A 54,381-nucleotide genomic window follows, 5' to 3' on the forward strand; every position below is an offset into this window, starting at 1 on the left:
GACACCCCCGAGACCCGACATCTGCAGAGGTGTCCGCGAAGCAAGGTTTGTGTCAGAGCGCGTCTCCGCACCAGGGGAAACCTCATGCCAACAGTAGTCCTCCACCTAGCGGTGGCAATGCCCACTTCAATGCCCACTTCGATCGAGACCAGGCAACTGTCCCTCTTCATCCTGACGATCATGATCGTCCTGACGGTGGCGGCGATTCGCGGACTGCTCCGGCGGGCGCACATCGTCATGGTGATCGGCGGCACGAGCGTCATGCTCGTGATCCTCGCCATCCTGGCCGCCGCCTACCTGATCACCTTCGCCGGAGCCTGAGAGACGCAGGCCCGGCGCCGCCCGAACCCAGGTCAAAGGGTACGAAGCGGCCGCCGGGCCGGTGGTTACGTTGAGTGACTCTAAGCATTTGGACACAGAGCAGTGACCTCCTGTTAGAAGCTCGGCGGAACCGGCAACAACACTCTTGGCTGTCTTGGGATATGCAGAAGGACTTTGCCCATGTCGTCTGAGGCCACCGGAAAGTCCACGCTCACCGTCACTTCCGGCCTCTCTCGAAACGCCATCATCATCAGGCTCGAAGGCGAGCTCGACGTCAATGCGCTGCCGGTGCTCAGGGAGCACCTACAGCGCATCTGGGACCTTCCCCCCAAACCATTCCTGATCCTGGACCTCGGCGAGGTCGCTTTCTGTGACTCCATGGGCATGAACGAGCTCGTCGACATCATGCACCGGTGCGAGTCCAGAGGCACCAGGTTGCTGCTCGGCGGGGTTCAGGGGGTCATGGCCCGGGTGTTGTCGATCACCGGTCTGCGGCACGCGTTCGAGGTGTTCGCGAGATTCGACGACGCGCTTCGGGCGGCCATCGCGCACGTCTAGCCGCGCACACCTGGGTATACGGCATGTGGCTGCATCGTGTACTCACGCAGCCGGTCGGGGGATAGGGCGCCCGCTCCGGCCATCCGTCGGGATGTATCCCGTTTTCTCGTCTAATGGGACCTTGAGGGTGGCTGTGCCGTCTTGGACATGGACGGGGAGCGTGAACACGGCCCGGTGACGCATGGTGAGCATGGCCCGGTGCTCCTCGGCCTGCGGGGTCTCGTACAGCCAGACCAGCAGTTTCCGCCCTTCGACGCGGACGATGACCTCGGCCGTGGGGCACTCGCGCGGCACGGCCGGCCACGTCAGCACGAGCTCCTGGCCGGCGCTCGCGGACCGCGGCACCGGGGCGCGCTCCTGGCAGGGGAGGGGCGGGGCCGGCACCGAGTGGGCCGCGGCGGCCGGATGGACGGGGGCGGCGGGGTGGGGGATGGCGTTCATCGCGATCGTCCCGCCCTCCAGCAGGCATAACGTCACTATCGCGCCCGCGCGCTCGACCCTGGTGCCCTTGACGAGCAGCCAGAGGCTGAGCGGGGCGAGAAGGAGCCAGGCCATGCCGAGGGAGAGGGCAAGCATGGAGAACCTCCCACTAGTAGGGAGAGTTGTCACTCTCCGTATTGCTCCGGCTTCGGAGTGGGTTCGCCCTCTTCGATATCACATGACCTGAGCGTTGCACAGTGCGTACGCTTCGTGATCGGGGAACTGGTCACCCGACGGCGGGCGCGCCTCGCAGGACGGCGCCCGCCCGGCTCATCTCCGCCACGGCCGCCTCCGTGGTCGTCGGGGCCACGCCGGCCGTCAGGTCCAGCAGCACCCGCACCGCCAGCCCCTGCTTGACCGCGTCCAGGGCCGTGGCGCGTACGCAGTGGTCCGTGGCGATGCCCACCACGTCCACCTCCTGCACCCCGCTCTCCCTGAGCCAGTCCGCCAGCGTCACCCCGTCACCGGAAGTGCCCTCGAAGCCGCTGTACGCCGCCGCGTACGCACCCTTGCTGAAGACCTCCTCCACCCCCGCCACGTCGAACGACGGGTGGAAGTCCGCACCGGGCGTGCCGGCCACGCAGTGGGCGGGCCAGGTGGAGACGTAGTCGGGGGTCTCGGAGAAGTGGGTGCCGGGGGAGATGTGGTAGTCGCGGGTCGCCACGACGTGGTCGTAGCCGTGGTCGGCCACGTGGCGGGTGATCGCCGCGGCCACCTCCGAGCCCCCGGCCACGGCCAGGCTGCCGCCCTCGCAGAAGTCGTTCTGCACATCGACGATGATCAACGCGCTGCCCATAGGTAGCACGATACGTCAGGCGAATTCGGTGGGAATCGCCGCGTACCCCCGCCCCAGGTGGAGGGCCTCCTGCGGGAGGGTGGCGACGGCGGCGGCGTGGCGGTCGCGGGCGGCGGACAGGGACTCCCGGCCGACGACCACCCCCTCGCGCACGAGCTGGTGCAGCAGGGGGACGCCGCCCTCGGGGGCGAGCCCGCCGGTGGTGATCAGCTCGGTCTCGACGTGGCCGGACTCGTCCATCAGCCGGTACGCCTCCTTACGGCCCCCGCGCGACGGCTTGCCCACCGAGCGCTTGGCCACGGCCTCCAGCTTGCCGGTGGCCGTCTCCCGCGCCACGAGCTTGTACACCAGGGCGGCCGTCGGAACGCCGGAACCGGTCACCAGGGAGGTGCCCACGCCGTAGCCGTCCACGGGGGCGGCCGCGAGCGCGGCGATGGCGTACTCGTCGAGGTCGGAGGTGACCAGGATGCGGGTGTTGAAGGCGCCGAGGGCGTCGAGCTGCTCGCGCACCTCCTGGGCCGCCGCCGCCAGGTCTCCGGAGTCGATGCGGACCGCGCCCAGCTTCGGGCCGGCCAGCTCGACGGCCGTGCGCACCGCCTCGGCCACGTCGTACGTGTCCACCAGCAGCGTCGTCTCGGCCCCGAGCGAGGCGATCTGGGCCTCGAACGCCGCCCGCTCCGAGTCGTGCAGCAGCGTGAACGCGTGCGCCGCCGTGCCGGCCGTGGGCACGCCGTACACGCGCCCGGCCATCAGGTTGGAGGTCGAGGCGAACCCGGCGATGTACGCGGCCCTGGCGGCGGCCACCGCGGCGGCCTCGTGCGTGCGGCGCGAGCCCATCTCGATGAGCGGCCGCGGGCCGGCGGCGTTGGTCATGCGGGAGGCGGCCGAGGCGATGGCGCAGTCGTGGTTCAGGATCGACAGCGCCACCGTCTCCAGCAGCACGGCCTCGGCGAACGTGCCCTCCACGATCATGATGGGGGAAGCGGGGAAGTAGAGGTCGCCCTCGCGGTAGCCGTAGATGTTCCCGGAAAACCGGTAATCGGCGAGAAACGCCAGAGTGGTGTCGTCGACGACCTGGTGCTCCCGCAGATAAGTGAGTTCCTCGTCACCAAAACGGAAGCGTTCGAGCTCGTCCAGGACACGTCCCGTCCCGGCGACGACTCCATAGCGCCGCCCGCCTGGCAGATGGCGGGCGAACACCTCGAAAACGGCGCGCCGGTGCGCCGCGCCGCTCCGCAGGGCGGCCTGCAGCATCGTCAGCTCATAGTGATCTGTGAGCAACGCAGTGCTCATGGTCATTCTCACGAGTCGAAGACTACGGCCCAGATAGGGCAGACTCGGGGATGTGGGTAGCACCGCTCCAATCGCCGTTGAGCGTCCGTCATCGGACGTCCGGCCCGATCTGCCGTGGGTGACCATCGTCTGGAACGACCCGGTCAACCTCATGTCCTACGTGACCTATGTCTTCCAAACGGTCTTCGGTTATCCCAAGGAGAAGGCCGAGAAACTGATGCTGGACGTGCACCACAAGGGCAAAGCGGTCGTGTCCAGTGGCACGCGCGAGGAGATGGAACGGGATGTGCAGATTCTCCACTCCTACGGCCTGTGGGCGACGGTCCAGCCGGACTCGGTCAAGTGAGTCATATGAGTCGTACAAGTCGTACAACACAGAGGTCGAGGCCAGTGAGGCGGCGCGGGTGAGTTCGGGGTTCTCGCGGGGCAAGGAAGGCACCGTCATCGCCAAGTTCGAGGCGGCGGAGATCTCGCTGCTGCGCTCGCTGGTCTCGATGATGCTGGGCATCGTCTCCCCGGGGCAGACGAGCGACGACCCGCTGGAGCGGGCCCTGGGCATCGGCGACAGCGCGGTGCCGTCCGATCCGGTGCTGGCCAGGCTGTTCCCCTCGGCGTACGAGGACGAGAAGGAGGCGGCCGAGTTCCGCCGCTACACCGAGGCCACGCTGCGCGACGGCAAGCGGGCCGACGCGCAGACCGTCCACGAGACCGCCCGGGCGGGGCGTGCCGAGCTGTCGCCCGAGCAGGCCCAGGCGTGGCTGCGCTCGCTCAACGACCTGCGCCTGACGCTCGGCACCAAGCTCGACGTGACGGAGGAGGTCCACGACGAGATCGCGATGATGTCCGAGGACGACCCCCGTTATCCGGCCTACGTCACCTACGACTGGCTGACCTACCTCCAGGACAGCCTGGTCCGTGCCCTCTGGTAATTTCCGGGCATGCTGTCGATCTCGCAGGAACTGGTAGACAAGATCGTCGCCCATGCCCGGGCGGATCACCCCGACGAGGCGTGCGGCGTTATCGCGGGCAAGGACGGGGTGCCCGAGCGGTTCATCCCGATGGAGAACGCCGAGCGTTCGCCCACTTTCTACCGCTTCGACTCGATGGAGCAGTTCCGGGTTTGGCGTGACATGGACGACCGCGACGAGGAGCCCGTCGTGATCTACCACTCCCACACCGCCACCGAGGCGTACCCGTCGCGCACCGACGTGTCCTACGCCTCCGAGCCCAACGCCCACTACGTCCTGGTCTCGACGAGGGACGAGAACGAGGTGGAGTTCCGCTCGTACCGCATCCTCGAAGGTGTGATTACCGAGGAAGAGGTAAGGTTTCTCCCATGATGGCCAGGCCTGTGCAGAGCTTCCTCTTCGCACACACTCCTGCTGTCGTCGTCTACGACTGTCGCTGATTCGGAATCCGCATCAAGCCGTCGGCGTTGCTGCCGATGGGACGACGACCTGACCTGAGGAGACTGACCGCGATGGCCATCGAGGTTCGCATTCCGACCATCCTGCGCAATTACACTGACGGCGCGAAGGCCGTGAGTGCCGAGGGGGCCACCCTCGAAGAGCTGATCAGCAACCTGGAGTCGCGCCACCCCGGCATCAAGGACCGCCTGGTCGACCAGGGTGCGCTGCGCCGCTTCGTCAACGTCTACCTGAACGACGAGGACGTGCGCTTCCTCGGCGGTCTCGGCACGCCGGTGTCCGACGGTGACACGGTGACCGTCCTCCCCGCTGTCGCCGGCGGGTGACATGCGTTTCGACTCGCTGATCGACTCGGTCGGCCGCACCCCGCTGGTCGGGCTGCCGAGGTTGTCGCCCTCCGCCGACGTGCGTGTCTGGGCCAAGCTCGAGGACCGCAACCCGACCGGGTCGATCAAGGACAGGCCGGCGCTCTGGATGATCCAGGAGGCGGAGAAGGACGGCCGCCTCACCCCCGGCTGCACGATCCTGGAGCCCACCAGCGGCAACACCGGCATCTCGCTCGCCATGTCGGCCAAGCTCAAGGGCTACAAGCTGATCTGCGTGATGCCGGAGAACACCTCGGAGGAGCGCCGCCAGCTGCTGCGCATGTGGGGTGCGGAGATCATCTCCTCGCCCGCCGCGGGCGGCTCCAACGAGGCGGTGCGCGTGGCCAAGGGCCTGGCGGCCGAGAACCCGTCCTGGGTGATGCTCTACCAGTACGGAAACCCGGCCAACTGGCGCTCCCACTACGAGGGCACCGGCCCCGAGATCCTCGAGGACCTGCCCACGGTCACCCACTTCGTGGCCGGGCTCGGCACGACCGGGACGCTGATGGGCGTCGGGCGGTTCCTGCGCGAGCGGGTGCCCGGCGTGCAGATCGTCGCCGCCGAGCCGCGCTACGGCGAGCTGGTCTACGGGCTGCGCAACGTGGACGAGGGCTTCATCCCCGAGCTCTACGACGAGTCCGTGCTGACCACCCGCTTCTCGGTGGGCTCGGCCGACGCGCTCAGGCGCACCCGCGAGCTGCTGGCCGCCGAGGGCATCTTCGCCGGGGTGTCGACCGGGGCCGCGCTGCACGCGGCGCTGGGCGTGGCCAGGAAGGCGGTCCAGGCGGGGGAGCGGGCCGACGTCGTGTTCGTGGTGGCCGACGGCGGCTGGAAATACCTGTCCACCGGCGCGTACGAGGGCACGCTCGACGAGGCCGAAGAGCGCCTCGAAGGCCAGCTCTGGGCATAGACCCACACCTGAGTGGCAAAGGCGGCCGGTCCGAAGGGACCGGCCGCCTTTCTCGTCCGTGTGTGCCGCCGCCCGCCGGGCGGCCACCACGGGCTAGTTGAACAGCAGCCGCAGCGAGAACGTCGCCTCGCTGTCGGTCTGCGTGCCGCTCAGGCCGACGGCCCGCAGCACCTGGGCGTTGGCCTTGTCGTCACCCTCCATGGACTTGAGGTAGAGGTTCTCCACCTTGTCCAGGTCCACGAAGAGCGCGTAGTTCACGTCTGCCGCGTTGGGAATCGCCGTCTGGAACGTCTCCGAGTCGGCGAGCGTGCCCTCCTCGGCCAGCTTCTTGGCGTACTCGTCCGTCGTCGCCACCGTGAAGACGCCGTCGCCGGAGACCTTGGCGATCTGCGGGGCGGGCTGGCCGCTCTGCGTCATCGCCTGCTGGATCTTGTCCAGGATGGCCTGCGCCTTGGCCGGGTCGGTGGCGATGCGCACGCCGCCCTTGATCTGGTCGCTGTCCAGTCCCTCGCTGTCCACGGCGACCGTGAAGTTCTTGCCGAAGATCGTGGCCAGGTCGGCGGGCAGCTCCAGGCCGAACTGAGTCTTGGCCTGCTGGAGGAGCTGCGAGATCTCGGCGCTGCCGGCCGCCGTGGCCTGCTTCTCGATCTCGGCCCACTGCTTGGTGACGATCTGGTCCATGCCGGAGATCGACAGGGCGCCGGCCGTGGTGGCGGGCAGGGTGCCGAGGTTGGCCTTGGGCAGGTCGCCCTCGGGGGTCATGCCCTTCGCGCCCCGTACGACGCCGGCGAGCTCGACGTAGGCGCTGTCGAAGCGCAGCGCGCCGGCGAACCTGGCGTCCTTGACCTGGTCGAGGGTCGCGGCCTGGTCGGCCGGGATCTCCTTCTTGGCCAGCTCGAGCAGGCCGCCCATGTCGGCCCAGAACGACAGCACGCCCTGCTCGCCGACCGCGCCCATGTCCTCGCTGAACTCGGCGTTGTCGGCCAGGCTGCCCTCGGCCTGCGCGTACTTGTCGGCCAGGGCCTGCGTGGCGGTCAGCAGCGCGTAGTCCTCGCGGAAGGCGATGCCGTACTTGTCGCCGTCCATCAGCTTGGCGATGCCGGCCTTGGCCTGCTCCTGGTCCTTGACCTGGACGGCCACCGCGAAGTCGGGCTCCTCCTTGCCGGAGGGCACGGCGGCGAAGCCGATCCGGCTGCCCAGCCAGGGGTCGACGTCCTTGGCAAAGTCGATCTTGCTGTCCGGGTCCTGCTCGTTGATCGTGTCGAACAGCGCCTTGCGCGGGTCCTCGCCGGAGAACGTGTCCTTGGTGACCGTGAACTTCCTGGCCAGCTGGAACAGCGCCAGCTTCTGGTTCGCGGCCGGGTCCAGGTCGAGGCGGGCGTAGGCGATGGAGTTGGCGGGCAGGACGTCGTTCGGCTGCGTGCCGCCGCCGCCGAAGGCGCCCACGGCCCACACCGCGCCGCCACCGAGCACGACCACCGCGAGCGCCGCGGCGATGGCGATGATCCAGCTCTTGCGGCCCTTCTTCGCCGGCTCCGCCGGGCCGAAGCCGTCGGGGCCCTGCTGCTGCCAGCCGCCCTGGGCGTACTGGTCCTGCTGCCAGCCCTGCTCCTGCTGCCAGCCCTGCTGTGGCTGCTGCTGTTGCCAGCCGCCCTGGGCCTGCTGCTGGCCGTACTGCTGCTGCCCGTGCTGCTGCTGGCCGTACTGCTGGTCCCCGTGCTGCTGCTGGCCGTACTGGGGAGCGCCGTAGGAAGGCTGTTGCTGGCCGTACTGAGGGCCGTAGGCGGGCGGCTGCTGGCCATGAGATGCCTGCTGCTGGCCATAGGGCTGCTGCTGGTACGGCTGTTGCGGTGGGTAGGGCTGCCCCGGATACTGCGCCGTCGGCGGAGTCTCCGGCTGCTGCCCCTGATTCCAGTTGTACGCCGTGGTCCGGTCAGGATCCTGGCCATAGGGGGGATTGTTAGCAGACATCACTCAACTCACAATGTGGACTTTTGACCACAGAGAACGTAGCTGATGTTGCTGTACGGGCGCTTGCAATGTACTGAAGTCGGTATTTAGACCCGGTTCAGCTCTTTGCGCAGTATGTCGATGTGAACCTCGCCGTCCCCGTAATCGTGGACGTTCTCCCAGGGCACGAACGTGCACCCGGCGTAGACCAGGCGGGCCAGCGTCCGCGAGAGCCAGGCCGATCGGCCCTGGCGATCACGAGTGAGGCCGAGCAGGAGCGGGGCGCGCCGGCTCGAGACGACCAGGCCGTAGACGGTGTGGCTCTGCTGGAGCTCGCCCCTGTGCTTGACGACCCGGATGTCCACCACGAAACCGACCCACACCCCGTTGGAGTCCCAAACGGACTGACCGATGAGTTCGGTGACACTTGCCATGATCAAACGGTGTCACCCGAATCACGTTTTCGCAGGTAGGCGCGCTGATGGGCGAATGCTCTACTCTTATCTAGAACATAATTCCAGCTGAGGGGCAGGTACGGATGACCAAGTTCGACGAGGCCACGCAGGCGATCAGGGTGGACGAGAACACCTATGACGTGTGCCTCGATCCCGGCTACTCGATCGGCGGCCCGCTCAACGGCGGCTACCTGATGGCCGTGATCCTGCGTGCGGCGGTGGACGCCTCGCCGTTCGAGCATCCGGTGAGCACGACGGCACAGTTCCTGAAGGCGCCGGTGGCCGGGCCCGCGCAGGTCAGGGTGGAGCCGCTCAAGGCGGGCCGGACGGCCGCGTTCGCCAGGGCGACGCTGGTGCAGGACGGCGCGGCGCAGATCGAGGGGCTGATCACGACGGCCACGCTGAACGACGTCGAGCCGATTTATGCCGACAAAGCGGCTTACTCCATGCCGCCGATCGAGGACTGCACCAAGCTGCCCGACCCCAAGCCCGAGTCGGGCATGACGCTGAACGCCCAGATGGACCTGGTCTTCGACCCGCCCACGATCGGCTGGCTGAAGGGCGAGCCCACCGGCCGGCCGGAGGCGCGGGCGTACTTCAGGATGGCCGAGCCCCAGGACCCCGACCCGTACGTGCTGGCGCTGGCCGTGGACGCCCTGCCGCCCGTCGTGTTCTCCGCCGGCGGGCGCGGCTGGGCGCCCACCGTGGACCTCACCTGGCACCTGCGCGCCCTGCCCGCGCCCGGCTGGCTGACGCTGCTCGGCAGCGGCCGGCTGGTCTCCGACGGCTGGTTCGACGAGGAGGTCGAGGTGCGCGACTCCGCGGGCCGCCTCATCGCCCAGTCACGCCAGCTCGCCCGCGTCGGGAGAGGCTGAAAACCCCCGGGCCGGCAGTGCGCCGACAGGCCTTGATGTGACGAAGACAACATCGCCTCAAGGCCGCGTGTCGCAGGTGTGAGCATTCTTACGCAGTGTTGATCGTGCAGGTCGCCTACCCTCTAGAGCGTGCCGGACGCGAGTATTGGGATCTTCGACAGCGGGGTCGGCGGCTTGACGGTCGCGAGAGCGATCATCGATCAGCTGCCCCACGAATCCATCACCTACGTGGCCGACACGGCCCGTCAGCCGTACGGGCCGAAACGCATAGCGGAGCTGCGCGCCTACGCTCTGGAGGTCATGGACCACCTCGTCGAGCAGAACGTCAAGATGCTCGTGATCGCGTGCAACAGCGCCAGTGCCGCCGTGCTGCGCGACGCCCGCGAGCGCTATGACATGCCCGTCGTCGAGGTGATCATGCCGGCCACCAGGCGGGCGGTGCAGGCCACCCGCAGCGGAAGGGTCGGCGTGATCGCCACCAGGGCCACCATCGAGTCCATGGCCTATCACGACGCCTTCACCGCGGCTCCCGACGTGCAGCTCACCGGCGTGGCCGCCCCACGCCTGGTGGAGTACGTCGAGCGAGGAGAGACGATGAGCGACGAGCTCATCGAGGTCGTGCGCGAATACCTGGAGCCCATCAGGGCCGCCGGGTGCGACACGCTCATCCTCGGCTGCACGCACTACCCGCTGCTGACGGGCGCCATCTCCTACGTCGCCGGTGACGGAGTCACGCTGATCTCCAGCGCTGAAGAGACGGCCAAGGACGTCTACCGGATCCTGCACGACCGCGATCTGGCGGTGGGAAGCGAGGCCACCCCCCGGCATCGCTTCCGCGCCACCGGCGACTCCCTGCTCTTCGCCCGGCTCGGGCGGCGCTTCCTGGGCCCGGAGATCGATGTGGTCGAAGTCGCACCAGTGGGGGGTACTACCTTTAACGGGAGGCCCACATGAAGGTGACCATCGTCGGATGCTCCGGGAGCTACCCCGGCCCCGACAGTCCCGCGTCCTGCTACCTCCTCGAAGCAGACGGCTTCAGGATGTTGCTCGACCTCGGCAGCGGGTCGCTGGGCGCGCTGCAGCGCCACATCGGTCTGTACGACGTGGACGCGATCTGCCTGTCACACCTGCACGCCGATCATTGTCTCGACATCTGTGGCTATCACGTGGCCCGCACGTACGGGCCCGCGGCCCCGTACCCTCTCGTGCCCGTCTACGCGCCCGCCGCCGCGCCCGCCCGCCTGGCGGCCGCCTACGGCATGCCGGAGGAGCCGGGCCTGGAGACCGCGTTCGAGTTCGTGCCGCTCTCGCCGGGCTCGTTCGAGATCGGGCCGTTCACCCTCACCGCCGGCCTGGTGAACCACCCGGTCGAGGCGTACGGCTTCCGCGTCGCCAACGGCGGCAGGAGTGTGGCCTACTCCGGTGACACCGGCGAGTCGGACGAGCTGGTCAAGCTGGCCACGGGCGCCGACCTGCTGCTGTGCGAGGCGTCGTTCGTGGAGGGCCCCGATCTGCCCCCCGGCCTGCACCTGACCGGCCGCCAGGCGGCCGAGCACGCCGCCAAGGCCGACGTGGGCAGGCTCGTGCTGACCCACCTCGTCCCCTGGAACGCCCAGGCCACCGTGCTGGAGGAGGCGTCGGGAGGCGGCTATGACGGGCCCATGGAGCTGGCCCGCAGCGGCTCCGTCTACGACCTGGCCTGAACCTCGGTGAAGTCACGCATGCGGGGCAGCGGTGAGAACAGCAACGGCAGGAACGCCAGCACCCTGCCGACCATGAGCACCCACAGCGTCTGACGTACCCCGATCTGCTGGGCGACGAGCCCGCCGAGCAGCGCCCCCAGCGGCATCACACCCCACGTCATGAAGCGCACCGACGCGTTGACCCGGCCGAGCAGATGGTCGGGGGTGACGATCTGGCGGTAGGTGATCTGGCCCACGTTCGAAAGTGTCGCGCTCCACGAGATCATGATCGAAGTGATCGCGAAGCACACGACCCGCCAGTCGGCCTCCGTCAACGGCAGGAGCAGGGCGAACGGGGCACCCGTCAGGGCGGCCAGCCAGGTCATCCTGGCGGTGCCCTGCCTTCTGGCCAGCCAGCCGCCGGTGAGGCCGCCGAGCAGGCCGCCGATCCCGCCGGTCATCACCAGCGCCCCGACCACGCCCGGCGCGAGCTTGACCGTCTCGGCCAGGAACAGCACCGACAGGCCCATCACGCCGCTCACGCACAAGTTACCGATCGCCGAGGAGGACACGAACGCGCGTAACAGCCGGTCCCGCCACACGTACGCCAGCCCCTCGCGGATGCCCCGCAGCAGCGGCCCGCGCTCGGTGTCGGCGGGCGGCTTGTCGGGCGCCCTGATCGAGGCCAGGAAGGCCACCGAGGCGAGCGCGCCGAACGCGGTGGCGACGATCGTGCGCGGCGCGCCCAGCAGCTGCACCAGCAGGCCCCCCACCCCGGGCCCCGCCAGGAACGCCCCCGAACGCACCACCTCGAGCTTGGCGTTGCCGTCGCCGAGCTGCCCGGTGCTCACCAGGTCAGGAAGGTAGGTCTGGTCGGCCACGTCGTTGAAGACCTGCGACACCCCGGCCAGCAGCGCCACCACGAACATCAGCTCGATCGTCAGCAGGCCCAGCCCGGCCGCCACGGGGATGCTGCTGAGCAGCGCGAACTTGGCCACGTCGGAGGCCATCATCACCCGGCGCCGGCGCATCCTGTCGACCCACACCCCCGCGGGCAGGCCGATCAGCAGGAAAGCGGCCGTCTGCAACGACGACAACACTCCGACCTCCGCCGGCCCCGCGTGCAACACCAGCACGGCGACCAGCGGAAGCGCCACGCGTGAGATATTCGCCCCAAGCTCGTTCGCCACGTGCGAACTGAGGAACCGGAGGAAGTCAGGGTTACGCAACACCCCCGTTGTCATTGCGTAAGGATCCATGTGTCGGACACATTTGGTCAAGGGCGTTGTGCCGCGGAGATAGGGTGATCTGCATGTCCAGACAGGATGGCCGCAGCCCTGACCAGCTCCGCCCCATTACCATCACCAGGCAATGGCTGACCCACGCGGAGGGATCGGTGCTGGTCGAATTCGGCGGCACCCGGGTGTTGTGCGCCGCGTCGGTCCAGGACAGCGTGCCCCGATGGCGCAGAGGCAGCGGGCAGGGCTGGGTTACGGCCGAATACGCCATGTTGCCGCGAGCGACCAATACCCGTAACGATCGTGAATCGGTCCGCGGCAAAATCGGCGGCCGGACTCACGAGATTTCCCGGTTGATCGGGCGTTCACTGCGCGCGTGCGTCGATTACAAAGCGTTGGGCGAAAACTCCATTCTGCTCGACTGCGACGTGCTGCAGGCCGACGGCGGCACCCGGACCGCCGCGATCACCGGCGCCTACGTCGCGCTGGCCGACGCGGTCGCCTGGATGCGCGAGCGCCGCATGTGCCCCGGAGACCCGCTCATCGGCTCGGTCGCGGCCGTCTCCGTCGGCGTGGTCGGCTCGGTGCCGATGCTCGACCTCTGCTACACCGAGGACGTCGCCGCCGAGACCGACATGAACGTCGTGATGACCGGCGAGGGCAGCTTCGTCGAGGTCCAGGGCACCGCAGAGGGCGCGCCCTTCGACCGCGCCGTGCTCGACCAGCTCCTCGACCTGGCCGTGGCGGGCTGTGAGGAGCTGACCCTGATCCAGCAGGAGGCCCTGGGCTCATGAAGATCGTGCTGGCCACCCGAAACGCGGGCAAGATCGCGGAGCTGCGCCGCATCCTCAGCGGGTTCGAGATCGTCGGGCTCGAGGAGTTCCCCTCGATCGGCGAGGTGGCCGAGACCGGCGTCACGTTCGAGGACAACGCGCTGCTGAAGGCGCACGCGGTGGCTCAGCAGTCCGGGCTGCCCGCGGTGGCCGACGACTCGGGGCTGTGCGTCGACGTGCTCAACGGCATGCCGGGGGTCTTCTCGGCCCGCTGGGCGGGGCGGCACGGCGACGACCGCGCCAACCTGGAGCTGCTGCTGGCCCAGATCTCCGACGTGCCCGCCGAGAAGCTGACCGCGCACTTCGCCTGCGCCGCGGTCCTGGCGCTGCCGTCGGGGGAGCACCGCGTGGTGGAGGGCACCCTTCCCGGCCGCCTCGTCACGACGCCGCGGGGGTCCAACGGCTTCGGCTACGACCCGATCTTCGTGCCCGACGGTGAGGGGCGCACGACGGCCGAGATGGCGCCCGAAGAGAAGGACGCGATCAGCCACCGCGGGCGCGCCTTCCGCGCGCTGGCGCCGATCGTGCGCGAACTGCTCAGCTCGTAACCACCGCGTAAGAACCCTGTGGCGCGGGGGGACGTACCTTCGGACTGTGCAGAGGAATGAGATGGCTCCCGCCTGGGCGGGCGCCTTGGCGGGACTGGTGTCCGGAGGCGTGGCCCTCGGGATCGCGCAGCTCGTGGCCGGATTCGTCGGGCCCGAGACGTTTCCCGTGGTGGCCGTGGGCGATGCGACCGTCGATCTGACGCCCGCCCCGGTCAAGGACTTCGCGATCAGGACGTTCGGCGAGAACGACAAGGCCGTTCTCGTGGGGGGCGTGCTGGTGGTGCTCGCCGGGGTCGCCGCTCTCATCGGGGTGCTGGCCGGGCGACGGCTCGCCTACGGCTTCGCGGGGCTGGCGGCGTTCGGGGTGATCGGCGCGCTGGCAGTGGTCACCCGGCCGGACGCCGGGCCCCTGGACGCGTTGCCGACCGTGGTGGGGGTGGCCGTCGGCGTCTGGGCACTCGCCTGGCTGGTACGCCGGGCGGGAGGGCGACGACCTGCCGGGCCTGCCCCGGACACGCCCTCCGCCTCTGCCGCCTCGGCCCCGGTTTCCCCGGTCGATGCCGATCGGGCTCCCTCGGCTGGCGGCGAGCAGGCGGGGGACGGTGCCGAGCGGCCGGCGGTGATGCGGGCCGGGGGTGAGCCGGTCGCGTTCGATCGGCGGCGGCTGCTGACCGGGGCGGTCGGCGGTGTGGTGGTCGCCGGGGCGGCGGGGGTGCTCGGGCAGCAGCTCGGCGGGCGGCAGGCGGTGGACGCGGCGCGCACCGGGGTGGCCCTGCCCAGGCCGGCGACTCCCGCCAAGCCCCTCCCGGCGGGCGCCGATCTGCGCATCCGCGGCCTGTCGCCGTTCGTCACGCCGAACCGGGACTTCTACCGCGTCGACACCGCGCTCGTCGTGCCCCAGGTCGACCCGAACGACTGGAAGCTGCGCATCCACGGCCTGGTCGACCGCCCCGTCGAGCTCACGTACGCCGACCTGCTGAAGATGCCGCTCACCGAGGCCGACGTCACGCTGGCCTGCGTCTCCAACGAGGTCGGCGGCCCCTATGTCGGCAACGCCCGGTGGCTGGGCGTGCGCATGTCCGAGGTGCTGCGCCGCGCGGGGCTGCGGTCCGACGCCGACATGCTGCTGTCCACCTCCGCCGACGGCTTCACCTGCGGCACCCCGGTGGACGTGGTGATGGACGGCCGGGAGGCGCTGTTCGCGGTCGCGATGAACGGCGAGGTGCTCCCCGTCGACCACGGCTTCCCGGTGCGGCAGGTGGTGCCGGGACTGTACGGGTACGTGTCGGCCACCAAGTGGGTGGTGGACATCAAGGTGACCAGGTTCGACCGGGACGAGGCGTACTGGACGCCGCGTGGCTGGTCGGCCAAGGGCCCGATCAAGACGCAGTCGCGCATCGACGTGCCCAAGTCGGGCGACTCGCTCAAGGCGGGCGGCACCACGATCGCCGGAGTGGCGTGGGCGCAGCACACCGGCGTGGACGCGGTGGAGGTGCGCGTGGACCGCGGGCAGTGGCGGCAGGCCAAGCTGGCGGAGGTGCCCGGGCCCGACACCTGGCGGCAGTGGTCGATCGACTGGGCCGCGACTCCCGGCGAGCACACGATCGAGGTGCGGGCGACCGACGCCTCGGGGTACACCCAGACCGACCAGCTCGCGCCGCCCGCGCCCGACGGCGCGACCGGATGGCACGCCATCACCGTCAAAGTGAGCTGAGGTTTGGGACGTTTACGCAGGTACGGGGGATAGTTCGGGCGGGGAAATTCGCCGAGTTCGCCTCGTTGTCACGGCGGCCCCTCTACGATCGGTCGTCGAGCATGACAGGAGGCAGGCCGTGTTCCGCGAGCGCAAGCCGAGTGTCCGATGGGCCCTTCCGGAGGGACAGTACAACCCCGAGGTGGCCGATGGGGTGCGGTGGCTGGACTACGAGCAGGCCGCCCACCCCGCCCTGGACGGCTCCGCTCCCGGAGCCGGTGCTGAGACCGGCGCGGCGGCCACCGCCGGGAGCGCCGCCGGGGAGACCGCCTGCGGGCTGCCGGACGGCGGCGACTGGTTCGACCTGCCCGGGCGGCCGCCCAGGCTCGCCGACAGCCGCCCGTACGGTGTGCCGGGAGGGCTCGCGCAGCCGGACCCGCAGGTGGAGCGGGACCTGGCGGAGGCGCTACGGCCCGGCGCCCGCTTTCCCGACCCGCGCGGCACCTGGGTGCGGCTGGTGAACGGCGGCGGCCCCGCCGACGACCCCTTCCGGGCCACCAACGCCGCCGACTGCGCGCTGGCGGTGCTGTCCACCTGGCACGGCGAGCCCGCCACGGCCGCCCCGAGGCTGCCCGAATACGACCCGATCGGCCGCCCGGTGCTGACCGGCGAGCGGGGCAGCGTGGCCAGGATCGAGCGGTGGATGGGGCACCGCCTGCAGTACGCGGGCCAGGGCCGGCACGCCTACCCGATGATCGCGCGGCGGCTGCTCGACGCCGGGCACGGGTCGGCCGCCGTCATCGTGGTGCGCTGGCCGGGAGGAGGTTCGCACGCCTGGAACGCGGTCAACTTCGACGGCGAGGTGATCTGGATCGACGCCCAGCGCGGGCACATGTCGGTCGAGCCGCCGTACCGGACCGTGACCGGGGTGTTCTGCTCGATACTCGACCGCCAGGGGCGGCCGCGATGAACATGGAGCAGGCCAGGGCGCTGGCCGAGGAGTACTACAACGGGGTGCGGCCGCCGGAGGAGGCGGTGCCGGTGGGTGTGTACGCGTTCGACGGCGGTTACGTGGCGTGGGTGCGGGACCTGGATCCCGACGATCCGGCCCGGCTGCCGGAGACGGCCGGGGCCGGGTGCGTCGTGATCGACCGGGCGACGGGCGAGGTGGTGGCCCGGCCGCTGCTCGACCCGGAGACCGTGGCCGAGCTGTGGCCGGGCCGCACGCCTCGCTGACGACCCTCGCTGACGACCCCCGCTGACAATCCGGCTGACAGGCTTGCGGCGCGATCAAGAGGGGCCGGGCGCCGCCCCCGTAATGACGCCCGACCCACACATACCCTCTATCCGGGTTTATCGGTTTTATTCGACTACGGGTCTTTTGCCCGACTCAATCCACGGCTCAAGGACTCAACCCGTGGCGAGCGAGTCCACGATCGAGGCCCGCGCGGCGCGCCGGGCCGGGAGCACCGCCGCCAGCACGCCCGCCAGCCCCGACAGCGCCACGAACAGCACGATCTGCGGCACCGGCGCCGAGAAGAGGGCCCCGTCCAGCATCGCCCGTAGCGCGGCCCACCCGAAGACGAGGCCCAGCACGACGCCCACCAGCGCCCCGATCAGGCCGAGGATCAGCGCCTCGACGGACAACATCCGGCGGAGCTGCGGCCGGGTCAGGCCCAGGGCCCGCAGCAGGGCCGACTCCCTGGTCCGCTCGTGCACCGACAGGGACAGCGTGTTCGCGATGCCCAGCAGCGAGATGAGGATCGCCAGCCCCAGCAGTCCAGTGATGATCATGAGCATCATGTCGAGGGTCTCGTCGAACTGCCCGCGTATCTCCGTCGAGCTGCTCACCTGCACGGTCGGGTAGGGCGCGGCGGCGGCGTCCACCACCGCGCGGGCCCGGTCCGCCGCCACGCCGTCCTTGGCGTTCACCATGACGCGGGAGTCGGGCACGGCGCCGAAGTAGGCGTCGAACGGCTGCTCGGCGATCGTGACGGGAGTCAGCGACGACTGGGAGCCGTTGAGCAGCGCGACCACCTTCAGCGAGACCGTGCCCGCGCGTTTCGTGTCGAGCGTCACCGTGTCGCCGACCCGCGCGCCGAGCGCCTCGGCCGTGAGGTCGTCCAGGGCCACCTGGCCCGCGCCGAAGCCCTTCATGGACCCCGAGGACACGTACGGCTCGATGGGCCCGCTGAACGTGCCCACGTCGAGGCGCTTGCCCGCGACCGCGGCCTTGACCTCGCGGATCTGCGCCACCGAGGTCAGCTCCGGCCTGCCGCGCAGCTCCTCGGCCACGGACCTGGGGATGATGGAGTCGCGCTCCTGGCCGGCCAGCAGGTAGTCGATCGGGAACTGCTCGTCCAACTGGGCCGTCAGCGTCAGCCTGGTGGACGCGGTGACGACCGAGATCAGCGTCATCAGTGTCACCCCGATCGTCAGCGCGACCGTGGTGGTCGCGGCCCGCCTCGGGTTGCGTCCGGAGTTGTCCACCGCCAGGCGCCCCGGCACCCCGAACAGCCTGCGCGGGATCCAGCCCACCAGCGCGCTCAGCGGCCTGACCAGCACGGGGCCCAGGATGAGCACCGCCAGGAAGGTCAGCGCGCCCCCGCCCATGACGACGAAGAGCGAGACCTCCTGGCCGGGCGTGAGGACGAAGGCGCCGACGCCGGTCGTGGCCAGGCCCGCGACCAGGAAGAGGGCGGCGAACCCGGCGCGTACCAGACCGGCGCGGAACGTCTGCTCCTCGGCCTGGCTGCGCAGGGCCGCGATCGGCGGCACGCGGGTGGCCGACCTGGCCGGCAGCAGGGCCGCGCACACCGTGACCACCAGGCCGACGGCCAGGCCGATCGCGATCGTGCCCGGGGTGAGCGTGACCGCCGCGTCCGTGTGCAGCGGGGTGTCCAACGCGCCGAGGATCGTCAGGGTGAGCGTGGCCAGGCCGTACCCGACGAGCAGGCCGAGCCCGGAGGTCACCAGGCCCACCGCGGCCGACTCCAGCATGATCGAGCCGAACACCTGCCCGCGCGTGGCCCCGATGCACCGCAGCAGCGCCATCTCCCGCGTGCGCTGGGCGACGAGGATGTTGAAGGTGTTGTAGATGACCAGCGCGGCCACCATCATCGCCACGATGCCGAACATCAGCAGGCCCATCGTGAACGAGCGGGTCTCCACCCCGGCCGCGCCGGCCAGGTCGTCGGCCAGCTCGTCCCCGGTCTTGACGGTGTACGCGCCGCCGGCGGCCGCCGCGACGGCCTGCTTCAGCCCGGGGGCCGAGCCCGCGACGTCGATCTCGGCGTACCCCTTCCCGCCGGTCATCCGCCACGCGGTGGCCGGGGTGAAGCCGACCGCGCCGGTGTAGGCCAGCATCTGGTCCACGCCGGTGTCGATCAGGCCGACGAGCCGGAAGCGGTGCTCGGCCTGCTCGCCGTCCAGCACGGTGATCGTGTCGCCGAGCCGGAAGCCCTGGGCCTCGGCGGTGTTCTCGTCCAGCACGGCCGCCTGGTCGTCGGTGCCCGGGCCGGTGCCGGAGACGACGTCGGTTCGGTCGAGCGGGCCCGTGATGATCGACAGCGCCGTGGTGGGGGCGTTGCCGGCGGTCTTGCCGTTCCTGCCGAGCACGGGCGTGCTGCCGCGGACCAGGCCCTGCGCCTCGGTCACGCCCGGCAGCGCCCGGATGCGCTCCAGCACCTCCTCGGGCAGCACGTCGTCGGAGTCCTTGGGCAGCACGGCCACGTCGACCTTGCCCGCGTCGGCGGTCACCCGCTGGGCGAAGCCGGCCTCGACGGTGTCGTTCAGCACGAACGTGCCCGCGATGAAGCCCACGCCCAGCATGATCGCCAGTGACGTGAGCATCAGCCTCAGCCGGTGCGCGCGCAGCCCGGCCAGCGCGGTCTTCAGCACCTCAGGCCTCCAGCCGGACGAGGGTGTCCAGCACGGACTGCGGCGTCGGCGCGGTGAGCTCGGTGACCAGCTCGCCGTCCCGCAGGAACACCACGCGGTCGGCGTACGAGGCCGCCACCGGGTCGTGCGTGACCATGACGATGGTCTGGCCCAGCTCGCGCACGGAGGTGCGCAGGAACGACAGGACCTCGGCGCCGCTGCGCGAGTCCAGGTTGCCCGTGGGCTCGTCGGCGAAGATCACCTGGGGCTTGCTGATGAGCGCCCTGGCCACGGCCACGCGCTGCTGCTGGCCGCCGGACAGCTCAGACGGCCGGTGCGCGAGCCGGTCCCGCAGCCCGACCGTGTCGATGACCCGGTCGAACAGCGGCTGGTCGGCCTGGCGGGCGGAGATGTCCAGCGGCAGGCGGATGTTCTGCTCGGCGGTCAGCGTGGGCAGCAGGTTGAACGCCTGGAAGACGAACCCGATCCGCTCCCGGCGCAGCATCGTGAGCTGCCGGTCGTTCAGCCCGGTCAGCTCCACGTCGCCGATGTGCACGGTGCCCGACGTGGCGGCGTCGAGGCCGGCCAGGCAGTGCATCAGGGTCGACTTGCCGGAGCCCGACGGGCCCATGATGGCGGTGAACGCCCCGGTGGCGAAGGACACGGTCACGCCACGCAGGGCGTGGACCTGGGCGTCGCCCTGCCCGTACACCTTGGTCAGATCGGTGGCCACCGCCGCGGGCGGGGCTTGGCGCCGGGTCTCGGTGAGCGTCACGTTCACTCCTACGTCGTGTTTCTTTCAACGCGACCAACGCTAGGAGTGGAAATCTGCTGATCCATGGGCCTTGAGGAGGGACTTCGTGTGCGCCGGCAGATGACCCCGGTCAGACTTTCGGTCGATGGGAGGGCACGATCAGCCCGGCCTCGTACGCGTACACCACCACCTGCGCCCGGTCCCGCAGCCCCAGCTTGGCCAGCACCCGGCCCAGATGTGTCTTCACCGTCGCCTCCGCCACCTCCAGGCGGCCCGCGATCTCCATGTTGGACAGGCCGCGCGCCACCATGAGCAGCACCTCGCGCTCGCGCGGCGTCAGCTCGCCCGCGGCCGCCGCCAGGGGCCCGTCGGTGGGCAGCTGCGCGGCGAACCGGTCCAGCATCCGCCGCAGCGTGCTGGGCGACACCACGGACTCGCCCGCGTGCACGACCCTGATCGCGGTGACCAGGTCGGCCGGGGGCACGTCCTTGAGCAGGAACCCGGCCGCGCCCGCCTTGACCGCCGAGAAGGCGTACTCGTCCAGGTCGAACGTGGTCAGGATGAGCACCTTCGGGCCCTCGATGCGCCTGGTGGCCTCCACGCCGTCCATCGTGGGCATGCGCACGTCCATCAGCACGACGTCGACCTGGGTGGTCTTCAGCATCTCCAGGGCCGCGGCGCCGTCGGCGGCCTCCGCCACCACCTCGATGTCCGGCTGGGCCGCCAGCACCATCCTGAAGCCGGTCCGCAACAACTCCTGGTCGTCGACCAGCATCACGCGAATCACGCCGCCTCCTTGGTGATGGGCAATCTGGCCAGCACCTCGAAGCCGCCGCCCCCCAGGGGGCCCGCCGACACGGCGCCGCCGTACATGCCGGCCCGCTCGCGCATGCCGATCAGGCCGTGGCCGTCGGGGCTCCTGGGGGCGGCCGCGCCCCGGCCGTCGTCGGTCACGCGTACGACCAGGTCGGGGCCGCTGTAGTCGATCTCGACGGTGGCCCGGACATCGGGGCCGCCGTGCTTGAGCGCGTTCGTCAGAGCCTCCTGGACGATGCGGTAGACCGCGAGCTGCTGGCCCTCGGGCAGGTCGGCGGGCACGCCGTCGATCTGCAGCCGGGCGGGCACGGTCGAGCCGCGTACGAGCTCCTCCAGCTGGCCCAGCCCCGGCTGCGGGGTGTAGTCGGTGCCCGCGGCCTCGTTCTCGCGCAGGACGCCCACCAGCCGGCGCATCTCGGCGAGCGCGGCGCGGCCGGTCTTGGAGATGTTCCTGACGGCCAGGCGGGCCTGCTCGATGTCGCTGTCCATGGCGTAGCCGGCGCCGTCGGCCTGCACCACCATCACGCTGACGTTGTGGGCCACCACGTCGTGCAGCTCCCGGGCGATCCTGGCCCGCTCGGCCGCGGCCGCCATCCTGGCCTGCTGGTCGCGCTCGCGCTCGGCCCGCTCGGCGCGCTCCTCCAGGCCCTCCAGGTAGCGCCTGCGCGTGCTGGCGTACAGGCCGGTCAGCCAGATCGTCACCACGAAGATCGAGCCGCTGAAGAACACGCCGAACGTCGGGTCGTACCAGTTGACCAGCGCCATGGACATGCCCAGCTCCGCCACCAGCCCCGCCGCCAGCGCCCAGCGGAACGAGCACCGGTAGGCCACCGCCCAGAGCGCGACCAGCACCGCGAGGTTGGCGGGCAGCGGATTGACCCCCGCCAGCCACTGCCCGAAGCTGATCAGCGCGACGACGGCGAACGAGGCGATCGGCCGGTCGCGCCACACCAGCGGCACCAGCAGCGCCGCCGACAGGGCCAGGTAGAGGCCCACACCGAGGTAGGCGCCGTCGTCCGGCGGGGTACTCGCGCCGTACGGCACCGCCAGGATGGCGCAGAGCGCCGCCAGGGGGGTCACCCGCAGGGCGCCCGCCAGCTTCTCATGGCGCCTGGACCACGCCCGTACACTGCCGAACACATCATCACGATATGTAGGGCCGCCGGGACATTGGTCCGTCTGGAGGCTGAAGTACGAGTACGACCCAGGTCTTACATGGCCTGGTGCTTACGCGGGGCTTACGCTGGCTTTGGCATTCTCGTCACCGGGAGCGCCCCCTGCGGGGCGAGTAAAGGGAGATCGTGATGGCGGATCATGATCGCGACGCCGGGTCGCGCGGCGAAGAGGAAGCGCCGCGCGACCCGAGTCCCACCGAGCCGACCCAGGAGCTGCGCTCGCCGGGCGAGGAGCCGGGCCAGCTGAAGTACGGGGAGCAGGCGGACCGCGCATACGCGTACATCCCGCCCACCGTGCCCGATCCAGCCGGCTGGGAGCGCGAATCCTTCAGTGACTTCGCCCGCCGCAAGCGGCGCCAGATCATCGGCGCCGGCCTGATCGGCCTCGTCTTCGGCGGCCTGCTCGGCGGCCTCGGGGTGGCCGCCTTCAGCGACGATCACGACGACCACGGCCGGTACGGCGTGTGGATGCGGCCCGACCATCCCGCGCACCGCGACTTCATGATGCCGGGGAGGCTGGAATCGGGCTGCTACGAGAGCGAAGAGGACCTCTATTGCGTCGTGCCGCCGCCCGACAGGGTGTTCCCGGCTCCGGCCCCTGATGCCCCTGACGCTCCAGATGGCGAGAACGTGGCCCCGAGGCCGGTCAGGACCGGCTAGGGATTACCGTGATGGGGATCCGCGAATTGGCGGAGTTGTCGGCGGGAAATCGTGCCGAAAGCGGATCCCGCGGCCGTTGACATTTGCCGGGCGAAAACAGTGGCCGAGCCGTGGACAGGTGTGCGGGCGGGGGGACTCGAACCCCCACAGTGTTGCCACCAACAGGACCTAAACCTGCCGCGTATGCCATTTCGCCACGCCCGCGCAATCCCCGCCGCAGCGGGCTTGAGACAGTTTAGCGCTCCGAATGGGAGCAGGGGGCATCCACGATGATGAGGGGGCTCCCGTCCGGAAGGCAATTCGGGCCCTCCGGCAAGGGGAGGGCCCGCGGCCGCCGGGTCAGGACAGGCCGAGCTTCTTCTTGAGCGAGGCCACGTGGCCCGTCGCCTTCACGTTGTAGAGGGCCTGCTCCACTTTCCCGTCGCCGTCGATGACGAAGGTCGAGCGGATGACGCCCACGACCTCCTTGCCGTACAGCTTCTTCGTGCCGTAGGCGCCGTAGGCCTGGTGGACGGCCAGGTCGGGGTCGGACAGCAGCGGGAAGGTCAGCGCGTCGCGCTCGGCGAACTTGGCCAGCTTCTCCGGCTTGTCCTTCGACACGCCGAGGACGACGAATCCCTCGGCGGTGAGCAGGCTCAGGTTGTCGCGGAAATCGCACGCCTGCTTGGTGCACCCGGGAGTCATCGCGGCGGGGTAGAAATAAAGGATCACCCGCTTGCCTCGGTGCGCATCGAGGGAGACGGTGCCGCCGTCGGCGGTGGGTAGCGTGAACTCGGGCGCGGCGTCGCCGGGCGCGAGCTTGGTTTCGGTCAATGGGCCCTCCTGAGTTCTTCCCGCCAACCTACCGGCCTGGCCGCCGTGCCGTACGGCGTGCCGACCTGACAGACTGATCACGACCAGAACGGACGGGGCCCGCCGCGGGGCACGCGTACGGTCGAAAGGAGAGCCATGGCTGACACCGATCCCGACGAGCTGGAGCGGCGGATCGCGCGGACGCGCGCGGAGTTGGCGCAGACGGTCGACGCCATTGCCGATCGGGTGAGCCCCAAGCGGGTCGCCGAGCGTACGGTGGCCGACGTCAAGAGCCGGGCCGGGCACTTCGTGGCATCCGTGGGGGATGCCCTCGGGGTGACGCCGAGGCCGGTCGAATACGCTGACGATCCCGATCGGGTGTGGGAGGAAGAGCGGCCGGATCTGGGGCCGGTGCTGATCGGGGTCGGGGCGGTGCTGGTCGTGGGGGCGGCCATCGTGTTGTGGCGGCGCCGGCGACGCCGCCTCTGAGCCGGCCGCCTCACAGGAACGTGCGGCCCTCACCCCGGTAGGTCGGCACCGACTCCACCAGGGTGTCGCCGTCGACGAGATGCAGCGCGTCGAAGCGCTCGCACATCTCGCCCGCCTTGGCGTGCCTGAACCACACCCGGTCGCCGATCCGCAGATCCTCGGCGGCCTGGCCGAGCAGCGGGGTCTGCACCTCGCCCGCGCCCTCGTCGCGCGCGTAGCGCAGGCCGGCGGGCAGGTACGGCTGGGGCAGGCGGCTCGGCCCGGGGGCGCCGGAGGCCAGATAGCCACCGCCGAGCACGGTCACCGTGTCCGGGGCCGGGCGGCGCACCACCGGGAGCGCGAACAGGGCCGCCGGGTGGCCGGTGAAGCCGCGGTAGAAGTCGAACAGCCTGGGGTGGAAGAAGCCGGAGCCCGCCGCCACCTCCGTGACGGCCTTCTCGCGCGTGGTGCGCTCGACCGAGCCGGTGCCGCCGCCGTTGACGAACTCGAGGTCGGCGATCTGCCGCACCGCGTTCACGATGCGGCCGCGCCGGAGGATGAGATCCCTGGCCGAGCGGGTCTGCATGGCCCTGATGAGGCGGGCGTAGGCGGGGCCCGCGGGCGGGTCGTCGCCGACCCCGGCGATCTGCGACTCGTACGCCATCAGCCCCGCCAGCCGGAACCCCGGCCGCTTGGCGACGACGCCGGCCAGGTCTGCGGCCTGGCCGGGCTCGCGGATGGGGGAGCGGAGCGCGCCCGCCCTGAATCGCCCGCCGAGAGCGACATATCCGGCGTCGATGTCGATGCAGATCCGGATCTCGGCGCGCGGGTGGACCGCGGCCACGGCGGCCTCGATGAAGTCGAGATGGGCGGGGGAGTCGACGATCACGGTGATCTCCCGGGCCGCGCCCGGGTCCCCGGCCAGGGCGGCGAGCGCGTGCCGGTCGGCCGTGGGGTAGGCGACCAGGATGTCGGTGAAGCCGTGCGCGGCCAGCCAGAGGGCCTCGGGCAGGGTGAAGGCCATGACGCCGCGGAAGCCGTCCATGGCCAGGATGCGTTCGAGGAGGGGGCGGCTGCGTACGGACTTGCTGGCGACCCGGATCGGCTTGCCCGCCGCCCGGCGTACGAGGTCGGCCGCGTTGGCCCGCATGGCTGCCAGGTCGAGGATGGCGAACGGCGGTTCGAGGGCCGCTGTGGCGCGGTCGTAGCGCTGGCGGTCATCCATACCGGCAGCGTAACCGCATATGGGGCAAATGAATATGAGACTTGTTCGCGTTAACCGTGGTCCCCGTAATGATCGGGCAAATCGGCGGCGAGGGCGCGGTTCAGGCCATGCGGGACCCATGTACGTCTGTCGTTGTGATGACCACGCTTCAGCAGATACTGCCCGGCGCCGTCGCCGCCCCTAGGCACGCCGGGCTGCGCAGGGCGAGCAGGGTGCTCAGGCCGGCGCGTACCCTCCCGGGAGCTCTGGTCGCGCTCACGCTGGCAGCCGGGCTGGGGGCTACCGCGGCCGAGGTGGTGTCGGGGCTGCTCGGCGCGCCGCTCGGCTGGGTGCCCGTGAACGAGGTGGTGGACCTCGCGGGCCGGAGCACCTGGCCGGAGCTCGCCACCGGGGCCCTGGTCGTGGCGGGGGCGGGCGCGCTGATGGTGCTGCTGGCGATCGTCCCGGGCCGCTCCGGCATGGTGCCGGTCGAGACGTCCGACCCGCTGATCGTCATCGGCATCACCCGCTCGGGCCTGCGCCGCACGTTGTGCGCGGCGGCGCAGCAGGTGGCGGGCGTGGACAAGGCCCGCGTACGGCTGCGCAGGCGCACCATCGAGGTCACCGTGATGACGGGCGCGGAGAGCTCCGGCCAGATGCTCAGGCAGGTCGGGACCGCCGTGGGCGACCGCCTGGCGGGCGTGGGCACGCTGGGCACGGGCGAGGTCGTGGTCCGCCTGCGCAGGAGGGCCGCGTGATGCGCCAGTACGCCGGCAACCGCGTGGGCCTGGCCGTCGTGGGCACGACGCTGCTGGGCCTCGGGACGTACGCGTGGCTGCGCGGCGAGGACCGCTTCCTCGACCTGCCGCCGAACGCCAAGGTCCTGCCCGCCCAGACCCACAGGGCGCTGGCGGAGGAGCCCTGGCCCCTGTGGCTGCTCGCGCTGGGCCTGCTGCTGCTGGCCCTGGTCTCGCTGCGCTGGCTGCTGCTCTGCCTGGGCTGGGGGCGCCGGGGCACGCACAACGGCACGGGCACGGCGATGCTGTTCGTCGGGCTCAAGGGCGTGGACGGGCTGAGCAGGACAGGCGTGCGGGTCGCGGAGGACGGCCTGCGCATCGGCCTGACCTGCCCGGCGGCGGCGGACGTGGGGGCGGTGGTGGGCAAGCTGGATCAGGACATCGTGGGCCGGATCCGGCGCGAGATCAGGGACGACGAATGCCCGGCCGTCGTCCGGCTCCACGTGCGGCGCCCGGTCAGCACTCGATCACGTTGACGGCCAGGCCGCCGCGCGAGGTCTCCTTGTACTTGTCGAGCATGTCGCGGCCGGTGTCCCGCATCGTCTTGATCGCCTTGTCGAGTGCCACGTAGTGGCGGCCGTCGCCGCGCAGCGCGATGCGGGCCGCCGTGATGGCCTTGTTGGAGGCGACCGCGTTGCGCTCGATGCACGGGATCTGGACCAGACCGCCGATCGGGTCGCAGGTCAGGCCCAGGTTGTGCTCGATGCCGATCTCGGCCGCGTTCTCCACCTGCTCGGGCGTGCCCCCGAGGACCTCCGTGAGCCCGGCCGAGGCCATCGAGCAGGCCGAGCCGACCTCGCCCTGGCAGCCCACCTCAGCACCCGAGATCGAGGCGTTCTCCTTGAACAGCACGCCGATCGCGCCGGCCGTCAGGAGGAAGCGGACCACGCCCTCGTCGTCGGCGTGCGGGACGAAGCGGGTGTAGTAGGTCAGGACGGCCGGGATGATGCCGGCGGCGCCGTTGGTGGGGGCGGTGACGATGCGGCCGCCGGCGGCGTTCTCCTCGTTGACCGCCAGCGCGAACAGCGTGATCCAGTCCATCGCCTGCAAGGGGTCCTTCTCGGCCGACTCCGACTGCAGGCGGCGGTGGAGCTGGTTGGCGCGGCGCTTGACCTTGAGCCCGCCGGGCAGGACGCCCTCCTTGGAGATGCCGCGGCGTACGCAGTCGGACATGACCCGCCAGAGGTTCAGCAGGCCCTGCCTGATCTCCTCCTCGGTACGCCCGAACGCCCGCTCGTTCTCCAGCATGACGGCGGAGATCGACAGGCCCGTGTTCGAGCAGTGCTTGAGCAGCTCCTCGCCGGTGGTGAAGGGGTAGGGCAGCACGGTGTCGTCCGCCTTGATGCGGTCGGCGCCGGTGGCCTTCTCGTCCACGACGAAGCCGCCGCCGACCGAGAAGTAGACCTTCTCCCTGAGCCGCTCGCCGGAGGCGGAGTAGGCGGTGAAACGCATGCCGTTCGGGTGTTCGGGCAGCGAGATCTTGCGTTCGAAGACGAGGTGCTCGCCCACGACGAACGGGATCTCGTGCGTGCCGAACAGCTTGACCGTGCCGGACTCGCGCATCTCGGCGATGCGGGCGTCCACGGTGTCGACGTCCACCAGCTCGGGCTTCTCGCCGGACAGGCCGAGCAGGACCGCCTTGTCGCTGCCGTGGCCCTTGCCGGTCAGGCCGAGCGAGCCGTACAGGATGGCCTCCACGCGCGCCACCTGGTCGAGCAGGCCGTCCTGGTGGAGCCCGCGGGCGAACTTGTGGGCCGCCGCCATCGGGCCGCCCGTGTGGGAGCTCGACGGGCCGATGCCTATCTTGAAGAGGTCGAAGACGCTGATCGCCATTGATGTGCGCCCTTCCTGAAGGGCCGGGGCCCGGAACTAGCGGGCCCCGGCGAATGGGTCAGGACTCGGTGCCCGAGGTCAGCGCCGTGTACTCCTGGGCGGAGAGCAGGTCCTCGGGGTCGCCTTCCATGCGCACCCGGAACATCCAGCCCTCGCCGTACGGGTCGCTGTTGGCCAGGCTCGGGTCGTCCACGATGGACTGGTTGACCTCGACGATCTCGCCCCCGACCGGGCTGTAGATCTCGTTCACCGACTTGGTGGACTCCACCTCGCCGACGGAGTCGCCCTGCTCGACGCTCGCACCGACCTCGGGGAGCTGCACGAAGACGACGTCACCAAGGGATTCGGCGGCGAAGGCCGTGATGCCGACGGTCACGGTGAGGCCGTCGTCGAGGCCGGCCACCCACTCGTGCTCCTTGGTGTAGCTCAGGTCGTCAGGGATGTTGCTCACTTGTTCCTCCTGTAAAAGGGCAGCTCAACCAGGTCCATAGGTTCATGGCTGCCCCGGATGTCCACAGCCAGGCCTGATCCGGCGCCGGTGTCCACATAAGCCATCGCGATGGGCTTTCCCAGAGTCTGGGAAGGCGCACCACTGGTGACCTCGCCGACGACGACGCCGTTCTCGGTTACCGGGTAGCCATGGCGCGGCACCCGGCGGCCCCGCGCGACCAGGCCGACGAGCCGGCGCCGGGGCGGGTCGTCCTTGACCGCCTCGAGCGCCGACCTGCCGACGAAGTCGCCCGGCTTGTCGAATTTCACCACCCTGCCCAGCCCCGCGTCGAACGGAGTGAGCTGCTCGCCCAGTTCGTTCCCGTACAGCGGCATGCCGGCCTCGAGCCTGAGCGTGTCGCGGCTGGACAGGCCCGCCGGCCGCAGCCCGTGCGGCTCGCCGGCCGCCATGAGGGCGTGCCACAGCGGGACCGCGTCCTGGTTGGCCACGAACAGCTCGAATCCGTCCTCGCCGGTGTAGCCGGTACGGGCGATGAGCGCCTGCCGGCCGTCCACCAGGCCCGGCAGGCCCGCGTAGTACTTGAGCCCGTCGAGGTCGGCGTCGGTGAGCGTGGCGAGGATCTCCTGGGAGCGGGGCCCCTGGACGGCGATCAGCGCGTACTGGTCCGAGCGATCCTCGACCACCACGTCGTACGTCTTTGTACGATTCTTCAGCTCATTGCCGACTTTTTCATAGTTCGAGGCGTTGGCCACGACCATGAACTCCTCGTCCCCGAGCCGGTAGACGATGAGGTCGTCGAGCACCCCGCCGCGCTCGTTCACGATCATGGTGTACCTGGCCCGGCCGGGAGCCAGCGCCGACAGGTGGCCGACCAGCGCGTAGTCCAGCGCCTGCCCCGCCTGCGGCCCGGTCAGGAAGATCTCGCCCATGTGCGAGAGGTCGAACAGCCCGGCCGCCTCGCGGACGGCCTTGTGCTCCGCGGACTCGCTGCCGTACCGGAGCGGCATGAGCCACCCGGCGAAGTCGGTGAGCGTGGCGCCGAGGCTCTCGTGAACGTCTCGTAGCGGTGTCGGTCGGGACATTTGTCGCACCTCAGGACAGGATTGGATGCCAGCATCCTCCCCCTCTGTCATCGATGCCTGAGAGCTTCGCCCGAGCTTTGCCGGACTTTCACCTTCGGCGAGGCCCGCGGGCCTGCTTTCCAGAGGTCACCTTGCCCGTGCGGTCCTTTGCCTTGAGAGGTTTGCGGGGAGGGCTTGCTCCTTCAGGGACCCTGACCGGCTGTCAGGGTGCTCTCCCGCACGGTTTCACCGGTGATGTCCGCCAGCCTAGTGGGGTTACGGGGCTGTTGTCGCGTTCTGGGTGGGGTCGCTCAGCAGGCCGCCACGAGAGCCTCGAAGAGCGCGTGGTCCTCGGCGGCCTCCGGGTGCCACTGCACGGCCACCGTGAACCGTCCCGTGAACCGTCCCGAGTCCAGCTCCACGGCCTCGATCGTGCCGTCCGCGGCGGTGGCGGTGACCGTGAGCCCGGGGGCGAGGCGGTCGACGGCCTGGTGGTGGTAGTGCGGGACCGTCACGGGGTCCTCGCCCAGCGCCTTGGCCAGGCGGGTGCCGGGGACCGGGGTCACCGGCAGGTGCCCGAACCGGCCGGGGCCCGGGCAGTGGTCCGTGTGGCCGACCACGTCGGGCAGGTGCTGGAGGAGGGTGCCGCCGAGGGCGACGTTGAGGACCTGGAGGCCGCGGCAGACGCCGAGGTAGGGCAGGCCGGCGTCGAGCGCCGTCGCGAGCAGCGAGAACTCGGCCTCGTCACGAAATTTCCGGACGTAGCCGGTGCGCTCTTGCGCGTCCTGGCCGTACCTGGCCGGGTCGATGTCGCCGCCACCGGCCAGGATGAGCCCGTCCAGGCCGGGTACGACCCCGGCGGGATCGCCGGCCGGCGGCAGCAGGACGGGCTGCCCGCCGGCGCGGACGACCTGCTCCACGTACATGTACGGCAGCAGCGCGGCGGTCGTGTCCTGCCACACCGTGAACGAGGCGGGCTCGACGTAGCACGTGATGCCGATGATGGGACGCCGCACGGTGACGGGACCTCCTAGAGCGGTGTGACGTAGGCGCCGGAGATGCCCCCGTCCACCAGGAACTCGCTGCCCGTGATGAACGAGGCGTCGTCGCTGGCCAGGAACGCCACCGCCGCCGCGATCTCCGACGCCTCGGCGAAGCGGCCCACCGGGATGTGCACCAGCCGCCGCTGCGCCCGCTCCGGGTCCTTCGCGAACAGCTCCTGCAGCAGCGGCGTGTTCACCGGCCCCGGGCACAGGGCGTTCACCCGGATGCCCTCCCTGGCGAACTGCACGCCCAGCTCCCGCGACATCGCCAGCACCCCGCCCTTGGAGGCGGTGTAGGAGATCTGCGAGGTCGCCGAGCCCATGACGGCCACGAACGACGCGGTGTTGATGATCGAGCCCTTGCCCTGGCGGCGCATGTACGGGATGGCGTGCTTGCAGCACAGGTAGACGCTGGTCAGGTTCACCTCCTGGACGCGGCGCCAGGCCTCGATGCCGGTCTCCAGGATCGAGTCGTCATCGGGGGGCGAGATGCCGGCGTTGTTGAAGGCGATGTCCACGCTGCCGTAGGTCTCGTACGCCGTGGCGAACATCCGTACGACGTCGTCCTCGCTGGTCACGTCGGCCCTGACGAACAGGCCGCCGACCTCGCTCGCCGCCTTGCTGCCCGCCTCCTCGTCGATGTCCACGCAGACCACCTTGGCGCCCTCGTCGGCGAACCTGCGGGCCGTGGCCAGCCCGATCCCGCTGCCCGCGCCCGTGACGACCGCCACCCGATCCTGCAACCGCTGCATGTCACTCCCTGTCCATGGGTCGTTCACCACTCCTCATTCGCTTCGCGAAGTGCCTCGTTCCTCGGTCCTTCACTCCGCTCACTGCGTCGGGTTCACTCCCTGCCCATCGGTCGTTCACCACTCCTCATTCGCTTCGCGAAGTGCCTCGTTCCTCGGCCCTTCACTCCGCTCACTGCGTCGGGTTCACTCCCTGCCCATCCGTCGTTCACCACTCCGCCCACTGCGTTCACTCCGATGCGATGAAGACGTTCTTTGTCTCGGTGAACGCCGCCAGGGCGTCCGGGCCGAGTTCCCGGCCGAGGCCGGACTGCTTGAAGCCGCCGAACGGGGTCCAGTAGCGGACGGAGGAGTGGGAGTTCACCGACAGGGCACCCGACTCGACGGCCCTGGCCACGCGCAGCGCCCGGCCGACGTCACGGGTCCAGATGGAGCCGCTCAGGCCGTAGGGCGTGTCGTTGGCGATGCGTACGGCCTCCGCCTCGTCCTCGAACCGCGTCACCGACACGACCGGCCCGAAGATCTCCTCGGTGAACGCCCGGTCGGTGATCTCGGGGGTCAGCACGGTCGGCGGGAACCAGTAGCCCCTGCCCTGGGGGCAGGACCCCTGGAGGTAGGGGGCGCCCTCGACGAAGCCGCGCACGCGGTCGAGGTGTTCGGCGCTGATCAGGGGGCCCATCTCGGTGGACTCGTCGAGGGGGTCGCCGACCTTGACGCCCTGTACGGCGGGTGCGAGCAGGGCCATGAACTCGTCGTACACGGAGGACTGGACGAGCAGGCGGGACCTGGCGCAGCAGTCCTGTCCCGCGTTGTCGAAGACGGCGTAGGGGGCGGTCCTGGCCGCCTTCTCCAGGTCCGCGTCGGCGAAGACGATGTTCGCCGACTTGCCGCCCAGCTCCAGCGTGACCCGCTTGACCTGGCGCGCCGCCTTGGCGGCGATCTCCTTGCCCACCTCGGTCGAGCCGGTGAACACGATCTTGGCCACGTCGGGGTGCTCGACCAGGCGGGCCCCCGCGACCTCCCCTGTCCCAGGCAGGACCTGGAGCACCCCCTCGGGGAGGCCCGCCGCCAGGGCCAGCTCGGCCAGCCTCAGCGCGGTCAGCGGGGTCCACTCGGCCGGCTTGACGATCACCGTGTTGCCGGCCGCCAGCGCGGGGGCGACGCCCCACGACATGATCAGCATGGGGAAGTTCCACGGCACGATGACCCCGACGACGCCCAGCGGCTCCTGGAACGTGATGTCCACGCCCCCGGGCACCGGGATCTGCTTGCCGTGGTTGCGTTCGGGGGCCCCGGCGTAGAAGTGCAGGACGTCGCGGACGGCACCGGCCTCCCAGCGGGCGTTGCCGATCGGGTGCCCGGCGTTGGCCAGCTCCAGCCCCGCCAGCTCCTCCCCGTGCTCGCCCACCAGGTCGGCGAAGCGCCTCAACAGCCGCGCCCGGTCGCCCGGCGACACCTCACGCCAGGCGGGGTACGCCTTCCTGGCACGCTCCACCGCCCGGTCGACCTCGCCGGCGTCGGCGAGCTCGACGTCCGCGACGACCTCCTCGGTCGCCGGATTGATGATCTTCATGCGTCACATCCGCTCGAAACCACGGAACAGCTCCCAATCCGTCACCGCCGCGTCGAACGCGGCCAGCTCCACCCGCGCGTTGTTCGCGTAGTGCTCGACCACGTCCTCGCCGAACGTCTCGCGGGCCAGCTTCGACCCCTCGAACAGCGCGAGGGCGTCGCGCAGCGTGTGCGGCACGGTCTCGGCGCCGCTGGCGTAGGCGTTGCCCTCGAAGGCGTCCTCCAGCGGCAGCTCGGCGTCGATCCCGTACAGGCCGGCCGCGATCAGCGCGGCCACCGCCAGGTACGGGTTCACGTCGCCGCCCGGCACCCGGTTCTCCACGCGCAGCGACTGCCCGTGGCCGACGAGCCGGAGCGAGCAGGTGCGGTTGTCGACGCCCCACCTGACGGCCGTGGGGGCGAAGCTGCCGGGGACGTAGCGCTTGTAGGAGTTGATGTTGGGGGCGTACAGGAGGGTCAGCTCCCGCATGCAGGCGAGCTGGCCTGCGATGAACCGGGCGCCGAGCGGCGAGAGCCCGTGGGGCCCCTCGCCCGCCATCACCGGGTCCCCCTCCTGGGAGCGGAGGGAGATGTGGATGTGGCAGGAGTTGCCCTCGCGCTGGTTCGGCTTGGCCATGAACGTGATCGACCGGCCCTCCTGGGCGGCGATCTCCTTGGCGCCGGTCTTGTAGATGACGTGGTTGTCGCAGGTCCTGAGCGCCTCGTCGTAGCGGAAGGCGATCTCGTGCTGGCCGAGGTTGCACTCGCCCTTGGCGGACTCGACGTAGAGCCCGGCGCCCTCCATCTCGCGCCGGATCCGCCGCAGCAGCGGCTCGATGCGGGCCGTGCCCATGAGCGAGTAGTCGACGTTGTAGAGGTTGGCCGGCGCCAGATCCCGGTAGGACCGCTTCCAGGCGTCCTCGTAGCTGTCGTCGTAGACCACGAACTCCAGCTCGGTGCCCACGTACGCGGCCAGGCCCCGGTCGGCGAGGCGGGCGAGTTGCCTGCGCAGGATCTGGCGGGGCGAGGCGGTCACGTCGCCGCCGCCCTCCCAGGCCAGATCGGCCATCACCATCGCGGTCCCCTCGTGCCACGGCACCCGCCGCAGCGTCTCGAGGTCCGGCTTCATCACGAAGTCGCCGTAGCCCCGGTCCCAGGACGACATGGCGTATCCCGGGACGGTGTTCATGTCCACGTCCACCGCGAGCAGGTAGTTGCAGCCCTCGGAGCCGTGATGCAGGACCTCCTCGAGAAAGTAGCGTGCCGACAGCCTCTTGCCCTGCAACCTGCCCTGCATGTCGGCGATCGCGAGGAGCACGGTGTCGATCCGCCCGGCCGCCACCTCGTCACGCAGCTCGCCGACGGAAAGGAACCCGCTGCTCGGTCGCTCGCTCACGCCCACGTCGCTCCGATCTGGCCTGACGCGCTTTCCCGTTGATTGGGCTAGTCTCAGACCATTGATGTGTATGTCGGGATCGCTTGTCAAGACCTGAGGACACGTTGGACGAGTCGGCGCGTTTGATGACGGTGTTGCGCCCGGTCAGGGCCGGCAACGCCTTCGAGGAGACCGTGGAACGGCTGCTCCAGGCGATCAAACTGGGCGTGGTCGCGCCGGGCGACAAGCTTCCCCCGGAGCGCGAGCTCGCCGTGCGGCTCGGCATCAGCCGGGTGACGTTGCGCGAGGCGATCCGGGCGCTGTCGGACGCGGGCTACCTCGACGTGCGGCGGGGCCGCTACGGGGGCGCGTTCGTGACGTACACGCCGCCCGCGCCGGACGCCGGCGACCTGCGCCAGGCGGTCAACGAAATGGGGAAGGCCGACCTGTCGGACGCGCTCACGTTCCGGCTGGCGGTGGAGTGCGGCGCGGCCGAGGTGCTGGCCGCCTCCGACCTCACGCAGGACCAGCGGGCCGTGCTCCGCCGCAGGATCGCGGAGCTGAACGAGGCCGGGCTGGAGGACTACCGCCGCCTCGACACGGCCTTCCACCTGTCCATCGCCGAGCTCACCGGCTCCAGCCTGCTGGCCACGACGTGCGCGGATGCCCGGTCACGGGTCAGCGACCTGCTGAACGCCATCCCGATGCTCCAGGTCAACCTCGACCACGCCGCCGTCCAGCACCAGGCCATCGTGGACGCCATCCTGGCGGGGGACCCGGACGCGGCAAGGCGGGCCGTGGTGGAGCACCTGGAGGGCACGGCGGCACTGTTAAGGGCGTTCCTGTCATGACGGGCCCATGGCTCGAAAGGTACGGGCGGCTCGTACCATCGACTTCAGGGCTATGGGGAACTGGTTCCAGCAAAGCATTGTCGCGACGGGACGGCTGCCGCTGTTCTGCTACTTCGTCATGCTCATCGTGGCGTTCATCGCCACCCGCATCAACGTCCGCCTGATCAGGGCGAAGATCGGCTGGTTCCGCAACGTCAACGTGGGGGAGATGCACATCCACCACGTGGTGTTCGGCGTGGTGCTGATGTTAGTCGGCGGCGTGGCGCTCATCGTCTCGCCCGGCTCGCAGGTCGGCACCGCCGCCGCGGCCTCCGTGTTCGGGATCGGCTCGGCGCTGGTGCTGGACGAGTTCGCGCTGATCCTGCACCTGCACGACGTCTACTGGGAGGAGGAGGGGCGCACCTCGGTGGACGCGGTCTTCATCGCGGTCGCCGTGACCGGCCTGCTGCTCATCGGCCTGCGCCCCCTCACCTGGGACTACGGCACGCTGGTCGATCCGGCCGCGCTGATCGTGGCCAACCTGCTGCTCGCCGTCGTCACCCTGCTGAAGGGCAAGATCTGGACGGGGATGGCGGGGCTGTTCGTGCCGCCCATGCTGCTGGTGGGCGCGCTACGGCTGGCCCGGCCCGGCTCCCCCTGGGCCCACTGGTTCTTCGCCACGCGCTCACCGCGCAAGCTGGCCAGGGCCATTCACCGGGAGGAGCGGTGGCGGCGGCCGGTGATCAGGGTCAAGATCGCGTTCCAGGAGTTCCTCTCCGGGCGGCACGACCTGCCGTCGACCCGGCGCGGCCGCCGGCACGGCTAGGCGGCCCAGCTGGGCGGCCCAGCTGGGCGGCCCAGCTGGGTGGCCCAGCTGGGTGGCCCAGTTGAGTGGAACGGTCGGGTGGCACGGCTAGGGGACGCACGTGAGCTCCGGGCGCTTGGCCGTGCGGCCGTCGCCGGAGGAGCGGCCGAGCAGGCGGCGGCCGATCCACGGGCCCGCGAACGTGGCGAACCACCGCAGCTCGGTGGTCGCCATCCGCCACCTGGTCGCCGGCGGCAGGGGCGGCAGCGGCTGACTCCACGTGTCGTCGCTGCCGGGCAGGGCCAGGGTGTGGGCCACGGCGGCGGCGAAGCGGGTGTGGCCGGCCGGGCTGGCGTGCAGGCGGTCGGTGCTCCACATCCGCGCGTCCGTCAGGAACTCCAGCGGGAACGTGTCCACCAGCGTGACCCCGTGCCGGGCCGCGGCGTCGCGGATGCGGGCGTTGAGGTCGAGTACTCGGGGCCGGAGCGGCCGGGCCATCGGTGCGATCTTCCCGATGTCGGGAAACGTCACGGTGACCACGTGCGCGCCCGCCCCCGTCAGCGCTTCGTACATGTCCTCCAGCGCGGCCGCCACGGCCGCCGCGTCGAAGCCGGGGCGGATGAGGTCGTTCATCCCCGCCATGACGGTGGCCAGGTCGGGCCGCAGCGCCAGCGCCGTGGCCAGTTGCTCGTCGCGGACCTGGCTCGCCAGGCGGCCGCGGACCGCGAGGTTGGCGTAGCGGAGATCGGGGTTGCCGCAGGCCAGGTGCTCGGCCAGGCGGTCGGCCCAGCCGCGGTGGCCGCGGACGTCGTCGCCGTCGCCCAGGCCCTCGGTCTGGCTGTCCCCGAGCGCGACGTAACGCGTGTAGGTGGTCATGGTGTCTTCCCTTCCGTACGCCCGGCGCGGGCGGCAGGGTCGGCGCGGCCGGCCAGCGTCCGGGCGGTGTGCAGGCACCAGTCGCGCATCTCGCGTTCCAGCCGGCAGCCCGCCAGGCAGGACAGGTACGGGCCGACGTGCTCGCCCTGGCGCAGGAACGTCTCCTCGTCCAGGTCGCCGCGCAGGCGTACGAGGGTCTGCTCGAACAGCTCCAGCTTGGCCGCGGCCTCCCGGGCCCGCTCGTGGAGCTGCTCGATCACCGGCGCGGGGTCGAGCAGGTCCACGGCGTGCACCTTGACGATCAGGTCGTCGCGGATGAGCAGGGGCCTGGCGGGGGTCGCCGCGAAGGCCGCGAGCTCGCCGATCCCGGCCTCGGTGACCTGGAACACGCGCTTGTTGGGGCGGCCGCGCTGGGCCACCTCCCGGCCCGTCACCAGGCCGTCCGCCTCCAGCTTGGTCAGCTCGGCGTAGAGCTGCTGGGGCGCGGCGTACCAGAAGTTGGATACGCCGATGTCGAAGATCTTGGTGAGCTGGTAGCCGCTGTACTCGCCGCCGAGCAGCGCCGCCAGCACCGCGTGCCTGAGGGCCACCGGCTAGCGATAGTCATGGGCATGAGTAGTCATGTCCATGACTATAGGACGGCGGGGCCGGGGGACGCTAGAGGGCGGCCACGGAGCGGAGGGCCAGGCCCGTGCCCAGGAGGACGACCATGGCCGCGGTGCCCAGCGGGGCCAGGCCCGAGACCTTGGCGGCCAGGCGGCGGCCGGCCGAGGCGCGGCGCTCCAGGCGGTCGACCAGCTTGACCAGGAGCAGGCCGGTGACGGTGAGGGTGGCGGCCATGCCGACGCCGTACGCGGTGACCAGCGCGACCCCGAACCACGTACGGCCCAGGGCGATCGCGCCGAGCAGGACGATCAGGGCCGAGGGGCTGGGGACCAGGCCGCCCGCCACGCCGAGGCCGATGAGGCCGGCCCGCTTGGGGGGCTGCTCCTGACCGTCCTCGTGGCCATGACCATGCCCATGACCGTGGCCATGCCCATGGCCGTGCCCGTGCCCATGCCCGTGTCCGTGCCCATGTCCGTGCGGGGAGTGGCCGCGGCGGGTGTTGTGGAGGAGGCGGAGGCCGATCACGGCGATCAGGACGCCGCTGGCCACCCCTAGCCAGGCCAGCACCGACTCACCGGCCAGCGCCGTGAACACCGTCAGCAGCAGCCCCACCACCAGCACCCCGGCCGTGTGCGTGGCCGTCACCGTCGCGCCCACCACCACCGCGTCGCGCGGGCGCCCGCGGCGGCCCGCCAGGTACGCCGCCATGATGGTCTTGCCGTGCCCCGGGATCAGCGCGTGCCCGGCGCCGAGCACCACGGCCAGCCCGACCGCCAGCAGCCCCAGCGGCACCGTCAGCGACTCCGAGCCGATCAGCCCGGTGAACATCCGCTCCAGCGCGGCCAGCGCCTCCCCGATCGGGCCGCCGATCCCGATCCCGCCGGACACCGTGCCGCCGTCCGCCGGGGCTCCGGCGGACGTGGCGGGCAGGCTCAGCCCGGCGCCGGAGACGGTGAAGGCCGCCTGGCGCTGGTCGAGCGGGGCCGACAGCAGGTCGTCGGGGTAGGCCCGCAGCTCCTGGCTGATGCTCGTCGTGGGCACGGAGGAGCCGGCCAGCCGGACCCCGTCCCCGACGGCGGTGATCTCGCGCCAGCCGATCCTGTCCTGCTCGAACCCGTCGGTGAACTTCACGGCCCCCGAGGCGCGAACCTCCGCCACGAGCCGGCAGGACAGGCGGCTGGTCCGCAGGCCCCCCTCGCCGGGGGCGTGGTTGAAGGCGGAGCTCGCCACCCGCCACGGCACCGCCCGCCCGGCCACCTCGAGCCGCTGGGCGGCGGCCAGGGCGGCGCAGCGGCGGGCCGCGTACGTGGCGTCCACCTCCGGCTCGGCCTGCAGCGTGGGGAGCTCGGCCAGGTCCACGACGGCGAGGTTGCGCACGTCGGAGGCCGTGACCCGCAGGCCGTTGTAGTGGTTGACGGTGAAGTTGCCCAGCGGGTGGGCCGCGGTCCGCGCGTGCGCCGGGGCGCCCAGCAGGACGCTCGCGCACAGCGACAGCAGCAGGCCCGTCGCGACGGACAGCAGGCCGAGCCGGACCAGTCTCATGAGAACCTCGCCAATGCGGACAGCGTCGGGTCGAATCCGGGGTCCACCCGCACGGAGCGGCCGAGGGCCTGCTCGATCTTGGCGCGGTGGTAGGTGAGCAGCGGGTTCTGCCAGCCGGTGGCGGTGGCCCGCTTGGCGTACGGGAGCGCCTCGGCGGGCTCGCCCGCCTTGAACAGGGCCCAGGCCAGGGCGTCGGCGGCGACGAGGCCGGGGTTGCGGGCGTACTCGGCCCTGGCGTGCCGCACGGCCTGCGCCGGGTCGCCGTGGTCGGCCTCGAACTCGGCCCACGTCAGGTCGTCGCGCACGCCCGCGGCCTCGAAGAGCTTGCGCTGGGCCCTGAGCAGCGTCCAGTCGGCGCTCCGGCCCGCCTTGATCCGGGTCTCGCCCTGCTCGATGAGGTATTGGGGGAGGGGAAGCCGCTGGACCACCTTGTCGTACAGGTCGAGGGCCTCGGTGAGCCGGCCGCCGAGCGCCGCCGCCCTGGCCTGGCCGGCGAGCGCGGGGGTGTAGGCGGGGTAGGCCTGCAGCGACTTGGTGTACCAGCCGGTCGCCGTCTTCAGGTCGCCCGCGTGGAGGGCCAGCTCGCCCAGGTAGTAGCGGGTGAAGGCGAGGTCGGCGGGGCTCCAGGCGTCGTCGTGGGCGTACTCGAGGTACCTGCGCGCTCCGTCCCGGTCGCCGCGCAGCTCGGCCGCGTAGGAGGCGCGGGAGAAGGCCGCGACCCCCGGGCGCAGGTCCATCATCTTGTCCACGGCCCGCTGCGCCGCGCGCAGGTCCCCGAGCTGCGTCTTGGCGTCGGCCAGCACGCCGTAGGCCGCGGCGCCGTACGGGTTGGCGTCGATGGCGCGCTCGGCCAGCCGTACCGCGTCGGCGAACTCGTGGCGGCCGGCGGCCAGCGCCGCCTGGCCGGACAGCACCGCGTCGTCGCGGCCGTCCAGCCGGGCGGCGGTGGCGAGGGCGCCCTCCGCCTTGGTGTAGTACGACGGGTCGCCGGTGATCCGGGCCTCCTCCACGTACTGGGAGGCGAGTTGCGCCCAGCCGCGATGGTCGCCGGGCAGGCGCTTGAGCCGCTCCTGCAGCGTCTCGCGGCGCTGCGCGTCCGCCACCGGCAGTGGCTCGGGCACGGCCGAGAAGGAGAGGACTGTGAAGATCATCGCCCCGATCAGGGCGAGTCCGGCGAATATCGCGAAGGCACGCATTTCCAAGGCTCCAGAGCTGGATGTGGGGCCGGCCGGCCGTGACGGGGAGCACGGCCGACCGGCCCTTTTCTTGGCGGCAGACGATGGGAGACGGGAGGTCTGCCGCCGGGGCGGACCGGCCGATTCTGGAGAGGGAACCGGCCGGCCAGGCGGGTCAACGCTGGTTCACGGCCACGTTGCTCGGCAGCGGGATGTACGGGAACGTCTGGCCGAAGGGCCGGTCGTTCCTGTCCACCTTGTCCGTCAGCCCGGGAACGAGCTTGCCGGTCAGCGCGGCGCCGGCCACGGCCTGCAGCTCGATGTCCACGACGTCGTCGGCGAGACGGCGGCCGTTCGGGAAGCCCTGCAGGTCACCGGCGAGCACGCCGAGCCTGTTCGGGTCCTTCGTGGGCGGGATGGACATGTTCAGCCGCAGCATCTCGGAGGGCCGCAACTTGCCCGCGTCCTTGTTGAGGACCTGCGAGTTCAGATCGGCCTTGATGGGGCCGTTCTGCTTGGCGATGCCGGTCAGGAAGATCTCGACCAGGTCGGCGCGCGGGGTGGCGGGCGCCTTGATGCCGTAGATGGCCTGGAGCAGCCTGGCCACCTCGGGGTCGGTGACCCGGTCGACCAGCGCCTGCACGTCCGCGTCCTTCGACGGGTCCAGCGCGTTGTACGCGTCCTTCAGGCCGGCCGAGGCCACCAGCTCGTTCACCAGCGGGTTGCACAGGCGCGAGACCTGCACGAACGATTCTCCGTTGAACTTGTCGGTGGTCGAGCAGACGCCGATCACGGGGTTGCGCTTGGGGTCGCCCTTGAGCGCCAGGTCCTCGGCGGGAACCTGGATGGCCAGCGTGTTGGTGTTGTAACCCTTGAGGGTGTCCTGGCCGACCTCGGACAGGTCGCCGCCGTAGAGGAAGTCGAACACGCGCAGGTCGAGGAAGAACGCCTCGTCCGACTGACCGGCGAACGTCTTGCCGCCGTTCGGCAGGTTCTTGATGGACTGGTTGCGCAGGGTGCCGTAGTTCGGCATCGATGCGCGGCCGACGTTGCTGGGCGCGACGATGCCGTCGTCGATCAGCGTCTTGGTGTCGTTCGGCGTGATCCGCTTGAGCGTGTAGCGCTGGCGGAAGAGCAGGTTCGGGTCGTCCAGCGAGGTGACGGGGCCGTTGTTGTACAGGAACGTGTCGGTGCCGCGCTTGTCCTCGTTGCGGAACGTCCACTGGTACGTGATGTCGGTCTTGGCGTCGCCGTCGTTGTCGATCTTGATGTTGTGCCGGGACTTGGTGGCGAACGGGTAGAAGTTCGGGCCGCCATTGGGTTCCTCGAACGGGATCCAGTTGGCGATCAGGGTCACGGTGTTGGCTTTGTCGGGGCTCACGAACGCGTACACGTCGGTGTTGTCGTGTTGCGGGTCGTTCGAGATGGCCGGAGCCTCGCGGTGCGAGGAAGCGGTGCCTGAGTCGGTGCGGAGCGCGGCCAACGACGACGCGGCTACCGCTGCGGCGAGGCCTAGTCCGACTAGAGCGCGCCGGTTGATCCGGAGCTCCATGTTCGGTCCTTTCGAAGGGCTGATCGTTACTGCGAGGTTCCGGCCGGGTTCCTCGACGCCCTATTCGTCCGCGGGCCGCCTCCGGATGTCTGTCTCCTCCTCAAGAATGAGGGTCAACCTAAGTTGGCATACTTAGGTCGTCAATTTAGGTTGACGCTGTTGGCTGGTGCGGATCATCCGGTCCCGTTCGTTGAAGCCAATCGAGAAATGTCGTGAAAGGAGACGCGGTGGTCAAGGAGTTGCTCGCCTACATCCGGCCGCACCGGAAGATCCTCCTCCTGGGTGGGTTACTGGGCCTGATCGGCTCGGCGGCGGGCCTCGCGATGCCGTTGCTGGCCAAGTATGTGGTGGACGCGTTCGGCCAGGCCGGGTCCATGACCGGGCCGTTGCTGGGGTTGACCGCGGCGGTACTGGTGAGCGCGGTCGTCTCGGCCGCCGGAAGCTATCTGATGGAGCGCACGGGCGAGGGGATCGTGCTCGGGGCCCGGCGCCAGCTCGTGGATCGGTTGTTGCGGCTCAGGGTCGCCGACGTGGACCGGCTCAAGCCCGGCGACCTGCTGTCGCGGGTGACCGGTGACACCACGTTGTTGCGGGCCGTGCTGACCAACGGCGTCGTCGAGTCCGTCAGTGCGGCGTTCATGCTGGTCGGTGCCATCGTCCTGATGGCGGCCATGGACGGGGTGCTGCTGCTGGTCACGTTGCTCATCGTGGTGGTGATCGGCGGGATGGTCGCGCTGATCATGCCGAAGATCCAGCGGGCGCAGACCCACGCCCAGGAGGCCGTGGGGGAGATGGGGGCCGTGCTGGACCGGGCGCTGCAGGCGTACCGGACGGTCAAGGCCAGCGGGGCGGAGGAGCGGGAGATCGCCGTGGTCGGCGACGCGGCGGTGCGGGCCCGCGACCGGGGGCTGCAGGTGGCCGGATGGACGTCGCTGGCGGGAGTGGCGACGTGGATGGCGGTGCAGACCGCGTTCCTGGCCGTGCTGGCCGTGGGCGGCGCCCGGGTCGCCTCGGGCACGCTGGAGGTGTCGTCGCTGATCGCGTTCCTGCTCTACCTGTTCTACCTCGTGCCGCCGATCGGGCAGCTCGTCCAGGGCGGCGTGCAGCTGCAGCAGGGGCTGGCCGCGATGAAGCGGATCAAGGAGATCGAGGAGCTGCCCGCCGAGCCGGTCGCCGTCGCGGCGACGGGTGACACGCAGCCGGTCGGCGTGACGTTCAGGGACGTCGTGTTCAGGTACGGCGAGGACCGGCCGATCGTGCACGACGGCGTGAGCTTCGAGGTGCCGCCGGGCGGGATGACCGCGCTGGTCGGCCCGTCGGGAGCGGGCAAGTCCACGGTCTTCGCGCTGCTCGAACGCTTCTACGACCACCAGGACGGGGAGATCGTGATCGGCGGCCGGGACATCCGCGACTGGCCCCTGGGCGAGCTGCGGGCCGCCCTCGGCTACGTCGAGCAGGACGCCCCCGTGCTGGCCGGCACGCTCAGGGAGAACCTGCTGTTCGCCGCCCAGGACGCCACGGAGGAGGAGCTGCGCAGCGCGATCGCGCGTACCCGGCTCGACGACCTGGTGGCCAGGCTGCCCGAGGGGCTGGAGACGCCGGTCGGGCACCGCGGCGTGCTGCTGTCGGGCGGCGAGCGGCAGCGCGTGGCCATCGCCAGGGCGCTGCTGCGCAAGCCCAGGCTCCTGCTGCTCGACGAGGCGACCTCGCAACTCGACGCGGTCAACGAGCTGCGGCTGCGCGAGGTCATCGCGGAGGTCGCCGCGGAGACCACCGTGCTGGTCATCGCGCACCGCCTGTCCACGGTGACCAACGCCGGCCGGATCGTGGTCATGGAAGGCGGCGGTGTGCGGGCGGTGGGCACGCACGACGAGCTGGTCGGCGGCGACGACCTCTACCGGGAGCTGGCCGCCACCCAGTTCCTGGTCGGCTGACCGTCCTCGCGGGCCTGGGTCAGTCTCTTCGTGAATGGGTTCATTCACGAAGAGACCGCCCATGAGCGGGGGTTGCCGACGCCGAAGGCCGTACGCATCCCGATGCGGGAGTTCGTGACCTCCTTTGTTACCGAAGTGAGGGATGAGAATGCCCGGTCGGGAGCGTTGGAGGTGACGTGGCGGACGGAAATCACAGCGGCTTTCACGGTGGGCTCAGCGTGCTGCTGGACGGCCGGAGGCTGTCGCCCGTCCAGCGCAGGATCGCGCACTATCTCAGCGAGAACCTGGATGAGGCGATCTTCCTGTCCAGCGTGGAGCTGGCCGAGCGGGCCGGGGTCAGCCAGCCCTCGGTGACCAGGTTCGCCATGGTGCTGGGCTTCACCGGATACCCCGAGCTGCGGCAGGCCCTGCGGCCGCTCGTGCTGGGCGGGGGCGCCGAGATGCCGCAGGAGAGCCTGCTGCGCGGGGCCATCGACTGCGAGATCCGCAACCTGGCCCTGATCAGGGAGCGGCTGACGGCGTTCCCGCTCAAGGAGCTGGGCGAGCAGCTCGCCGCCACCGAGCCGCTGCCCGTGCTGGGGTTGCGCGTCTCGTGCGGGCTGGCCACCACCTTCGCCTACTACGCCCGCCGCATCCACCCCGACGTGCGGCTGCTCACGCACGGCGGGTCGGAGCTGGCCGACGGGCTGCACGCGGCACGCCGGGCCGGGGCCGAGTGGCTGGTGGCCGTGGTCCTGCCGAGATATCCGTCGGAGGCCGTGCAGGCCCTGGAGTACGCCGAGAAGCTCGGCCTCCGGGTGGTCGCCATCACCGACAAGGCCGATTTCCCGGCCGAGGTCGTGCTGGACGCCCCCGTGGGCGACCGGCTCGTGTTCGACTCGCACGCGGCGCCGCTGGCCCTGGCCATGGCCCTGGTGGAGGCCATCGCCGACGCGGCGCCGCTGCGTACGCAGGCCCGGCTCGACGAGTACGAGCGGATGGCCGGCGAGACCGGCACGTTCCTAGCCGGCGATCTTCCGTAGCGACCTCATCGACCACATCGTCGTGAGCACCGCCAGCACGATGAACAGGGCGAACGCGATCGGGATCGAGGAGTCCGCCAGCCGCCCGTCGAACAGCGCCCGCCCGGCCTCGACGGCGTGGTAGAGCGGGTTGACCGGGGCGAGGAAGCGCATCCAGTCGGGCGCGAACGAGATCGGCACGAACAGCCCGGCGAGCAGCATGATCGGCAGCATGAACAGGTTGAGCGTCTGCGACATGCCGTTCTCGTCGCGCACGGTCAGCGCCAGCCCTTGCGAGAGCCCGGAGGCGAACAGCCCGGTCGCGGCCATGAGCAGCAGCACCAGGACCAGCTCCACGAGCCCGATCCGCACGCCCATGGCGATGGCCACGACCAGGACCAGGATGGCCTGGAAGACCAGCACCACCATGTCCTTGGCCACCCGCCCGAGCACGATGGCCGGGCGCCATGCGGGGCTGACGGCGTAGCGTTCGAGGGAGCCGTTGCGCAGCTCGGCGATCAGCCCGAATCCGGAGAACAACGACCCGAACACGGCGATCATCATCATGGACGCCGGAGTGAACATGCGCAGCGCCTCCACCGTCGTGCCGCCCGGCGTCATCGTCTTCAGCAGCGGCGCGAACATCAGCAGGTACAGCACCGGCTGCATGATCCCGAAGATTGGCCAGATCGGGTTGCTGAACGACTTCTTCAGCTCGTAGCCGGTGAACAGGACGGTGTGGCGGATCATGCATCGGCTCCCGCGTCGCGAAGGGATCGGCCCGTCTTGGCCAGGAAGACGTCGTCGAGGGTGGAGCGATCGAGCGCGATCGAGCTCAGGCGCAGGCCCTGCTCCTCCAGCGCCCGCAGCAGGGTGGGCAGCGTGTGCTCGCCGTCGTCCGCGTAGACGCGCAGCAGGTCGTCGTCCACCCTGGTCTCGCGGGCCATCGGCTTGAGCGTCTCCGCCGCCCGCTCGGGCTCGTCCACCCTGAGCGTGATCACGTCGCCCGAGACCTCCCGCTTGAGGTCGGCCGGTGTGCCCTCGGCCACGACCTGCCCGTGGTCCACGATCATCAGCCGGTCGCACAGCGCGTCGGCCTCGTCGAGGTAGTGGGTGCTGAGCAGCACGCTCGTGCCCGCTTCGCGCAGTTGCCTGATGCGGTCCCAGAGGTTGACCCGGTTCTGCGGGTCGAGGCCGGTGGTGGGCTCGTCGAGGAAGAGCAGCGGCGGGTTGTGCACGAGCCCGATCGCGATGGCCACGCGCCGCTTCTGGCCGCCGGAGAGCGTACGGCCCGGCCGGTCGGCCATCTCGGTCAACTCGAACCGGTCGAGCACCTCCTTGGTCGCCCGCCCCGGATCGGCCATGGAGTGGATCCTCGCGGCCATCATGATCTGGGCCCTGGCGCTCGTGGTGTCCTCCACCCCGCCGGCCTGGCTCACGTAGCCGAGGTTGCGCCGGATCGCGGCGGGCTCCTTGAGCAGGTCGTGGCCCGCGATGGTGGCCGTGCCCGCGTCGGGGGCGATCAGCGTGGACAACATCCTGATCGTGGTGGTCTTGCCCGCGCCGTTGGGCCCGAGCACGCCGAAGATCTCGCCCTTGGCCACCTCGAGGTTCACGCCGCGCACGGCCTCGACGGTCTGGGTGCCCTTCCTGCTCCTGGTGGTGAACGTCTTCCGCAGGCCATGTGCCTGGATGATCATCGGGGGGTTCAGCTCCTTCATGGCAACTCGTCGGCCTCGACCCGCGGTATCGCCTTCTCCACCCAGTCGAGCTGGGCCTGGAGCATGGCCCTCTGCAGGCCGAGGTTCTCGTTGACGTGCTGAGGGGCGCCGTGTGCCAGCTTGACGCCGGTCATGTGTCCCATGGTCTCGACGTACATCTTGAGCTGGGCCATCCTGCCACGCAGCGCCGTCAATATCTCCTGCTTGTCCAGCCTGTCGATGAATGTCATCGCCACCTGGAACGGGTCCACGACGGGCTTGAGCTCGTGCCACGCCTGGAGGAGCATCCGGTGGAACTCCGCGCGGCCGAGGTCGGTCAGCGCGTAGACGACCTTGCCGCCCTTGCCCGCCTCGACGATCTCCAGCAGGCCCTCGTCGGCCATCTTGCCGAGGCCGTGGTAGATCGAGCCGAAGGCCACGTTGGTCCAGGTCTCGATCCCCATGACCTCCAGGCGCCGGCGCACGCCGTAGCCGTTCATGGGGCCGTCGAGCAGGGCGCCGAGGATCAGGATGCGCGTCGAAGACATGCTCAAGTTTGTATACAAATTTGAGTAACCGTCAAGCTCAATAAGCTGCCTTCATGAGTGAACGACCGACGGCGCTGGTCACCGGCGCCTCCCGGGGTGTCGGCGCGGCCGTCGCCCGCGCCCTGGCCCCGACCCACGACGTCATCCTGGGCGGCCGTGACCAGGAGGCGCTGGCCGCGCTGGCGGCCGAGCTGCCCGGCGCGCGGCCCTGGCCGGTGGAGCTGACGCGGGTCGCGGCGGCCGACGTCGAGGGTGTCGAGCGGCTCGACGTGCTCGTGCACAGCGCCGGGGTCAGCTGGCTGGGCCGCATCGCCGACCAGCCCGCCGACGTGTGGCGCCGGACCATGGAGGTGAACGTCGTCGCGGTCGCCGAGCTGACCAGGCTGCTCCTGCCCGCGCTGCGGCGGGCCGGCGGCCACGTCGTGTGCGTGAACTCCGGCTCCGGCCAGCGGGCCAACCCCGACTGGGCCTCCTACGCGGCCAGCAAGTTCGCGCTGAAGGCGTTCGCGGACGCGTTGCGGCTGGAGGAGCCCGAGCTCAGGGTCACGACCGTCTATCCGGGGCGGACCGCGACCGACATGCAGCGCGGCGTGCGGGCGTACGAGGGCGGGGAGTTCGAGCCGGAGAAGTACCTCAGGCCGGAGACCGTGGCGCGGGCGGTGCTGGCGGCCGTCACGGCCGGGCCCGACGCCCATCTCACCGAGGTGACCGTCCGGCCCAGGGGCGGTCCCGTCAACTGAACTGAATGGATCCATTCAGCGCGGGCTCCGGGCCCGGCGACACGCCCGCGCCGATCCGGCCCACGGGAGCCGGTCACGACGCGGGAACGCTGGCCACGGCGGGCGTCCCGGGCACCACGCCGTCCGCCGGGAACCTCACCGGCGTGTCCCGTTCCCCCGGCGAGCTCGCCGAGCGGGCAGACTGCGAGGCGGGAGTCGTGGCACTCGCGGACGTGCTGGAGGATCTGTGTCGCTGACCTACTGGTGCGAGCGGGCCTGGCTGCCCGACGGGGTCGCCGACGACGTGCTCGTCGAGATCGACGGCACCAGGATCAGCCGGATCGAGCAGGGCCCGCCGGGCTCCGCCGAGCGGCTGGCCGGGCTGACGATCCCCGGCCTGGCCAACGCCCATTCCCACGCCTTCCACCGCGCGCTGCGCGGCGCCACCCAGGAGGGCCGGGGCGACTTCTGGACCTGGCGCGAGCGGATGTACGAGGTGGCCGCCCGGCTCGACCCCGACTCCTACCTGCGCCTGGCCACGGCCGTCTACGCCGAGATGGCGCTGGCCGGGGTGACCTGCGTGGGCGAGTTCCACTACCTGCACCACGCCGAGGGCGGCCGGCCGTACGACGACCCGAACGCGATGGGCCACGCCCTCGTCCGCGCCGCCCGCGCCGCCGGCCTGCGCATCGCGCTGCTCGACACCTGCTACGTCTCCGGCGGCGTCGGCGCGTCGCTGTCCGGGGTGCAGCTGCGCTTCAGCGACGGGGACGCCGAGCGCTGGGCGGCCAGGGCCGAGGGGCTGGCCGCGGCCTACGAGGGGCAGCCCGACGTGGAGATCGGCGCGGCCATCCACTCCGTACGCGCGGTGCCGCCCGAGCAGATGCCCGTCGTGGCCGACTTCTCCCACCGGCACGCGGCCCCCCTGCACGTGCACGTCTCCGAGCAGCGCGCGGAGAACGCGGCCTGCGTCGAGATGTACGCCGCCACCCCCGTCCAGATCCTGCACGAGCGCGGCGCGCTGGGGCCGCGCTCGACCGCGGTGCACGCCACCCACCTGACCGACGTGGACATCGAGCTGCTCGGGCAGTCGGGGACGTACATCTGCATGTGCCCCACCACCGAACGCGACCTCGCCGACGGCATCGGACCCGCCAGGGCGGCGTGCGACCGTGGCGCGCAGATCACGCTGGGCTCCGACAGCCACGCCGTGATCGATCTGTTCGAGGAGGCCAGGGCGGTGGAGCTGAACGAGCGGCTGGCCAGCGAGCGGCGCGGCCACTGGCCCGCCGCCGACCTGCTCGCCGCCGCCACGGGCGTGGGCCACGCCTCGCTCGGCTTCCCCGACGCGGGCCTGCTCGTCCCCGGCGCCTGGGCGGACCTGGTGTCGGTACGCCTCGACTCGGTGCGCACGGCGGGCGCGTCCGGGGCGGAGGCGATCGTGTACGCGGCCACCGCGGCCGACGTGCACGCGGTCGTCTCCGGGGGCCGCCGCGTGGTCGCCGAGGGCCGCCACGTGCTCGGTGACGTCGGACCCATGCTCGCCCAGGCGATAGGAGACCTGCGATGACCACGACCTTGATCGACCGGATAGGGCTCCTCTACACCGGCGACCCGGAACGCGAGGAGCTCGCCGACGCCGCGCTCGTCATCGAGGACGGCCTGGTGGCCTGGGCCGGCCCCGCCGCCGAGGCCCCGGACGCCGACGAACGCGTGGACGCCGGCGGCCGCGCCGTGATCCCCGGGTTCGTGGACAGCCACGCACACCTGGTCTTCGCCGGCGACCGGACGGCCGAGTTCCAGGCCCGCATGTCCGGCGAGCCGTACACCGGGGGCGGCATCAGGACCACGGTCGCCGCCACCCGCGAGGCGAGCGAGGCCGAGCTGGCCACGCACACCCTCGCCCTGGTGAACGAGATGCTCGCGCAGGGCACCACCACCGTCGAGATCAAGAGCGGCTACGGGCTGTCCGTCGAGCACGAGCGGCGCTCGCTGGAGATCGCCACCGGGCTGACCGACGAGACCACCTTCCTGGGGGCGCACGTCGTCCCCGCCGGGTTGGACGCCGACTCCTACGTGCGGCTCGTGGCCGGGGAGATGCTCGAGGCGTGCGCCCCGTACGCGAAGTGGGTGGACGTGTTCTGCGAGCGGGGGGCTTTCGACGGGGACCAGACGCGGGAGATCCTGACGGCCGGGGTGAAGGCCGGGCTCGGGGCGCGGGTGCACGCCAACCAGCTCACCGAGGGGCCGGGGGTGCGCATCGCGTGCGAGCTGGGCGCGGCCTCCGCCGACCACTGCACCCACCTGACGGCGGCCGACGTGGACGCGCTGGCCTCCTCGGGGACGGTGGCGACGCTGCTGCCGGGGGCCGAGTTCTCCACGCGGTCGCCGTACCCCGACGCGCGGCGGCTCATCGACGCGGGCGCGACGGTGGCGCTGGCGACCGACTGCAACCCGGGGTCGTCGTTCACGTCGTCGATGGCGTTCTGCGTGGCGCTGGCCGTGCGGGAGATGCGGATGACGCCGCTGGAGGCGATCAGGGCGGCGACGTACGGCGGGGCACGCGCGCTACGCCGTACGGACGTAGGCTGGCTACGGCGCGGAGCCCGCGCGGACCTCGTCGTGCTCGACGCTCCGTCCTACGTCCATCTGGCCTATCGACCCGGCGTTCCCCTTGTCCACCAGGTGTTTCAGAGCGGCCTCCTCCTTTAGGAGGACGTCCAGAACCATCCCCCGGTCGTAGCTGTTTAGGGAATCTTTGCTTCTGGCCGGACGTTGGCGGGATATAGAACGCAGCTGCGGAACGAGGTGCCTGGGGATGGCAAGGCCTACGGGGAGTCGCACGCAGGAGCAGCACGTCGCTGATCGCGATCTGCTGGGGACCTATTTGGCCGAGATTGGCCGGGTCCCGCTGCTCACGGCGGAGGAAGAGGTGGAGCTCGCCAAGCGGATCGAGGCGGGCCTGTTCGCCGAGCAGCTGCTCGACAGCGGGGGCACGGAGCCGCGCATCGGGGACGCGGCCGACGAGGAGCTGGAACGGCTGGCCATCTCGGGCCAGCGCGCCAAGGACGAGTTCATCCAGGCCAACCTGCGCCTGGTGGTGGCGGTGGCCAGGAAATATTCGGGCCGGGGGATGCCGCTCATCGACTTGGTCCAGGAGGGGAACCTGGGCCTTGTTCGTGCGGTGGAGAAGTTCGACTACCGCCGGGGATACAAGTTCTCCACCTACGCCACGTGGTGGATCAGGCAGTCGGTGGGCCGGGCCATCCACGAGCAGGCCCGCCCGGTGCGCCTGCCGACGCACGCCGGGGAGCAGATGACCCGGCTGATGCGGGTCCGGCGGGACCTGCTGGCGGAGTTCGACGCCGAGCCGACCGACGACGATCTCGCCGGGATCCTCGACCTGCCGATCGAGCGGGTCCGCGAGCTGCGCCGCTGGGCCTCCGACCCGGTCTCGCTGCAGCTGGGGGTCGGCGACGAGGACGAGACGGAGCTCGGCGACATGATCGCCGACGAGACGTGGGCAGACCCCGAGCAGCAGGCCATCGACATCCTGGAGCGCGAGCGCCTCGACCAGTGGCTGACCGGGCTCGAGGGCTCCACCAGCGAGATGCTGCGGTGGCGGTACGGCCTGGTCGACGGGCGCGAGCACACGCTGACGGAGGTGGGGGAGCGCTACGGCATCGGCCGCGACCGCGCCCGCCGGATCGAGCGTGACGCGCTGGCCCGCCTCCGCAAGATGGCGACCGCGGCCGCCTAGGCTTTCCGGGTTTTCACGGCGGCCGGGTCTGCCCCGGCCGCCGTTTCCTCATGAGTGGGCCAGGAGGCGGCGCAGGAACTCCTCGACCGCAGCCTCCGCCGTGGCGTGGTCGCCGCCCCTGGCCACCAGCAGGGCGCTCTCGTTGACCGCCGCCAGCAACATGTGCGCGTGCAGGTCCAGGAACTCGGGCGGCACCGCCCCCGTGGCCTGCAGGGCCGACTTCAGCATGCCGAACGAATGGCGCTCCTCCAGGGCCCGCCACCGCTCCCACCCCAGCACCGACGGCGCGTCGATGAGGACGATGCGCTGGACGACCGGGTCCCCGGCGAGCCGGATCCAGGCCAGCACGCCGGCCCGCAGCGATTGCGCCGGGTCCTTCAGGCCGCGGACCGCCTGCACGATCTTGACGCCCACGGCCGCCTCCGTGGCCTCCAGCACCGCCTCGAACAGGGCTTCCTTGCCCGCGTAATGGTGGTAGAGCGCCCCCCTGCTCAGCCCCGACTCCTGCAGCACCGTCTCGATCGAGGTGTCGTCGTAGCCCCGCTCGGCGAACAGCCGCGTGGCGATGGTCAGGACCCTGTCGCGGGTGGCCGCGCCGCGTTCAGCCTTGAGGTTCATGAATCCCAGTCTAGACAAACCGACCGTCGGTCGGTAATTTCGTAGACCGACAGTCGGTTTGTAATCGGGAGGGTTTCCCCATGGACGGCATCAATTACGTGGACGTCGGGCAGGGGCCGGTCAGCCTGTTCGTGCACGGCGTCGGCACCAGCTCCCACCTGTGGCGCAACGTCATCGCCGAGCTCCGCGACGAGCGCCGCTGCGTGGCCGTCGACCTGCCGGCGCACGGCGGCAGCGCCGTACGCGACGACCTCTCCATCCCCGCGCTCGCCGAGGCCGTCGAGGAGCTCTGCGAGCACCTCGGCCTCAGCGAGGTCGATCTCGTCGCCAACGACACCGGCGGCGCGGTGGCCCAGGTCTTCGCCGTACGCCACCGCGAGCGCCTGCGCACGCTCACCCTCACCAACTGCGACGTGCACACCAACACGCCGCCCGAGGCGTTCCGGCCCACCGTCGAGCTGGCCGCCAGGGGTGAGCTGGCCGCGCTCACCGCCGCCGTGCTCGACCAGCCCGAGCTGCTGGCCAGGACCGCGTTCGGCGACGGCTACGAGCGCATCGACGACCCGGCGGCGCTGGTCGACGCGTACCTGCGGCCGATCTTCGCCAAGCCGGACGGCGGCCGCGCGTTCGAACGGCTGCTGGCCTCCATCGACGCCAAGGATCTGATCGCCATCGAGCCGCAGCTCACCGTGCTGACCGTGCCGACGCTCGTGGTGTGGGGCACGGGCGACGTGTTCTTCGACGTGAGCTGGGCGCGCTGGCTGCGGGACACGATCCCGGGCGTGCGGGAGATCGTGGAGATCGACGGCGGGCGGTTGTTCTTCCCCGACGAGCGGGCCGCCGAGCTCGTGCCCCATCTGCGGCGGTTCTGGGCCCAGCCGTAGGCTCGTCGGCATGCATGTCGAGACGCTTCGCCGTTATCCGGTCAAGTCGATGCTGGGGGAAGAGATCGCCGAGAGCGAGGTGACAGAGCGGGGGCTCGGCGGGGATCGGGCGCGGGCGGTGCTCGACGTCGCCACCGGGAAGATCGCCAGTGCCAAGAACCCCCGGCTGTGGCGCGGGCTGCTGGCGATCGAGGGCGCGCGGGTGCCGGGCGACGCGGAGCTGTCCGAGCTGCTCGGGCGCGAGGTCCGGCTGATCGACGTGCCTCCGGAGGGCGCCGAGCTCGAACGGTCGGTGCCGGAGCAGGTGCTGGCCGAGGGCATCGAGGCCGAGGTGCCCCACACCATGACCACGATCGGCACGGGCTCCCCCGAGGGCACGTTCTTCGACTTCGCGCCGGTCCACCTGATCTCCACGTCCGCTCTTGGGCGGATCGGCGCGCTCGGCCCGCGCGGGCACGTCGAAGCCCTCCGCTACCGGCCCAATCTGGTGATCGCGACCGAGGCGGAGGGCTTCGTGGAGAACGGCTGGGTGGGACGCGAGCTGCGGGTCGGCGACGACGTGCTGCTGCACGTCATCGTGGCCACACCGCGCTGCGCCGTCCCGACGCTGGCGCACGGCTCGCTGGGGCGCGACGCCGACGCGCTGCGCACGGTCTCCCGGCACAACCGGGTGCCGGTGTTCGACCTGGAGCCGCAGGCGTGCGCCGGTGTGTACGCGCGCGTCGTGCGGCCCGGCCTCGTCAGGAAGGGCGATCAGGTGCGGCTCACGTGAGCGGCGTCAGATACTTGTCGAGGTCGTCCAGGATCTTGCCGGCCGCCGTGACGCCGATCCCGAGCATCCAGATCTCGTCGTCCACGTTGTGGGCGTTGCCCGACTTGACCGCTTCGAGGTTCTTCCACAGCGGCCCGCCGGTCACCTCGGCCTGCGACTTGGCGGCGGCCTCGCCGTACGCGCTGTAGAAGACCGCGTCGGCGTCGGCCTGGGCGATGTTCTCCTGGCTCAGCTTGCCGAAGCGCTTGTCCTCCTGGCCGGCGAGCTGCTGAACCTCGGGCCTGGGGATGCCCGCGTCGCCGACGACGATGCCGCTGAACGACTCGGGGCCGTACATGCGGATCTCGGTCGGCATGAACCGCACGATGCTGACCTGCAGCTTCGTGAACTTGGCACCCACCTCCTTCGCCCGCGTCCCGTACGCCGACAGCAGCTGCTGGGCCTGGTCCTTCTTGCCCAGCGCCTCAGCGTCGAGCAGGAAGTTCTCCTTCCAGGTGATGCCGACCCGCTCGGTGAACACGGTCGGGGCGATCTTGGCGAGCTTGTCGTAGAAGGCGGCCTGGCGGAACTTGGAGCCGAGGATGAGGTCCGGCTTGAGCGCCATGATGGCCTCGATGTTGAGCTGCTGGAGCGTGCCGACCGCCTTGGTGCCGGCCAGCGCGGAGCCGAGGTATTTCGGCCACGCCTGATTCTCCTGGGCCTGCGCGGCGCCGACGGGGGTCAGGCCGAGCGAGACCATCGTGTCGAGCTTGTCGGTGTCGAGCACGACGACCCGCTTCGGGGTCATGGGCACCTTGGTCTCGCCCATGGCGTGCTTGACGGTCCGGGTTGGGCCCTCCTCCTGGGAGGTGGTGGAAGTACCACAGGCGGCGAGAGTGAGGATGGGGAGCATGGCGGCGACGGCCAGGCTGAGACGCATGGGCATTTCCTTGATCGCTAAGGTTAGGCAACCCTAAGTGTCTCATGTCCGGTATAGCGCTTCCGAAATCGGTGGCGTGAGAAGCCCGAAACCTACGCGAAACACCAG

General features: G+C 70.7%; 59 protein-coding genes, 1 tRNA gene and 1 riboswitch. Of the genes, 30 read left to right on the plus strand and 30 right to left on the minus strand.

All coding sequences use genetic code 11. The features are described from left to right. The first annotated feature begins 129 nt into the window (after positions 1–129). Together AB0J69_RS08965 and AB0J69_RS08970 are read left to right on the plus strand one after the other, a co-directional pair. Positions 130–321, plus strand: a complete 192-nt coding sequence (locus AB0J69_RS08965; RefSeq protein ID WP_364114507.1) for a hypothetical protein — start codon at positions 130–132, stop codon at positions 319–321. Between the two features lie 180 nt (positions 322–501). Beyond that, complete coding sequence (locus tag AB0J69_RS08970) at positions 502–879, plus strand: STAS domain-containing protein (protein WP_364114509.1); 378 nt, start codon at positions 502–504, stop codon at positions 877–879. A 42-nt stretch (positions 880–921) separates the two neighbouring features. On the opposite strand, the gene AB0J69_RS08975 is transcribed toward AB0J69_RS08970, so the two are convergent. The 3 genes from AB0J69_RS08975 to AB0J69_RS08985 form a co-directional block, all read right to left on the minus strand. Then, the gene (locus AB0J69_RS08975; RefSeq protein ID WP_364114511.1) at positions 922–1,455 is read right to left on the minus strand and encodes a hypothetical protein; all 534 of its coding nucleotides are present in this window, start codon (positions 1,453–1,455) and stop codon (positions 922–924) included. 130 nt (positions 1,456–1,585) lie between these two features. Continuing rightward, a complete protein-coding gene (locus AB0J69_RS08980) occupies positions 1,586–2,155 on the minus strand; it encodes a nicotinamidase (RefSeq protein ID WP_364114513.1) in 570 nt (189 codons plus the stop codon). 15 nt (positions 2,156–2,170) lie between these two features. Further along, a complete protein-coding gene (locus AB0J69_RS08985) occupies positions 2,171–3,454 on the minus strand; it encodes a nicotinate phosphoribosyltransferase (RefSeq protein ID WP_364114515.1) in 1,284 nt (427 codons plus the stop codon). 46 nt (positions 3,455–3,500) lie between these two features. On the opposite strand from AB0J69_RS08985, the gene clpS reads away from it, so the two are divergent. From clpS to AB0J69_RS09010, 5 genes are all read left to right on the plus strand, one after another. Further along, positions 3,501–3,794, plus strand: a complete 294-nt coding sequence (gene clpS, locus AB0J69_RS08990; RefSeq protein ID WP_043616171.1) for an ATP-dependent Clp protease adapter ClpS — start codon at positions 3,501–3,503, stop codon at positions 3,792–3,794. Between the two features lie 58 nt (positions 3,795–3,852). Beyond that, a complete protein-coding gene (locus AB0J69_RS08995) occupies positions 3,853–4,377 on the plus strand; it encodes a DUF2017 domain-containing protein (protein ID WP_364114517.1) in 525 nt (174 codons plus the stop codon). A 9-nt stretch (positions 4,378–4,386) separates the two neighbouring features. Beyond that, positions 4,387–4,788: a M67 family metallopeptidase gene (locus AB0J69_RS09000; protein ID WP_364114519.1), complete on the plus strand. Its 402-nt coding sequence runs from the start codon at positions 4,387–4,389 to the stop codon at positions 4,786–4,788. A gap of 140 nt (positions 4,789–4,928) precedes the next feature. Then, the gene (locus tag AB0J69_RS09005) at positions 4,929–5,201 is read left to right on the plus strand and encodes a MoaD/ThiS family protein (protein WP_364114521.1); all 273 of its coding nucleotides are present in this window, start codon (positions 4,929–4,931) and stop codon (positions 5,199–5,201) included. 1 nt (position 5,202) lies between these two features. Beyond that, entirely contained in the window at positions 5,203–6,150 is a 948-nt protein-coding gene (locus AB0J69_RS09010; protein ID WP_364114523.1) for a cysteine synthase, read from the plus strand. Positions 6,151–6,243: 93 nt separating this feature from the next. On the opposite strand, the gene AB0J69_RS09015 is transcribed toward AB0J69_RS09010, so the two are convergent. Beyond that, complete coding sequence (locus tag AB0J69_RS09015) at positions 6,244–8,121, minus strand: hypothetical protein (protein WP_364114525.1); 1,878 nt, start codon at positions 8,119–8,121, stop codon at positions 6,244–6,246. An 86-nt stretch (positions 8,122–8,207) separates the two neighbouring features. Continuing rightward, positions 8,208–8,534 carry a hypothetical protein gene (locus tag AB0J69_RS09020; RefSeq protein ID WP_364114527.1) on the minus strand — a complete coding sequence of 109 codons (327 nt, stop codon included), beginning with the start codon at positions 8,532–8,534 and terminating at the stop codon, positions 8,208–8,210. Between the two features lie 104 nt (positions 8,535–8,638). On the opposite strand from AB0J69_RS09020, the gene AB0J69_RS09025 reads away from it, so the two are divergent. The 3 genes from AB0J69_RS09025 (at position 8,639) to AB0J69_RS09035 (ending at position 11,133) form a co-directional block, all read left to right on the plus strand. Beyond that, entirely contained in the window at positions 8,639–9,430 is a 792-nt protein-coding gene (locus tag AB0J69_RS09025) for a thioesterase family protein (RefSeq protein WP_364114529.1), read from the plus strand. A gap of 129 nt (positions 9,431–9,559) precedes the next feature. Continuing rightward, positions 9,560–10,384: a glutamate racemase gene (murI, locus tag AB0J69_RS09030; RefSeq protein ID WP_364114531.1), complete on the plus strand. Its 825-nt coding sequence runs from the start codon at positions 9,560–9,562 to the stop codon at positions 10,382–10,384. Next, complete coding sequence (locus AB0J69_RS09035; RefSeq protein ID WP_364114533.1) at positions 10,381–11,133, plus strand: MBL fold metallo-hydrolase; 753 nt, start codon at positions 10,381–10,383, stop codon at positions 11,131–11,133. The genes murI and AB0J69_RS09035 overlap by 4 nt, the downstream gene beginning before the upstream one ends. On the opposite strand, the gene AB0J69_RS09040 is transcribed toward AB0J69_RS09035, so the two are convergent. Further along, a complete protein-coding gene (locus AB0J69_RS09040) occupies positions 11,118–12,371 on the minus strand; it encodes an MFS transporter (protein ID WP_364114535.1) in 1,254 nt (417 codons plus the stop codon). The two genes, AB0J69_RS09035 and AB0J69_RS09040, sit on opposite strands and share 16 nt — an antisense overlap. Positions 12,372–12,424: 53 nt before the next feature. Between AB0J69_RS09040 and rph the strand changes: the two genes are divergently transcribed. The 5 genes from rph to AB0J69_RS09065 all read left to right on the plus strand — a co-directional run bounded on the left by rph (position 12,425) and on the right by AB0J69_RS09065 (position 16,660). Further along, complete coding sequence (rph, locus tag AB0J69_RS09045; RefSeq protein WP_364114537.1) at positions 12,425–13,144, plus strand: ribonuclease PH; 720 nt, start codon at positions 12,425–12,427, stop codon at positions 13,142–13,144. Further along, positions 13,141–13,731: an RdgB/HAM1 family non-canonical purine NTP pyrophosphatase gene (gene rdgB, locus AB0J69_RS09050; RefSeq protein ID WP_364114539.1), complete on the plus strand. Its 591-nt coding sequence runs from the start codon at positions 13,141–13,143 to the stop codon at positions 13,729–13,731. Before rph ends, rdgB begins: the two co-directional genes overlap by 4 nt. A 61-nt stretch (positions 13,732–13,792) precedes the next feature. Beyond that, positions 13,793–15,445, plus strand: coding sequence for a molybdopterin-dependent oxidoreductase (locus AB0J69_RS09055; RefSeq protein WP_364114732.1), 1,653 nt, complete (start codon positions 13,793–13,795; stop codon positions 15,443–15,445). Positions 15,446–15,563: 118 nt separating this feature from the next. Continuing rightward, positions 15,564–16,394: a toxin glutamine deamidase domain-containing protein gene (locus AB0J69_RS09060; RefSeq protein WP_364114541.1), complete on the plus strand. Its 831-nt coding sequence runs from the start codon at positions 15,564–15,566 to the stop codon at positions 16,392–16,394. Next, complete coding sequence (locus tag AB0J69_RS09065; RefSeq protein ID WP_364114543.1) at positions 16,391–16,660, plus strand: hypothetical protein; 270 nt, start codon at positions 16,391–16,393, stop codon at positions 16,658–16,660. Before AB0J69_RS09060 ends, AB0J69_RS09065 begins: the two co-directional genes overlap by 4 nt. Positions 16,661–16,834: 174 nt before the next feature. Here AB0J69_RS09065 and AB0J69_RS09070 read toward each other — a convergent pair whose 3' ends face one another. The 4 genes from AB0J69_RS09070 to AB0J69_RS09085 form a co-directional block, all read right to left on the minus strand. Continuing rightward, entirely contained in the window at positions 16,835–19,324 is a 2,490-nt protein-coding gene (locus AB0J69_RS09070) for an FtsX-like permease family protein (protein WP_364114545.1), read from the minus strand. A 1-nt stretch (position 19,325) separates the two neighbouring features. Further along, a complete protein-coding gene (locus AB0J69_RS09075) occupies positions 19,326–20,078 on the minus strand; it encodes an ABC transporter ATP-binding protein (RefSeq protein WP_364114547.1) in 753 nt (250 codons plus the stop codon). Positions 20,079–20,187: 109 nt separating this feature from the next. After that, positions 20,188–20,844: a response regulator transcription factor gene (locus tag AB0J69_RS09080; RefSeq protein WP_364114549.1), complete on the minus strand. Its 657-nt coding sequence runs from the start codon at positions 20,842–20,844 to the stop codon at positions 20,188–20,190. Continuing rightward, positions 20,841–22,013 (minus strand): histidine kinase, encoded by a 1,173-nt coding sequence (locus tag AB0J69_RS09085; RefSeq protein ID WP_364114551.1) that lies wholly within the window; start codon positions 22,011–22,013, stop codon positions 20,841–20,843. Before AB0J69_RS09085 ends, AB0J69_RS09080 begins: the two co-directional genes overlap by 4 nt. Positions 22,014–22,177: 164 nt before the next feature. Between AB0J69_RS09085 and AB0J69_RS09090 the strand changes: the two genes are divergently transcribed. Continuing rightward, positions 22,178–22,708: a hypothetical protein gene (locus AB0J69_RS09090; protein ID WP_364114553.1), complete on the plus strand. Its 531-nt coding sequence runs from the start codon at positions 22,178–22,180 to the stop codon at positions 22,706–22,708. Positions 22,709–22,829: 121 nt separating this feature from the next. Here AB0J69_RS09090 and AB0J69_RS09095 read toward each other — a convergent pair. After that, positions 22,830–22,912: transfer RNA gene (locus AB0J69_RS09095), tRNA-Leu, on the minus strand. A 135-nt stretch (positions 22,913–23,047) separates the two neighbouring features. Beyond that, on the minus strand, positions 23,048–23,521 hold the full coding sequence (gene bcp / locus AB0J69_RS09100) for a thioredoxin-dependent thiol peroxidase (RefSeq protein ID WP_364114555.1): 474 nt from the start codon (positions 23,519–23,521) through the stop codon (positions 23,048–23,050). A 135-nt stretch (positions 23,522–23,656) separates the two neighbouring features. On the opposite strand from bcp, the gene AB0J69_RS09105 reads away from it, so the two are divergent. Next, positions 23,657–23,989: a DUF3618 domain-containing protein gene (locus tag AB0J69_RS09105; RefSeq protein ID WP_364114557.1), complete on the plus strand. Its 333-nt coding sequence runs from the start codon at positions 23,657–23,659 to the stop codon at positions 23,987–23,989. Between the two features lie 10 nt (positions 23,990–23,999). Here the strand turns inward: AB0J69_RS09105 and AB0J69_RS09110 are convergent, their stop codons facing one another. Continuing rightward, positions 24,000–25,193, minus strand: coding sequence for an amino acid deaminase/aldolase (locus AB0J69_RS09110; RefSeq protein ID WP_364114559.1), 1,194 nt, complete (start codon positions 25,191–25,193; stop codon positions 24,000–24,002). 137 nt (positions 25,194–25,330) lie between these two features. On the opposite strand from AB0J69_RS09110, the gene AB0J69_RS09115 reads away from it, so the two are divergent. Both AB0J69_RS09115 and AB0J69_RS09120 read left to right on the plus strand, forming a co-directional pair. Next, entirely contained in the window at positions 25,331–25,930 is a 600-nt protein-coding gene (locus AB0J69_RS09115) for a DUF6286 domain-containing protein (RefSeq protein ID WP_364114561.1), read from the plus strand. Next, a complete protein-coding gene (locus AB0J69_RS09120) occupies positions 25,927–26,445 on the plus strand; it encodes a hypothetical protein (RefSeq protein ID WP_364114563.1) in 519 nt (172 codons plus the stop codon). The genes AB0J69_RS09115 and AB0J69_RS09120 overlap by 4 nt, the downstream gene beginning before the upstream one ends. On the opposite strand, the gene AB0J69_RS09125 is transcribed toward AB0J69_RS09120, so the two are convergent. From AB0J69_RS09125 to AB0J69_RS09155, 7 genes are all read right to left on the minus strand, one after another. Beyond that, complete coding sequence (locus AB0J69_RS09125) at positions 26,426–27,802, minus strand: L-serine ammonia-lyase (RefSeq protein ID WP_364114565.1); 1,377 nt, start codon at positions 27,800–27,802, stop codon at positions 26,426–26,428. The two genes, AB0J69_RS09120 and AB0J69_RS09125, sit on opposite strands and share 20 nt — an antisense overlap. Positions 27,803–27,860: 58 nt before the next feature. Continuing rightward, on the minus strand, positions 27,861–28,253 hold the full coding sequence (gene gcvH / locus AB0J69_RS09130; RefSeq protein ID WP_364114567.1) for a glycine cleavage system protein GcvH: 393 nt from the start codon (positions 28,251–28,253) through the stop codon (positions 27,861–27,863). Further along, positions 28,250–29,335, minus strand: coding sequence for a glycine cleavage system aminomethyltransferase GcvT (gcvT, locus tag AB0J69_RS09135; RefSeq protein WP_364114569.1), 1,086 nt, complete (start codon positions 29,333–29,335; stop codon positions 28,250–28,252). The genes gcvH and gcvT overlap by 4 nt, the downstream gene beginning before the upstream one ends. A 130-nt stretch (positions 29,336–29,465) precedes the next feature. Then, positions 29,466–29,563: riboswitch (glycine riboswitch) on the minus strand. Positions 29,564–29,625: 62 nt separating this feature from the next. Continuing rightward, complete coding sequence (locus AB0J69_RS09140; RefSeq protein ID WP_364114571.1) at positions 29,626–30,330, minus strand: gamma-glutamyl-gamma-aminobutyrate hydrolase family protein; 705 nt, start codon at positions 30,328–30,330, stop codon at positions 29,626–29,628. Between the two features lie 14 nt (positions 30,331–30,344). Continuing rightward, positions 30,345–31,109: a 3-oxoacyl-ACP reductase gene (locus AB0J69_RS09145; protein ID WP_364114573.1), complete on the minus strand. Its 765-nt coding sequence runs from the start codon at positions 31,107–31,109 to the stop codon at positions 30,345–30,347. 226 nt (positions 31,110–31,335) lie between these two features. After that, positions 31,336–32,679: an aldehyde dehydrogenase family protein gene (locus tag AB0J69_RS09150; protein ID WP_364114575.1), complete on the minus strand. Its 1,344-nt coding sequence runs from the start codon at positions 32,677–32,679 to the stop codon at positions 31,336–31,338. A gap of 3 nt (positions 32,680–32,682) precedes the next feature. Then, positions 32,683–34,053, minus strand: a complete 1,371-nt coding sequence (locus AB0J69_RS09155; RefSeq protein WP_364114577.1) for a glutamine synthetase family protein — start codon at positions 34,051–34,053, stop codon at positions 32,683–32,685. Between the two features lie 125 nt (positions 34,054–34,178). Between AB0J69_RS09155 and AB0J69_RS09160 the strand changes: the two genes are divergently transcribed. Beyond that, a complete protein-coding gene (locus AB0J69_RS09160) occupies positions 34,179–34,883 on the plus strand; it encodes an FCD domain-containing protein (protein WP_364114579.1) in 705 nt (234 codons plus the stop codon). Positions 34,884–34,935: 52 nt separating this feature from the next. Further along, on the plus strand, positions 34,936–35,688 hold the full coding sequence (locus AB0J69_RS09165; RefSeq protein ID WP_364114581.1) for a hypothetical protein: 753 nt from the start codon (positions 34,936–34,938) through the stop codon (positions 35,686–35,688). An 87-nt stretch (positions 35,689–35,775) separates the two neighbouring features. Here the strand turns inward: AB0J69_RS09165 and AB0J69_RS09170 are convergent, their stop codons facing one another. The 5 genes from AB0J69_RS09170 to AB0J69_RS09190 form a co-directional block, all read right to left on the minus strand. Further along, entirely contained in the window at positions 35,776–36,543 is a 768-nt protein-coding gene (locus AB0J69_RS09170; RefSeq protein WP_364114583.1) for an SGNH/GDSL hydrolase family protein, read from the minus strand. After that, entirely contained in the window at positions 36,540–37,133 is a 594-nt protein-coding gene (locus tag AB0J69_RS09175; RefSeq protein ID WP_364114585.1) for a PadR family transcriptional regulator, read from the minus strand. The genes AB0J69_RS09170 and AB0J69_RS09175 overlap by 4 nt, the downstream gene beginning before the upstream one ends. 67 nt (positions 37,134–37,200) lie before the next feature. Then, positions 37,201–38,691 carry a High-affinity nickel-transporter gene (locus AB0J69_RS09180; protein ID WP_364114587.1) on the minus strand — a complete coding sequence of 497 codons (1,491 nt, stop codon included), beginning with the start codon at positions 38,689–38,691 and terminating at the stop codon, positions 37,201–37,203. Next, positions 38,688–39,887 (minus strand): hypothetical protein, encoded by a 1,200-nt coding sequence (locus AB0J69_RS09185; protein ID WP_364114589.1) that lies wholly within the window; start codon positions 39,885–39,887, stop codon positions 38,688–38,690. Before AB0J69_RS09185 ends, AB0J69_RS09180 begins: the two co-directional genes overlap by 4 nt. A 154-nt stretch (positions 39,888–40,041) precedes the next feature. Then, positions 40,042–41,418 carry a DUF4331 domain-containing protein gene (locus AB0J69_RS09190; protein ID WP_364114591.1) on the minus strand — a complete coding sequence of 459 codons (1,377 nt, stop codon included), beginning with the start codon at positions 41,416–41,418 and terminating at the stop codon, positions 40,042–40,044. Between the two features lie 212 nt (positions 41,419–41,630). Between AB0J69_RS09190 and AB0J69_RS09195 the strand changes: the two genes are divergently transcribed. Both AB0J69_RS09195 and AB0J69_RS09200 read left to right on the plus strand, forming a co-directional pair. Next, the gene (locus AB0J69_RS09195; protein WP_364114593.1) at positions 41,631–43,352 is read left to right on the plus strand and encodes an ABC transporter ATP-binding protein; all 1,722 of its coding nucleotides are present in this window, start codon (positions 41,631–41,633) and stop codon (positions 43,350–43,352) included. A 176-nt stretch (positions 43,353–43,528) separates the two neighbouring features. Continuing rightward, positions 43,529–44,374, plus strand: a complete 846-nt coding sequence (locus AB0J69_RS09200) for a MurR/RpiR family transcriptional regulator (RefSeq protein WP_364114595.1) — start codon at positions 43,529–43,531, stop codon at positions 44,372–44,374. Here AB0J69_RS09200 and AB0J69_RS09205 read toward each other — a convergent pair. From AB0J69_RS09205 to AB0J69_RS09215, 3 genes are read right to left on the minus strand one after another with little or no spacing between them, the layout of a single operon-like run. After that, complete coding sequence (locus AB0J69_RS09205) at positions 44,354–45,103, minus strand: ABC transporter permease (protein ID WP_364114597.1); 750 nt, start codon at positions 45,101–45,103, stop codon at positions 44,354–44,356. The genes AB0J69_RS09200 and AB0J69_RS09205 overlap by 21 nt on opposite strands. Continuing rightward, positions 45,100–46,074, minus strand: a complete 975-nt coding sequence (locus AB0J69_RS09210) for an ATP-binding cassette domain-containing protein (RefSeq protein ID WP_364114599.1) — start codon at positions 46,072–46,074, stop codon at positions 45,100–45,102. The genes AB0J69_RS09205 and AB0J69_RS09210 overlap by 4 nt, the downstream gene beginning before the upstream one ends. Continuing rightward, positions 46,071–46,601 carry a PadR family transcriptional regulator gene (locus AB0J69_RS09215; RefSeq protein ID WP_364114601.1) on the minus strand — a complete coding sequence of 177 codons (531 nt, stop codon included), beginning with the start codon at positions 46,599–46,601 and terminating at the stop codon, positions 46,071–46,073. The genes AB0J69_RS09210 and AB0J69_RS09215 overlap by 4 nt, the downstream gene beginning before the upstream one ends. A 53-nt stretch (positions 46,602–46,654) precedes the next feature. Between AB0J69_RS09215 and AB0J69_RS09220 the strand changes: the two genes are divergently transcribed. The 5 genes from AB0J69_RS09220 (at position 46,655) to AB0J69_RS09240 (ending at position 51,080) form a co-directional block, all read left to right on the plus strand. Beyond that, positions 46,655–47,341, plus strand: a complete 687-nt coding sequence (locus AB0J69_RS09220; RefSeq protein WP_364114603.1) for an SDR family oxidoreductase — start codon at positions 46,655–46,657, stop codon at positions 47,339–47,341. Between the two features lie 5 nt (positions 47,342–47,346). Continuing rightward, entirely contained in the window at positions 47,347–47,577 is a 231-nt protein-coding gene (locus AB0J69_RS09225; protein WP_364114605.1) for a hypothetical protein, read from the plus strand. Beyond that, on the plus strand, positions 47,568–48,890 hold the full coding sequence (locus AB0J69_RS09230; RefSeq protein ID WP_364114607.1) for a formimidoylglutamate deiminase: 1,323 nt from the start codon (positions 47,568–47,570) through the stop codon (positions 48,888–48,890). Before AB0J69_RS09225 ends, AB0J69_RS09230 begins: the two co-directional genes overlap by 10 nt. Next, positions 48,887–50,032, plus strand: coding sequence for an imidazolonepropionase (hutI, locus tag AB0J69_RS09235; protein ID WP_364114609.1), 1,146 nt, complete (start codon positions 48,887–48,889; stop codon positions 50,030–50,032). Before AB0J69_RS09230 ends, hutI begins: the two co-directional genes overlap by 4 nt. A 106-nt stretch (positions 50,033–50,138) precedes the next feature. Next, complete coding sequence (locus tag AB0J69_RS09240; protein WP_364114611.1) at positions 50,139–51,080, plus strand: sigma-70 family RNA polymerase sigma factor; 942 nt, start codon at positions 50,139–50,141, stop codon at positions 51,078–51,080. 48 nt (positions 51,081–51,128) lie between these two features. On the opposite strand, the gene AB0J69_RS09245 is transcribed toward AB0J69_RS09240, so the two are convergent. Beyond that, positions 51,129–51,698 carry a TetR/AcrR family transcriptional regulator gene (locus tag AB0J69_RS09245; protein WP_364114613.1) on the minus strand — a complete coding sequence of 190 codons (570 nt, stop codon included), beginning with the start codon at positions 51,696–51,698 and terminating at the stop codon, positions 51,129–51,131. Positions 51,699–51,778: 80 nt separating this feature from the next. Between AB0J69_RS09245 and AB0J69_RS09250 the strand changes: the two genes are divergently transcribed. Both AB0J69_RS09250 and AB0J69_RS09255 read left to right on the plus strand, forming a co-directional pair. Further along, complete coding sequence (locus tag AB0J69_RS09250; RefSeq protein ID WP_364114615.1) at positions 51,779–52,582, plus strand: alpha/beta hydrolase; 804 nt, start codon at positions 51,779–51,781, stop codon at positions 52,580–52,582. 10 nt (positions 52,583–52,592) lie between these two features. Further along, on the plus strand, positions 52,593–53,354 hold the full coding sequence (locus tag AB0J69_RS09255) for an MOSC domain-containing protein (protein WP_364114617.1): 762 nt from the start codon (positions 52,593–52,595) through the stop codon (positions 53,352–53,354). Here the strand turns inward: AB0J69_RS09255 and AB0J69_RS09260 are convergent. After that, positions 53,347–54,273: an iron-siderophore ABC transporter substrate-binding protein gene (locus AB0J69_RS09260; RefSeq protein ID WP_364114619.1), complete on the minus strand. Its 927-nt coding sequence runs from the start codon at positions 54,271–54,273 to the stop codon at positions 53,347–53,349. The genes AB0J69_RS09255 and AB0J69_RS09260 overlap by 8 nt on opposite strands. Positions 54,274–54,381: the final 108 nt, after the last annotated feature.

Source organism: Nonomuraea sp. NPDC049709, assembly GCF_040674815.1.
In the GTDB taxonomy this organism is placed as follows: Bacteria; Actinomycetota; Actinomycetes; order Streptosporangiales; family Streptosporangiaceae; genus Nonomuraea.

What these genes read in the sequence shown, in the direction of transcription:
- AB0J69_RS09170 (WP_364114583.1), bottom strand. Translation starts at nt 36,543, where the DNA reads ATGACCACCTACACGCGTTACGTCGCGCTCGGGGACAGCCAGACCGAG.
- AB0J69_RS08965 (WP_364114507.1), top strand. Translation starts at nt 130, where the DNA reads ATGCCCACTTCGATCGAGACCAGGCAACTGTCCCTCTTCATCCTGACG.
- AB0J69_RS08985 (WP_364114515.1), bottom strand. Translation starts at nt 3,454, where the DNA reads ATGACCATGAGCACTGCGTTGCTCACAGATCACTATGAGCTGACGATG.
- AB0J69_RS09185 (WP_364114589.1), bottom strand. Translation starts at nt 39,887, where the DNA reads ATGCGTGCCTTCGCGATATTCGCCGGACTCGCCCTGATCGGGGCGATG.
- AB0J69_RS08975 (WP_364114511.1), bottom strand. Translation starts at nt 1,455, where the DNA reads ATGCTTGCCCTCTCCCTCGGCATGGCCTGGCTCCTTCTCGCCCCGCTC.
- AB0J69_RS09110 (WP_364114559.1), bottom strand. Translation starts at nt 25,193, where the DNA reads ATGGATGACCGCCAGCGCTACGACCGCGCCACAGCGGCCCTCGAACCG.
- AB0J69_RS09215 (WP_364114601.1), bottom strand. Translation starts at nt 46,601, where the DNA reads ATGTCTTCGACGCGCATCCTGATCCTCGGCGCCCTGCTCGACGGCCCC.
- AB0J69_RS09035 (WP_364114533.1), top strand. Translation starts at nt 10,381, where the DNA reads ATGAAGGTGACCATCGTCGGATGCTCCGGGAGCTACCCCGGCCCCGAC.
- AB0J69_RS09010 (WP_364114523.1), top strand. Translation starts at nt 5,203, where the DNA reads ATGCGTTTCGACTCGCTGATCGACTCGGTCGGCCGCACCCCGCTGGTC.
- AB0J69_RS09040 (WP_364114535.1), bottom strand. Translation starts at nt 12,371, where the DNA reads ATGGATCCTTACGCAATGACAACGGGGGTGTTGCGTAACCCTGACTTC.
- rph (WP_364114537.1), top strand. Translation starts at nt 12,425, where the DNA reads ATGTCCAGACAGGATGGCCGCAGCCCTGACCAGCTCCGCCCCATTACC.
- AB0J69_RS09025 (WP_364114529.1), top strand. Translation starts at nt 8,639, where the DNA reads ATGACCAAGTTCGACGAGGCCACGCAGGCGATCAGGGTGGACGAGAAC.
- AB0J69_RS09020 (WP_364114527.1), bottom strand. Translation starts at nt 8,534, where the DNA reads ATGGCAAGTGTCACCGAACTCATCGGTCAGTCCGTTTGGGACTCCAAC.
- AB0J69_RS09150 (WP_364114575.1), bottom strand. Translation starts at nt 32,679, where the DNA reads ATGAAGATCATCAATCCGGCGACCGAGGAGGTCGTCGCGGACGTCGAG.
- AB0J69_RS09145 (WP_364114573.1), bottom strand. Translation starts at nt 31,109, where the DNA reads ATGCAGCGGTTGCAGGATCGGGTGGCGGTCGTCACGGGCGCGGGCAGC.
- AB0J69_RS09190 (WP_364114591.1), bottom strand. Translation starts at nt 41,418, where the DNA reads ATGGAGCTCCGGATCAACCGGCGCGCTCTAGTCGGACTAGGCCTCGCC.
- AB0J69_RS09115 (WP_364114561.1), top strand. Translation starts at nt 25,331, where the DNA reads ATGACCACGCTTCAGCAGATACTGCCCGGCGCCGTCGCCGCCCCTAGG.
- AB0J69_RS09255 (WP_364114617.1), top strand. Translation starts at nt 52,593, where the DNA reads ATGCATGTCGAGACGCTTCGCCGTTATCCGGTCAAGTCGATGCTGGGG.
- gcvT (WP_364114569.1), bottom strand. Translation starts at nt 29,335, where the DNA reads ATGTCCCGACCGACACCGCTACGAGACGTTCACGAGAGCCTCGGCGCC.
- AB0J69_RS09205 (WP_364114597.1), bottom strand. Translation starts at nt 45,103, where the DNA reads ATGATCCGCCACACCGTCCTGTTCACCGGCTACGAGCTGAAGAAGTCG.
- AB0J69_RS09225 (WP_364114605.1), top strand. Translation starts at nt 47,347, where the DNA reads ATGGATCCATTCAGCGCGGGCTCCGGGCCCGGCGACACGCCCGCGCCG.
- AB0J69_RS09260 (WP_364114619.1), bottom strand. Translation starts at nt 54,273, where the DNA reads ATGCGTCTCAGCCTGGCCGTCGCCGCCATGCTCCCCATCCTCACTCTC.
- AB0J69_RS09015 (WP_364114525.1), bottom strand. Translation starts at nt 8,121, where the DNA reads ATGTCTGCTAACAATCCCCCCTATGGCCAGGATCCTGACCGGACCACG.
- AB0J69_RS09220 (WP_364114603.1), top strand. Translation starts at nt 46,655, where the DNA reads ATGAGTGAACGACCGACGGCGCTGGTCACCGGCGCCTCCCGGGGTGTC.
- AB0J69_RS09090 (WP_364114553.1), top strand. Translation starts at nt 22,178, where the DNA reads ATGGCGGATCATGATCGCGACGCCGGGTCGCGCGGCGAAGAGGAAGCG.
- AB0J69_RS09240 (WP_364114611.1), top strand. Translation starts at nt 50,139, where the DNA reads ATGGCAAGGCCTACGGGGAGTCGCACGCAGGAGCAGCACGTCGCTGAT.
- AB0J69_RS09105 (WP_364114557.1), top strand. Translation starts at nt 23,657, where the DNA reads ATGGCTGACACCGATCCCGACGAGCTGGAGCGGCGGATCGCGCGGACG.
- AB0J69_RS09055 (WP_364114732.1), top strand. Translation starts at nt 13,793, where the DNA reads ATGGCTCCCGCCTGGGCGGGCGCCTTGGCGGGACTGGTGTCCGGAGGC.
- AB0J69_RS09165 (WP_364114581.1), top strand. Translation starts at nt 34,936, where the DNA reads ATGGGGAACTGGTTCCAGCAAAGCATTGTCGCGACGGGACGGCTGCCG.
- AB0J69_RS09250 (WP_364114615.1), top strand. Translation starts at nt 51,779, where the DNA reads ATGGACGGCATCAATTACGTGGACGTCGGGCAGGGGCCGGTCAGCCTG.
- AB0J69_RS08970 (WP_364114509.1), top strand. Translation starts at nt 502, where the DNA reads ATGTCGTCTGAGGCCACCGGAAAGTCCACGCTCACCGTCACTTCCGGC.
- hutI (WP_364114609.1), top strand. Translation starts at nt 48,887, where the DNA reads ATGACCACGACCTTGATCGACCGGATAGGGCTCCTCTACACCGGCGAC.
- AB0J69_RS09005 (WP_364114521.1), top strand. Translation starts at nt 4,929, where the DNA reads ATGGCCATCGAGGTTCGCATTCCGACCATCCTGCGCAATTACACTGAC.
- AB0J69_RS09000 (WP_364114519.1), top strand. Translation starts at nt 4,387, where the DNA reads ATGCTGTCGATCTCGCAGGAACTGGTAGACAAGATCGTCGCCCATGCC.
- AB0J69_RS09160 (WP_364114579.1), top strand. Translation starts at nt 34,179, where the DNA reads ATGACGGTGTTGCGCCCGGTCAGGGCCGGCAACGCCTTCGAGGAGACC.
- AB0J69_RS09125 (WP_364114565.1), bottom strand. Translation starts at nt 27,802, where the DNA reads ATGGCGATCAGCGTCTTCGACCTCTTCAAGATAGGCATCGGCCCGTCG.
- AB0J69_RS09210 (WP_364114599.1), bottom strand. Translation starts at nt 46,074, where the DNA reads ATGAAGGAGCTGAACCCCCCGATGATCATCCAGGCACATGGCCTGCGG.
- AB0J69_RS08980 (WP_364114513.1), bottom strand. Translation starts at nt 2,155, where the DNA reads ATGGGCAGCGCGTTGATCATCGTCGATGTGCAGAACGACTTCTGCGAG.
- rdgB (WP_364114539.1), top strand. Translation starts at nt 13,141, where the DNA reads ATGAAGATCGTGCTGGCCACCCGAAACGCGGGCAAGATCGCGGAGCTG.
- AB0J69_RS09245 (WP_364114613.1), bottom strand. Translation starts at nt 51,698, where the DNA reads ATGAACCTCAAGGCTGAACGCGGCGCGGCCACCCGCGACAGGGTCCTG.
- AB0J69_RS09065 (WP_364114543.1), top strand. Translation starts at nt 16,391, where the DNA reads ATGAACATGGAGCAGGCCAGGGCGCTGGCCGAGGAGTACTACAACGGG.
- AB0J69_RS09180 (WP_364114587.1), bottom strand. Translation starts at nt 38,691, where the DNA reads ATGAGACTGGTCCGGCTCGGCCTGCTGTCCGTCGCGACGGGCCTGCTG.